This is a genomic window from Arthrobacter sp. UM1 (assembly GCF_020483305.1).
Classification (GTDB): domain Bacteria; phylum Actinomycetota; class Actinomycetes; order Actinomycetales; family Micrococcaceae; genus Falsarthrobacter.
In genome coordinates, this window is record NZ_JACWAB010000010.1 from 1 (window position 1) to 57,343 (window position 57,343).

Below are 57,343 nucleotides of genomic sequence, written 5' to 3' on the forward strand. Positions count from 1 at the left end.
CGCCCTCGCTGCTCCCCCGGGGTAAACCCCGTGGGGTGGGGGGGGGGGGGCCCGGGCCCCCCCCCCCCCCCCCCCCCCCCCCCCCCGGATTTGTGGCGCGTTTCGTGCGAAATCCGGCCCGAAATCGCACGAAACGCGCCACAAACGGACGAGGGACGGAGGGGCGGGCCTGGGAAGAGGCGGCCCCTACCTCAGCCGGGGCGTGCGGGGCGGCTCGGTCCGGCGGCGGCCCGTGGCCTCGAACGCGGCGGCCACGGCGAGCAGCCGGGCGTCGTCGCCGGCGCGGCCCGCGAAGGTGAGGCCCACGGGCATCCCGGTGTCCGGCATGGTCCCCATCGGCACGGTCACGGTCGGGATGCCGAGGTGCCGCCACACGAGGTTGCCGTTGGCCACCCACACCCCGTTGCTCCACGCGATCCGGGCAGACTCCACGCTGACGTCCGAGTCCGCGGGCGCCACGTCGGCGAGCGTGGGGAAGGCGACGACGTCGATCCCCTCCAGCTCCAGCCACTCGTCCCAGTCCGTCTCCCGGGTGGCGAGCAGCCCGCGCAGCCCCTCCTCGAGGCCCGGCAGCCCTGCGGAGGCGAAGTTCGCGGGAGTCTGCACCCGGCAGGACCCGTCCGGCGCCTCGAGGGCGGCGGCGAGGGCGGGGTACCGATCGATCTCGGTGAAGCCCTCGGCCTGGTCCGGCAGCGTGCCCTCCTCGTGCGGGAAGATCTGCGCGCCGTCCACGCCGGAGAGGCGGGGCAGGGCCGGGTCGCCGTTGGCGCGGAGGAAGTCGTCCCACGCCCACGCGGAGAGCTCTTCGGCCTCGAGGCGCAGGAACTCCGCCGGGACGAGGCCTCGGTTCCGGACGGTGGGCGCGCCGGGACGGTCGCCCTCGTAGTTGCTCACGACCGGCAGGTCCGTCTCCCGCACGCGCGCCCCGGCCCGGGCCAGGTCCGCGCGGGCCGCCTCGAAGAGGTCCAGGACGCTCGCACGCGGACGGATGCGCTGCCCCGTGGCCCCGCCGATGCCGGGCTCGGGGGCCGTCCCGGCCTGCTCGTCCGTGCCGAGGAACATCCGCGGCGCGGCCACGCGCAGCCCGCCGAGCACCTCCGCCGGGGACGCCGCCGCCCGGCCCGCGAGCTCCCGGAACGAGTCCGGCCGCACGTCCGCGAGCGCCGGCAGCTCCATCCACGGCTGGGCCCGCCAGAAGTCGCCGCGGGTCTCGGGGTCCTCCACCGCGATGACGTCGAGCAGCTCCGCCATGTCCGCCATGGTCCGGGTGTGCGGCACGACCACATCCATCGTGGGCACCAGCGGCCAGTTCCCCCGGATGGACAGCACGCCCCAGGACGGGGTGTACGCGCAGAGGGCGTTGTTCGAGGCCGGCGCCCGCCCCGAGGACCAGGTCTCCTCGCCGAGCCCGAACGCGGCGAAGCTGGCCGCCGTCGCCGTCCCCGAGCCGTTCGAGGAGCCGGAGCCGTACGCGGACGTGAGGTACTCGCCGCTGTAGGGGCTCTCCGCGCGCCCGTAGACGCCGCGCTGCATGCCGCCGTCCGCCATGGGCGGCATGTTGGTCAGGCCGATGAGCACCGCGCCGGCCTCGCGCAGCACGCCGACGGTGAACGAGTCGCGCTGCGCCACGAGGTCGCGGAACGCGGGCGAGCCGGCCGCCACCGTCAGCCCCTCCGCCATGTAGCTGTCCTTGGCGGTGTACGGGATGCCGTCGAGCGGACCGCGGACGCGGCCCTCGCGGCGGCGGGCGTCCGCGGCGCGCGCCTCCTCCCGCGCCCGGGAATTCCGGACGACGACGGCGTTCAGCCCGTCCCCGCCCGGCTCGGGTCCCTGCTCGTCGTAGGCCTCGATGCGGGCGAGGTAGGCGTCGAGGAGGCCCTCGCTCGTGGCCTCGCCGGACTCGAGGGCGGCGCGCAGCTCGGCGATCGAGGCCTCGACGACGTCGAACCCGGGGCGGTCCGAGCCGCTCATGCCCGTCCCTCCTTCTGTGCAGGGGCAGGCGCGGCCTCGGAGTCCGCGGGCTGGCCTGCTTGTTCCACGTGGAACGGCGCGGAGGCGGGGCGCTCGCCGGCCCGCGGCGCCGGCTGCTGCTGCGTGATGCAGTGGATGCCGCCGCCGAAGCGGAAGACGTCTCGGGCGTCCACGAGCTCGACGGTGCGGCCGGGGTAGGCCTCTTCGAGGTTGCGCTTGGCCTCGGCGTCGGCCGGGTCGTCGAACGCGCAGAGGGCCACGAACCCGTTGCCCACGTAGTGGTTGATGTAGGACCAGTCGGTCGACTCGCCGTCGTCGTCGGTGAGCGCGGAGGGGGCCGGGACGTCCACGACGCGCAGGGCCTCGCCGCGGGCGTCCTGCGCGGAGGCGAGGACGCCCTTGAGCTCGCGGGTCACGGCGTGGTCCGGGTGGGACTCGGCGTCCTGGCGGTGGAGGAGGACCGTCCCGGACTCGGTGAAGGCGGCCACGATGTCCACGTGGCCTCGCGTCCCGAACTCGTCGTAGTCCCGCGTCAGGCCGCGAGGGAGCCAGACGGCGCGGCGCGTGCCGAGGCGGGCGTGGATCTCCCGCTCGATCTCCTCCCGCGAGCGCCCCGGGTTTCGGCCCGGGTCCATCTGGACGGTCTCGGTGAGGAGGACGGTGCCGCGGCCGTCGATGTGGAAGCCGCCGCCCTCGTTGACGAGCCCGGTGGACTCGGCCTCGACGCCGGCCTCCCGGGCCACGGCCCGCCCCACCTGCGCGTCCTTGTCCCACGCGGCCCACTCCTGGGCGCCCCAGCCGTTGAACGTCCAGTCCACGCCCGCGAGCGAGCCGTCCGCGCGGTGCACGAAGCTCGGGCCGGAGTCCCGCATCCACGCGTCGTCGAGGGGGATCTCCACGAGCGCGAGGCCGTGGCCGGACGATTCCCCTCCGGACGACGCCCCGCCGGAGGGCGCCCCTCCGGAGGCATCCCCTCCGGAGGCATCCCCTCCGGAGGGATCCCCTTCGGACGACGCGCGGGCCGACGGCTCCTCGCCCAACGGCGCCCTCCCCGCGTCCGGCAGGAGGTCGGCGAAGCGGCGGGCGGCGTCGTCGGCGTCTGCAGGATCCACGGCGAGGCGGACCGGCTCGTACTTCTCGATGACGCGGAGCACGCGGCCCCAGGCGGCGCGGGCCCGTTCGAGGTCCTCGCCGCCCTCGGGGCCGAACGTCTGGTTGGCCGTGGGGTAGGCCATCCACGTGGCCTCGTGCGGCGCCCACTCCGGGGGCATGACCGGTGCGGGGGCGGCGGGAGATGCGGCGTGGTCAGACATACAACTCAGGCTTCCTTGCAGAGCGGGTGCGGATGGGCGGGACAGATCAGAAGGGGCGGACCGCGGGGGCCGGGACAGAGCAGCGGGCCGCCGGGACGGGACCCGCCGCTCCCCTAGTCCACCGGGTACTCGAGGGTCTCGAACCGGCGCCGGAAGAACGCCGGGCGGATGACCCGCTGGAGGATCATGATGACGATGCCGAGAACGAAGATCGCCACCCCGAGGATGAACACGAGGCCGACGCCGCCGATGTTGGAGCCGGATCCGTACTCGGGGTCCATGGAGTCCACGGCGGTCTGGACGAAGAACACGAGCAGCAGGATGCCGCCCGCGAGGGGCGCCGCGAACATGGAGAGCGCCGAGCGGAAGGAGCGGAACGCCTGCCGCCGGAAGTACCAGACGCAGGCGAGCGCCGTGATCCCGTAGTAGAAGCAGACCATCATGCCGAGCGTGGTGATCGTGTCCCAGAGGACGTTCTCCGAGATGACGCGCATGACCGCGTAGAACACCGCCGCCACGGCCGCGGAGACGATCGTGGCGTATCCGGGCGTCTGGAAGCGGCGGTCGATCCGGGCGTACCGCGGGCCGAGCGCCCCGTAGTGGCCCATCGCGAGCAGCGTGCGCGCCGGGGAGATCATCGTGGACTGCAGCGAGGACGCGGAGGAGGAGAGCACCGCGATGGACATGAGGATCGCGAACGGGCCCATGACCGGCGAGGCGAGCGCCGCGAAGACGTTCTCCTGGATGTCCGGGTTCCCGAGCCCGTTGCCCGTCTCCCCCGTGCCCGCGAAGGCGAGGCAGGCGATCGCGATGAGCAGGTAGAGGCCGACGACGACGAACATCGTGCCCGTCGCGGCCTTGCCCGGGGTGGTGGTGGCCTCGCGGCTCTCCTCGTTCATGGTGACGACGACGTCCCAGCCCCAGTACACGAACACCGAGAGGGAGACGCCGGCCGCGAAGGCGGAGAACGAGCCCACGCCGAACGGATTGAACCACTCGAGGCTGACGGGCATGGAGCCGGGATTCCCGCCGGCGTGCGCCTTGACGAGCGCCTCGACGGAGAACCACACGAGGACCACGATCTGGAGGGCCACGAGGACCGTCTGCACGTGCTTCGTGGCCTCGAGCCCGCGGTAGCTCACCCACGTGGCCAGGGCGATGAAGACGAGGCAGGTGCCCACGTTGACGGGGACGTTGCGGGTGAGCTCCGCGAGGGAGTCGTTCTGGAAGATCTGCGCCAGGGCCAGGTAGAAGAAGTCCACCGCGATGCCGGCGAGGTTGGAGAGGACCACGATGGTCGCTGCGAGGAGCGCCCAGCTGGCCATCCAGCCGACCCACGGGCCGAACGCCTTGGACGCCCACGTGAACGTGGTGCCGGAGTCCGGCATGGCCTTGTTGAGCTGCCGATAGCCCACGGCCACGAGGAGCATCGGGATGAAGCCCACGATGAAGATCGCCGGCAGGTGCTCCCCCACCGCCGAGGCCGTGGGGCCCATGCTGCCGGAGAGCGTGTAGGCGGGGGCGATCGTGGAGACGCCGATGACGATGCAGCCGAGCAGGCCGATCTGGCCGGCGCTCAGGCCCTTGTCGCTCGTCTCGTCGCCCGGGACAGGCGCGGGGCCGTCTCCGGGGACGGGGGCCCGGCGGTCGCCGGGAACGGGGACGGGGTGCGGGGAGCGCGCTTCATGGGACATGGCCGCTCCTTTCTCTGGGGAGGGGTGGGGGTCTGGGGGCGGATACAGGGGTGCGTCCGGTCATGCGGGGTGCGGACGGGCTGGGTGTGCGGACAGGCTGGGTGCGGACGGATCGGCCGGGATCCGGACGCTCAGGGTGTGCGGACGGGACGCCGGGGCGCGGGGCGCGCCGTCGGCGGGACGGGCGAGCCCCGTCAGCGGCTGCCGTGCTTGGCGTCGCGCGGCAGCACGACCATCGGGACGGGCAGGTGGGCGAGGATCCGCGCGGCCGTGGAGCCCAGGAAGATCCGCCGGTGCTGGGCCAGCCTCGAGGATCCGACGACGAGCACCGAGCCCTCCGGCCAGTCCGTCTTCCGCACGGCCTTCTTGAGGGAGGGGGCCGAGCCGATGAGCGGGTCCGCGGTCTGAACGGCGACGGTGCCGACGGAGGCCTCCGCCTGCGCCGCCCCCGCCTGGGCGGCGGCCTCGTCCGTCGCGGCGCGGAGGCGGGAGGCGAGCGCGCCGTCGTCGCCCTCAGCGCCCGCGAAGGTGAGGAGGCCGAAGGGGATCCCGAGATCCCGGCCCCAGCGGGCCGCCGTGCTCACCACCTGGCCCTCGAGCTGCGGGGAGACCGCGCCGAGGATGACGCGCAGGCCCGCGTCCGGCCTGTAGCGCCGCGGCGCGAGCACGAGCGGGACGGGCGAGCTGTGGAGGAGCTGCTCCACGACCGGGTGGACGCGCACCCGGCCGAGGCCCGTGCCGGAGCCCGTCACCACGAGCTCCGCGCCGGTCTCCTCCACGATCTCGAGGAGCGCCGTGGCCACGGACTCGTGGTGGCGGAGGACGGTGCGGCTGCGGACGTCGTCGGGGACACTCGCCTGGGCGTCGGCGAGCCAGCCCTTCGCCTGGTCCTCGATGATGCCGCTCACGCTGCCGGTGGGAGGGTAGGCCTGGCCGTAGGGGTCGTCGGTCTTGACCACGAGCCCGATGACCACCTCCGCACCCGAGGCGCGGGCGATCTGGACGCCGAGGGCGAGGGCCTCGTCGCTGCGCTTGTCGCCGCCGTACGCGACGAGGAGCCGCTCGAGCCGCCGGGTCACGCCCGGCCCCCGGTGCCGCTCGCGGCGGAGTTCTGGGAGTCCCCGCCGTCGGCCGCACTGCCGCCGAGCGCCTCGGAGACCTCGCGGGCGGCGCGGCGCCCCTCGCGGAGCGCGCCGTCCACGTGCTGGTAGCCCTCTTCCGCCACGTCCGAGCACGCCCAGTGCAGCGGGCCGACGGGCGTCTTCTGCTCCGCGCCGTAGCGGCTCAGGCCGCCGAGGCCGAAGCTGTTGGCGTACGCGCCGCGCGTCCACTCCTCGGAGACGAAGTCCGACTCGAAGTAGACCACCGGGCTCTTCGCCTCCTCGCCGAGGTAGTGCGAGACGGACTCGAGGATCCGCTCGCGCCGCTCCTCGGGGGTGAGGCGGAACATGGCGTCCGCCTGCTCGTCGGAGACGAAGGCCACGAGGGTGCCGCGCGAGTCGCCGTGGTTCGTGTTGTCGTAGACCTCCTGGCAGAGCTCGTCGCCGCCGAAGCCGGTGCCGGAGAGGCCCTTGTCCCGCCAGAACGGCGTCTCGTAGACGGCGTGGACCTTGATGACCACGCCCATCGAGACGTGCTGGTGCATCTGCTGCTGCAGCCACGGCAGCGGCGGGTCGAACGAGATGCGGGAGTAGAGGTTCGGCGGGACCGCGAGGACCGCGCGCCGGGCGCGGACGGTCTTCCTGTCCGAGACGGCGAGCACCCCGTCCTCGCCCCAGACGATGCTGCGCACCGGCGAGTCCAGCGTCACCGCACCCTCGGGCAGGTCCGCCGCCAGCCGCTCCGAGACGGACTGCATGCCGCCCACCACGCGGCGGTCCAGGATGAAGTCCTCGTCCACGAGGTGGGAGAACGAGCCCGCCGAGGCCGCCATGAGCACGGCCTGGAGAGCGGAGAAGGCGTGGGCCGGCTTCGTCAGCATGCCTCCGGCGAGGAAGATGCCGATGTTCCGGCGGGCCTCGTCGTCGTCCGTCTGGGTGCGCAGCCACTCGGTGAAGGTGACCGTGTCCAGCTCACGGGCCTTGGGGTGCGCCCACGGCTCGTTCGGGCCGATCTCCTCGGCGAGCTCGTCCAGCGCCTCGATGACCTTCTCCATCTCGGCCTGCGTGCGCTCGCTCGCGGGGAACATGGCGCCCGTGAACTCCTGGCGGCGGCCGTCCGCGAGGTACACGTTGGCGCCCTCGCGGTAGCGCTGGAACGTCTCCATGCCGAGCTCCTCGAGCAGGCCGAGCAGCTCCGTCTGGTCCGGCGAGACCCACTGCCCGCCGATCTCGAGGAACGCGCCGTCGATCGTCCGCGACCACGTGCGGCCGCCCACCCGGTCCCGCGCCTCGAGGACCGCGACGGAGTGCCCCGCCGCGGTCAGCTCCCGCGCCGCGCGCAGGCCGGCGGGTCCGGCGCCGATGACGACGACGTCGCACTCCAGCACCTCCTCGCTGCCGATGCTCGTGACGCCGGTCTGGGGCTGGAGCGAGCCCCGGCGCTCGATGACGGTGGCCGGTCCGGGGACGCCAGCGCGTGCGGTCTGGCCGGTGCTGGTGTTGGCGGTGTTCTGGCTCATGGTGTGCTCCTGGTGGCGTGAGGCCTGTGGGGAGGCGGTTGGGGATTCGGGCTTGAGGGTTCGGACTCGGAGATTCGGATGTGAGGATTCGGGGACTCGCAACCGGGCGCCTCGCGGGAGGGGCCCTCGCGGGACACGGTTCCGGCTCCGGACGGTCGCTCTAGAAATGAATCCAGTTCATTTATTAGTGCACAAGCATGGCGCAGGTCACATTCGCCGTCAAGGGGGTCCACCCTGTGGAACTGTCCGGCCCCAGCCGTGGCGGCCGCCTCGCCTCGCCGCCCCTGCACCTCCGCCCGTACGGCCCCACGAGGCTTGTGCACCCGGTTTGTTCGGTTTCGAGGCGGAAATCCGAACGAACCGGGTGCACAAGCCCCTTCCGCACTCCGAGCCGGGCATCCGTCCACCCGAGGACTGCCGCCCGAGCCGCCGCCGTCGTCGTCGTCGGGATCACCGTCATCGCACCAGCCGCGGCCTGAGACAATGGACGGGTGACTGAACGCGCCGCCGCTCCCCGAACCCGATCCCGAACCCGCACCCGCGGCCGCCCCGCCTCTCCCCTGCTCTCACGGGAGCGGATCACGGACGCCGCGATGAAGCTGGTGCGGGAGAAGGACTACCGGGCCCTGACGATGCCGGCGCTCGCGGGGCGGCTGGGGGTCTCGAGCTCGGCGATCTACAACCACGTCTCGTCCAAGCAGGAGATCCTGGTGCTCATCCAGGAGCGGCTCAATGCGTCGATCGACTGCACCGCGTTCGAGACCGAGCCGTGGGACCGGGCGCTGCACGCGTGGGCGCACTCGTACCGGCGGCGGTTCATCGAGCACACGGACCTCATCCCCGTGGTGGCGGTCCTGCCCGTGGCCGACTCCCCCGAGACCCTCAAGATGTACGAGCGCGTGAGCCAGGGGCTGGCCGAGGCCGGGCTTGCGGAGGCGGACATCGTGGACGTGATCGTGGGCGTGGAGGCGCTCGTGTTCGGCGCGGCCTATGACGCATCGGCGCCCGCGGACATCTTCTCGCCGGGGTCGCTGGAGGAGCTCGCGCCCACGTTCTCGCGGCTGACGAGGCTGCGGACCGAGGACGCGCGCACCACCGCCGACCGCGCCTTCGAGCTCGCCCTCACCTCCCTCATCGCCGGCCTGCGGGAGCGGGTGCGGGTGCGGGGCTAGCCGCTCCCACCCCCCTCTGCCCCCTCTCTGCCCCCTCCCATCTCCGATTTGTGGCGCGTTTCGTGCGAAATCCGGCCCGATTTCGCACGAAACGCGCCACAAACCCAGGGGGTTGCCGTGAGAGCGGGGGCCCGGACGGAATCAGCCGCGCTCCTCGTGGCCAAAACGTTCGGTTGACTAAATCGGCGTCCCTCCCGGACCTTTGTTCCCATGCACGACGACGCCGACAAGCCCCGGGCCCACACCCAGCAGCACCTGCACCTGCACGCCGCTGCACCCGAGTCTCAGCCGCCCCCGTGTCGCGAAGCAGACTCCTGCACCGCCGCCACAGACAACTGCACGAGCGGATGTTGTTCGGGATGCGTCGTCATGGCGGGGGCCGGACTGCTCCTCAGTCTGGTGATCGGGCGCCTCACCGACGGCTCAGCCCTCGACCCCGGCGCTCTCCTCTTCGCGGCCGGGCTGCTGGGCATCGGGCTCTGGTGGCGGCGGGCTCGCCGGAAGGGGCGCTCAAGTCAGTGAGCCCCCGGGCCCGGACGGCCTCGCCGCCCCTTCCCCCGTTCATGACGCCCCTACCGCCCTCCCCTCTCGGTTTGTGGCGCGTTTCGTGCAGAATCGGGCCTGATTTCGCACGAAACGCGCCACAAACCGGTGAAAAGGGGCGGGAAAGGGGAAAGGGGAGGGGAAGGAGGGAGGGGAGGGAACCCGGCCCACAAACCGAGGAGGGCCTCCCTCAACGAACGTAGACATTTGTCCATCCGGGCTTAGACAGATGTCGAACCCCGCAGGCCACCCTCCCGGGACGTGCCGCGGATCGGCGGGGCGGCCGCCGTCGTCGCCCTTGAAAACCCCGGAATCCCGGGGCGAAACCGCACCTACAGTGGTCTGGAACACCACGGGCACCGCCATGGCCCGCGCCCGCTCCGCCCGGAGCCGGCCGGCCTGGCTCAGCCCGCACGGGCAAGAAATCGGGCCAGAACACAGGTCAGAACACGGGCCGGGGCAGCTGCAGCAGCCCCGCCGACCCCCACCAGCAGGGCCAGCCCCACGCAAAGGAGCGACATGCGCATTTCCATCCCCCGCGAGGTCAAGAACAACGAGTTCCGCGTCGGCGCCACGGACGCGGGCGTCTTCGAGCTCGTCGCCGCAGGCCACGAGGTCTTCGTCGAGAAGGGCGCCGGCCTCGGCTCCGGCATCACGGACGAGGAGTACGTGACGGCGGGCGCCACGATCGTCGACGACGCCGACGAGCTCTGGGCCAAGGCCGACATGATCCTCAAGGTCAAGGAGCCGGTCGAGTCCGAGTACCACCGCTTCCGCAAGGGCCTCATCCTCTTCGCGTACCTGCACCTCGCCGCCGAGCCGGAGCTGACCCGCCGCCTCATGGAGTCGGGCGTCACGGCCATCGCGTTCGAGACGGTCCGCCGCGGCCGCGCGCTCCCGCTGCTCGCCCCGATGTCCGAGGTCGCGGGCCGCCTGTCCATCCAGATGGGCGCCCACGCGCTCATGGCCCCGTACGGCGGCTCCGGCAAGCTCCTCGGCGGTGTGCCGGGCGTCAAGCCGGCCAAGGTGGTCATCCTCGGCGCGGGCGTCGCCGGCACCAACGCGGCCGTCATGGCCATGGGCCTCGGCGCGCACGTCACGGTCATCGACATCAACATCGACCGCCTCCGCGAGCTCGACGCCCTCTACGGCGCGCGCCTGACCACCCTCGCCTCGAACAAGCTCAACGTCGAGCGCGAGGTCGTGGACGCGGACCTCGTCATCGGCTCGGTCCTCATCCCCGGCGCCAAGGCCCCGAAGCTCGTCACGAACGAGATGGTCGCCCAGATGCGCCCGGGCTCGGTCCTCGTGGACATCGCGATCGACCAGGGCGGCTGCTTCGCCGACTCCCACGCGACGACGCACCAGGACCCGACGTTCAACGTCCACGACGCCGTCTTCTACTGCGTCGCGAACATGCCGGGCGGCGTCTCCCACACGTCCACCGCGGCCCTCGCGAACGTCACGCTGCCGTACGCGATCAAGCTCGCGAACCTCGGCGTGGAGAAGGCGCTCGCCTCGGACGAGGGCTTCGCGCTCGGCCTCAACGTCCAGGACGGCAAGCTCACCAACCGGGACGTCGCCGCGGCGCACGGCCTCGAGTCCGAGCTGGTCTAGTCCCGGACGGGCCGCCTCCCCGGCCCTCACTCCCAACAAAACTCCCTCATCTGTTGCGAGTTGGAGGAATAGACCGTTTCATTCCTCCAACTCGCAACAAACGAGCGCCCGTGGGCCGGGGCCAGGGCCCACAGGCCGCGGCGCGCTAGGATCGCACCCATGTCCCAGAACAGCCCACGGGAGAACGAGCCGGAATCCCACGACAGCCGGACCGGAGACCTGAGCGAGTCCGGCGGCCGGGACCGCACAGACGCCCCCGGCGGCACCGACCGCACAGACACCCCCGGCAACGCCGACCGGTCAAGAACCCCCGGCGGCACAGACCGGCGCGGCACCTCTGCCGGCCGCCGTCGGCGCCGCGCCTCGAAGTCCCGCCTCAAGGTCTCCCCGCTCGCGGCCGCGGACCGAGTGTTCCTCATCGCGGCAGGCCTCGCGTCGCTCTGGATGGCCTGGTTCCTGCTCACCCGGGCGCTCGCCTACGGCGTCTGGTCCATCCTGCTCCTCATCCCCCTGTGGGGCGCCATCAGCTACCTGACGCTGCCGCGGATGAACAAGATCCTCGCGGACATCTACGTGCCGCACTATTTCATCGGGCGCGCCCGCACCTCGGACGGCCTGCTCGGCGACCCGATCAACCTGGCGCTCAACGGCTCCACGGCCCAGCTCCACACCGCGATGACGGCCGCGGGCTGGAGGCTGGCTGACCCGGTGACGGCGGCGTCGTCGGGCAAGATCATCGCCTCGACGCTCACACGGAAGTCCTACCCGACCGCCCCGGTCTCCCCGCTCATGCTCTTCGACCGCATCCAGGACCTCGCGTACGAGAAGGAGAGCGAGGAGCACCCCTCCGAGCGCCACCACGTCCGGTTCTGGCGCTGCGAGGAGGACTGGCGGCTGCCCGGCGGGCGCGACGTCGACTGGGTCGCGGCCTCCACGTACGACAAGAGCGTCGGCGTCAGCCTCTTCACCCTCCAGGTCACGCACCACATCGCCTCGGACACCGACCGCGAGCGCGACTTCCTCGTCAGCTCCGTCACCGACGCGGACGGGAGCATCGGCGTGGACGTCATCGAGCACTTCTCGAGCGGGTATCACTCCCGCAACGGCGGCGGCGACCAGATCCAGACCGACGGCTCCCTCCCGATCCTCCAGCTCGGGGACGTGAGCACGACGGCGGAGGCCCGGAAAGCCGCCGAGGAGACGGACCGCCAGTACAAGGCGCACCAGATGGCGGCGAACGCGGAGAGGCTCTCGCTCTCCGATCTGCGCGAGGCGAGCCCGCTCAACCGGTCGGCTCGCGGGGAGGCGAAGCAGAAGTCGCTCGTGCAGCGGCCGTTCTCGATCTTCCTCGGGACCCTGCTGCTCGTGGGGTCGGGGCTGCTGGGGCTCACGAAGATCGGCATCGACGTCTGGCATTGGGACGACTTCTGGAGCGACCTCTCCGTGGGCGGCCTCGTCTCCGGACTGTCCGGGGCGGACCAGGCCTCGGCGCGGTCCGGGATCTCGGTGGCGGTGCTCGCCGTGATCGGCGGCCTGTTCCTGCTGCAGCTGCTGTTCCTCTGGATGATGTTCCACGGCTCGCAGGCCGCCCGGATGCTGCTCATGGTGATGACGATCCTCTCGGTGGCCGCGTCCGCGTTCGAGTACTACGCCTCCGGCGGCAGCTCGTTCGTCCTGACGGCCGTGCACGTCATCGCGCTCACCGGGGCGCTGCTGGAGTTCTCCGGGCAGGAGACGAGCCACTACGTCTCGGTCCGGAAGCTCCAGCGCTCCGGGGAGCAGGGGTAGGGACCAAGCCCTCTCCCCTTCTTCGCCTCGTCTGCCCCAAGCCCCCCCCCAAAAAAAGCCCCCTCGTTTGTTGCGAGTTGGAGGAATGGGCGGCCTCTTTCCTCCAACTCGCAACAGACGAGGAGCATCGTCAGGCGAGGAGCATCGTCAGACGAGGATGCCCCGTCAGACGATGGACCCGGCCGCAAAAGGGCCCCGGAGAGACTCTCCGTGTGGATGCCCGCTCACGGGCCGGTCTCGTTGTCCACATACAGGAGAAGCGCGGCTCCGCAGGCGCCTCGAGGACGACACCCTTGGGATATGCGCCGCCCTCGAATCCCGCCGAGCTCCTTTCCACCCGCGTTCACCACGCGCCAGGCCACGCGGGCCGGAATGGGCCAGCTCAAGACGGACTCCCCTTACTTCTTCCGCCATTCCTACGGGGTGTGGGGTCCAGCCACGGCCGTCGGTGCCGCTCCGCCGTCGGGGCACCGCGCTCGTCTCGAGCTTGTGGCCAAGGCCAACGCCCTCGCCAGTCTCCTCCCCGGCTCGGCGGTGACGCACGAGACGGCGGCAGTTCTCCTCGGCATGCCCCTGCCTCCGCGCGGTGCCTTCGCCTCGCCCTCGGCCCCTGCCGGGGCCCCGGCCCCGGCCGGTTCCTCCGTCAATGCCGCGGCCTCCGTCAAGGCCTCTGCCGGTTCCCCTCACTCCGTTGCCTCTGGAACACTCCACTTCGCGCGATCTGCTGCGGCCAACACCTCCCGCCGGAAGGAGGTCAAGGTCTGGCGCACGAACGTGCCTGCGGAGGACCTCGTCCGGCTAGAGGGCCTCGACCCGCCGGTGACGTCGATCCGGCGAACCCTGCTTCTGCTGGCCCGGACGTGGAGCGTGCCGGACCTCGTCTGCGCCGTCGACTGGGCCGTCAGGATCCCCCGCTTCACCTACGAGGACAGGCTCGAGCCGTATGCGCGCCTGCCCGAGCTCTCGGCCTGGCTGAGCAGCCTCGGACCGGTGAAGGGCAAGCGGGCGCTGGCCGAGGCCGTGTCCCTCGCGCGGGTCGGGAGCGACTCCCCGCAGGAGACCCGCCTCCGGCTTGCCCTGGCCGAGGCCGGACTGCCCGAGCCGGTCTGCAACCCCACGCTGCTCTCGGCTGAGGGCCGGCCCCTGCCTCCGCCCGACCTGGCCTTCCCCGAGTGGCGAGTCGCCGTCGAATACCAATGCGCCCATCACTTCGGCGAGTCGAGGTCCAAGGCCGACATCGACAAGCGGGCGCTGCTCGAAGACGCCGGCTGGCTGCTCGTCGAGGTGCACGCGGGGATGGCCTGGCCCACGTGGAGTCCTGCGGTGGAGCGCATCCGGCGCGGGCTCCGCTCACGAGGGGCACCGTGCTGACGTCTCTCCCCAACGGCGCCCCATCCCGCCGCTCGAGCCCCGCCCCATCCCGCCGCTCGAGCCCCCGCCCCACCCGCTACGCTCATCGTCTGTTGCGAGTTGGAGGAATGAGCGGCCCCTTTCCTCCAACTCGCAACAAACGAGGTGGAGGGGACGAGGTGGAGGGACGAGGTGGAGGAACGACGTGGAGGGGTCGAGCTCCCGAGGACCACCCCCGCCCGCTACGCTGGAGAATGTGACGCACAACTCTCTTTCCAATCCCCTCGAAGCCCTCTTCTCCACGCGCTCGGGCCGGATCAAGCAGTCGCCCATCCGCGACGTCTTCGACCTCTCCGTCCAGCCGGGCCTCGTCTCCTTCGCGAGCGGCAGCCCCAACCTCGGCGCCCTGCCGGTGGACGAGCTCGGGGAGGCGGCACGGCGCGTCGTCGTCGAGGACCCCGCGGAGTCCCTCAACTACGGCGTGGGAACCGGCATGGAGCGGCTGCGCAGGCAGATCACCGAGGTCATGGCGCTCGAGGGCGCGCCGGGGGTGGACTGGGAGGACGTGCTCGTGACCACGGGCTCGCAGTTCGCGCAGGACGTGGCCGCCAAGGTGTTCGTCGACGAGGGCGACGTCATCCTCGCCGAGGACCCCACCTACGTGGGCGCGCTCAACGCGTTCGAGGTGTACAACGCGGAGGTGGTCCCGGTGGCCACGGACGAGCACGGGATCGTCCCGGAGGAGCTGGAGCGCACCATTGCGGCGCTGCAGTCGGCCGGAAAGCGCGTCAAGATGCTCTACACGATCCCGAGCTTCAACAACCCGTCCGGCATCTCGCTCGCCCCGGAGCGCCGCCAGCCGGTGGTGGACATCTGCCGCAGCGCGAACGTGCTGGTCCTCGAGGACAACCCCTACGGCCTCCTCAAGTTCGACGGCGAGCCGTTCCGCCCCCTCGTGGCCGACAACCCGGACAGCGTCGTCTACCTGGGCTCGTTCTCCAAGATCCTGGCCCCGGGCGTGCGCGTCGGCTGGGCCGTGGTGCCCAAGGCGCTGTTCCGCCGCTTCTACCTCGCGGCCGAGGCCGTGGTGCTCGCACCGTCCACGGTGACGCAGATGCTCGTCTCGGAGTACCTCGACTCGATGGACTGGCGCGGCGCCATCTCCGCCTCCCGTGCCCTGTACAAGGAGCGGTGCCAGGCGATGCTCGCGGGCCTCGAGCGGCGCTTCGGCGGCGTCGAGGGCGTCAGCTGGACGGTCCCCGAGGGCGGGTTCTTCGTCTGGATGACGCTGCCCGAAGGCGTCGACACCTACCCCCTCATGCACCAGGGCATCGACGCCGGCGTGGTCGTCATCCCCGGCGCCGCCTTCACCCCCGGCGACGAGCCCGACAACCGCCTGCGCCTCGCCTTCTCCAACGTCACGCCCGAGCAGATCGAGCAGGGGCTGGACCGGCTGGAGCCGGTCATCCTCGCGGCCCTCGAGAAGGCCGACGACGACGGCGGCCGCGAGCTCGCCGGCGGAGCCTTCTAGCCGGGCGGACCTGGCTCAGGCCGGGGCTGACCCGCGGCTGGGCCGGTGGACGGAGCGGAGCGCGAGCCCGGGCTCAGGCTGGGCGCTCAGCCGCGGGCCGCCGCCTCGCGCTTCAGCAGGCTCTCTTTGACGCCCTCGCCGTAGCGGAAGCCGCCGAGGCCGCCGTCCGTGCGGACGATCCGGTGGCACGGCACGAACAGCGCCGCCGCGTTCTTGGCGCATGCGCTCGCCGCAGCACGAACCGCTGCCGGACGGCCGGCCCGCTCGGCGTACTCCGTGTACGTGATGCGCTCTCCCGGCTTCACGTCCCGCAGGGCGGACCAGGCCGCCACGAGGAACTCGCCCGAGTCCTGCTCCACGGGGACGGAGCGCGGTGCGGCCAGGTCGCCCTCGTAGTACGCGCGCACGGCGCGGACGGCGGGGGCGAGGCGGTCGTCGTCGGCGTCAACGGGCTCGAGGGAGTCCGGGCGGAGCCTCGGGTGGATGAGCCCGGCGAGCTCCTCCGCGGACGAGGACCAGCCGGAGGCGAGCACGGCCCCCTCCCGCACGATCACCGTGAACGGCCCGTCCGGGGTCGCCACCGTGGCGGCCTGGGCAGCCCCGGTCCGGGCGGACCCGTGCGAATCTGAAGAGGTCATGCGCGCTGTCCTGTCTGGTCGGTGCTGCGGTGCCGGACTCACGGAGCGGGGCCCGACGTCGTGTCGAGGGCCCTCAGCCGAGGAGGACCATCGGGTCCTCGAGGACGCTCGCCACGTCGGAGACGAACCGTGCGGCGAGGTCGCCGTCCACGAGGCGGTGGTCGAACGAGCCGCCCACGGTGGTCACCCAGCGCGGCACGATCTCGTCCTCCACCACCCACGGCTTCTTCCGGATCGAGCCGAACGCGAGGATGCCCACCTCGCCCGGGTTGATGATGGGAGTTCCCGTGTCCACGCCGAGCGAGCCGACGTTGGTGATGGTGAACGTGCCGTTCTGCATCTCGGCGGGCTGGGTCTTGCCGTCGCGCGCCGTCGCGGTGAGGTCCCCGATGGCCACGGCCAGCTCGCGGAGGCTGAGCGCGTGCGCGTTCTTGATGTTCGGCACCACGAGGCCGCGCGGGGTGGCCGCGGCGATGCCGAGGTTGACGAAGTGCTTGACGAAGATCTCCTCGTCCGTCCACGCCGCGTTGACGTTCGGGTTCCGCTCGATCGCGTAGATGACCGCCTTGGCCACGACGAGCAGCGGCGAGACCCTGACGCCCTCGTAGTCCTTGCGCTGCTTGAGCTTCTGGACGAGCTCCATCGTGGCGCTCGCGTCGACCTCCTTGAAGATCGAGACGTGCGGCGCCGAGAACGCCGAGCTGACCATCGCCTGGGCCGTCATCTTGCGGACGCCCTTGACCTGGATGCGCTCGGTCTCGCCGGAGAAGCCCCGCGCGGCGGCAGGCTGCGCGCCCTGGCCGCCGGCGCCGGACGCGCCCGCCCCTCCAGCCGAGCCGGAACCCGCGCCGTTTCCGGAGCCGGCACCCTGGGCGCCCCGCCCGGCCAGGTACTCCTCGAGGTCCTTGCGCGTCACCTCTCCGTGCTGGCCGCTCGCCGCGACCTCAGCGAGGTCCACGCCCGCGTCCTTGGCGGCCTTGCGCACCGGCGGCTTGGCGAGGGGGCGGCCGCCGAGGTCGGCGTCGCTCGGGCTCTCCGGCGCGTCTCCCGCGGGCGGGTACGCGGCGGTGTTGACGATGTCCTGGACCGGCGCCGGGCGCTCGCCCTGCGGGGCCTCAGCCTCCGGGGCGGCCTGCGCTCCCGTTCCCGGCGAACCGGCGGCCTGGCCGCCCTGCGGGGCACGACGGCGCCGGCGCCCCGAGGACTCGGCCTTGGGCCCGGTCCCGACGAGCGGCTTCATGGCCTCGTCCGAGCTCTCCCCGGCCTTGAGCCGCGGCGCGCCCTCCTGCGGGGCCTGGCCGTCGGAGGCGTCGTCGTCGCCCTCCCCCGAGACCTCGTAGATGGGGGTGCCCACGGAGACCGTCTCCCCCTCGGAGACGAGCTGGCGGGTCAGCGTCCCCTCGAAGGGGCAGGGAAGCTCCACGAGGGACTTGGCGGTCTCGATCTCGAGGACCACCTGGTTGAGCTCGACGGCGTCCCCCTCCGCCACCTTCCACGAGGTGATCTCGGCTTCGGTGAGGCCCTCGCCGACGTCGGGCAGCTTGAAGATCTGTGCGCTCACGGTGAGGGCTCCTAATAGGTGAAGGTGCGGTCGACGGCGGTGAGGAGCTTGTCCACATCGGGGAGGTACTCCTCCTCGACCTTGGCCACGGGGTACGGCATGTGGAAGCCGCCCACGCGGAGGATGGGCGCCTCGAGGGAGAGGAAGGCCCGCTCGGTGACGCGGGCCGCGATCTCTCCGCCGATGCCCGCGAACACGGGGGCCTCGTGGGTGACGACGACGCGGCCGGTCTTCTGCGCGGACGCCGTGACCGTGTCGAAGTCGATGGGAGAGATGGAGCGCAGGTCCACCACCTCGATGCTGCGACCCTCCTCTTCGGCGGCCTGGGCGGCGGCGAGGGCGGTGGCCACGAGGGGCCCGTAGGCCACGATCGTGGCGTCCGTGCCTTCGCGGACCACCTTGGCCTTGTGCGGGCTGCCGGGGTCCTGCTCGGTGTCCACCTCGCCCTTGACCCAGTAGCGCCGCTTCGGCTCGAAGACGAGGACCGGGTCCTCGCTCACGGCGGCCTGCTGGATCATCCAGTAGGCGTCGTTCGGGTTGGACGGGGTGATGATGCGCAGTCCGGCCGTGTGGGCGAACAGCGCCTCAGGCGACTCGCTGTGATGCTCGATGGACCCGATGCCGCCGCCGTAGGGGACGCGGATGACCACCGGCGTGCCGAACTTGCCGCCGCTGCGGGAGCGGTACTTGGCCAGCTGCGTGGTGATCTGGTCGAACGCCGGGAAGATGAACCCGTCGAACTGGATCTCGCAGAGGGGCCGGTACCCGCGGATGGCCATGCCGATCGCGGTGCCGATGATCGCGGACTCCGCCAGCGGCGAGTCGATGACCCGGCTCTTGCCGAAGTCCTTCTGCAGCCCCTCGGTGATGCGGTAGACGCCGCCGAGCGCGCCCACGTCCTCGCCCATGACGAGCGACTTCTCATTGGTCTCGAGGACCGTGCGGAGACCTGCGTTGATCGCCTTCGCGATCGTCATCGTGGTGGTGGCCATGGGTCAGTCCTCGAATCCGGCGATGTACTCGCGATGGGCGGCGCGCTCCTCCTCCACGAGGGGGTGCTCCTCCCCGTAGACGCTGTCGAAGGAGGCCTCGATGTCCGGGTCCTCCGCGTTGAGGACGTAGGAGCGGACGTGCCGGGCGAGGTCGTTGGCCTCGTCCGAGATCTGCTCCACCCGCTCCTCGTCGAGGATGCCCTCGCTGAGCAGGTATTTCTCGAGGCGGTGGATGGGGCACTTGGCCCTCCACTCCTCTTCCTCGTCCTTGAGGCGGTACTTGGTGGGATCGTCCGCCGTGGTGTGCGGGGACATCCGGTAGGTGTAGGCCTCGATGAGGGACGGCCCCTTGCCGGAGCGCGCGTCCTCCAGCCCCCGCTTGGAGACGATGTAGCTGGCGATGACGTCATTGCCGTCCACGCGCTTGCCCGGGAACCCGTACCCCTTGGCGCGCTCTGCGATGGGGTGACGGCTCTGCACGGCGAGCGGGACGGAGATGGCGTACTGGTTGTTCTGGTTGAAGAACAGGACGGGCGCGTTGAACGAGGCGGCGAAGACCATCGCCTCGTGCGCGTCTCCCTCGGAGCTCGCGCCGTCCCCGAAGAAGGCGACGGCGGCCTCGCCCGGCTCGCTCCGCCCCTCGCGCTCGGCGTCCCACGTGATGCCCATGGCGTAGCCGACCGCGTGGAGCATCTGGGCGGCGAGGACCACTGTGTAGTGGTTGAAGTTGTGCTCGTACGGGTCCATGCCCGAGTGGGAGGCCCCGCGGAACGTGTCGAAGAGGTGGGAGACGTCCACGCCGCGCACGAACGCGACGCCGTGCTCGCGGTAGGTGGGGAACGCGAAGTCCTTGGGCCCCATGGCGTGGGCGAGGCCCACCTGCGCGCCCTCCTGGCCGTTGCTCGGCACCCAGAGCGCGAGGTGGCCCTGGCGCTGCAGGCTCGTCCCCTCCGCGTCGAACCGGCGCGTCATGACCATGTCCCGGTACAGGCGCACGAGCAGCTCGGGCGTGAGCGCCTCGGCGTCCTTCTCATAGCCCTCGGGAACGGTCAGCCGCCCGTCGGGGTCGAGGAACTGCAGCATCTCCGGCGTCTCCGTCTCCGCCCGGCCCGCATCGGACGCCGGGCTGGCGTCTTCGGCACTCGCCGCGCGTGCGGCCGCGTCAACGGGACTGCCGCTGCGCACAGGGGCACTCGTCATTGCTTCTCCTCATCTCGGGATGGCCGGCGATGGGTGTCTCGACGGCCACAGCCGTGGGCCCCTCACATTGTGTCGCACAGGGACCCCGGATCGTATATTCGAGGGTTTATATATTCCCCTCGACGTAACTACGTCCTCTATGTGAGATACAACACTAACGGGCCGTCCCGGACGAGGGAAGAGGCCGCGCCTATGAATTTCGCGGACGCTTGGGATACGTCCGGCAGAGCTCGAGGAACCGGGTGTTCGCCTCCTCCTCTCCGATGCTCACGCGGACGCCCTCACCCATGAATGCGCGGACCGAGAGGGCCACCTTGTCCGCGGCGTCCGCGAACTCCTGGGCGTCCTCCTCCCCTTCGGAGAAGTCCAGCCAGACGAAGTTGCCGTGCGTCTCGGGGACCCACCAGCCGATCTCCTTGAGCCCGGCGACCACGCGATTGCGCTCCTGCACGAGCCGCTCCACACGCTCCTCCACCTCGCCGAGGTGCTCCAGCGAGGCCGCGGCCGCCGCCTCCGCCATCCGCGTCACGGAGAACGTGACGGCTGCAGACCGGACGTAGTCCCGCAGCGCCGGGCCCTGAAGGGAGTAGCCGACGCGCAGGCCTGCGAGCCCGTGCGCCTTGGAGAACGTGCGGAGGACGACGACGTTCGGGTGCTCGTGGTAGAGCCGGATTCCATCCACGGCCCCCTCGAGGCGGACGAACTCGATGTAGGCCTCGTCGAGGACCACGACCACGTCCTTGGGCACGCGGGCGAGGAAGGCCTCGACCTCGTCGTGGGTCATCCCCGGGCCCGTGGGGTTGTTGGGGGTGCAGAGCAGGATGACGCGGGTGCGGTCCGTGACGGCCTCCGCCATGGCGTCGAAGTCATGGGATCCGTCCGGCTTGTTGGCGATCGGCACCGGGGTGGCTCCGGCCACGGTCACGCTGATCGGATAGGCCTCGAACGAGCGCCAGGCGAAGATGACCTCATCCGGTTCCTGGCCCTGCTCTTGCCCGGCGAACGTCGAGAGCACCTGGTTGAGAGCTCCGAGGGAGCCCTGGCCGGGGACCACGTCGAGGGGGTCGATGCCGAACGTCTCGGCAATGGCCGTGCGCAGCTGGACGGTGGCCGGATCCGGGTAGCGGTTGTAGGCGGCCTCCTCGGCGATGACCTTCTGGACCGCGGGGATGGGCGGAAGCGGGTTCTCGTTCGAGGAGAGCTTGTAGCTCGTGAGCCCTTCGACCGCGCTCGGGGCCTTGCCCGCCCGGTACACGGGAAGACGGCCGATGGCCGAGCGCGGCCGAACCGCCTCTGCTGACGGGGAATCGGAATTGTGAGTCATGCCACCAGCCTAGCCACCCGAACGGTGTTCCTCGCGGGTTCGGGTGCCGGGTCCTGACCACTCCGGGTGGCCCGCGGGACCGGCCCACTCCCAGGCGGCGTGGGGAGGAGCCGCCGCCCGGTCTTGACCGATCTCGAAGACCGTGAGGGTTCTCCGCGTACCTGGGTCGTCAGTGCGGAGAAGCCCCTGCAGCTCGCCCCTCACCTGGAGGAGCCCACGGCTCCCCTCCTCCGCGTCAACCCTCTCCGCGCTCCGCTGGTAGGCGGACAGGTGGTGGTCCTCCAGCCCTCCCCGGCCCCGGCTGGCTGGTCCGCCGCCGCGCTCGCTACCGCCCTCCGCGGGCACCGCCGGGAGCGTCACGGTCACACGGCCGGGCCCGATCGGGTTGCGGGCCCCTTCCAAGCCGGGCACGGGATCGCCCCGATGCTCCACGTGGAGAGCCGCCACCCCGGGAAGAGGCCGAGCCGTTCCTGCAGGAGACCCGACCGTGAACAGCCCGGCGACGCGGACCCGCTCCCGGAACCGCTCGCTCGAGGCGAGATTTGAGGCGTGCATGCCGCCCTGGCTGTGGCCCGCGAGCAGCACTCGATCCCCCGGACGCATGCCCGCCCTGTCGAGGGCGCCGAGCACACCCGAGGCGATCGCGGACGACCCTCCGAGCAGGGCGTCCCCGAGACCGAGGACCCCGTTGGGGTTGTTCGAGGCGAAGTCCGAGAGGTCCGCGGAGCCGGGCAAGTAGGCGACGAGCACGCGCTCGCCGTCAGAGCCGACGATGCTCTCGACGAGCACAGCGCTCCGCCCTCTCGCCTCAAAGCGCTCCGCGTGCTGCTTGGACAGAGCGATGCCGTCCGCCAGGTACCGGGCCGTGCCCGTCCCGGGGGCCCGCGGGTCCGGGGCAGGGACACCGTCGTCGAGCACAGCGACAGGACGCTGACGCTCCCGGAACCAGCGCTGCCCCGTGAGGAGGGGCAGCAGACCGGGAGCGCCGACGAGCAGCTCGAAGGCGCGCTCCGTTTCATCCCGCCCGAACTCCCCCGGCGGCCCGCCCCAGAAGCCCCGCCCGAGCCCCCTGACCACGGACGCCTCCGCCGCCTCGTAGGCCTCCCAGGCCGCGGCCGTCGCAGCTCGGAGGGATTCTGACTCTCGGACCCAGGCGCCGGCCCTCACGGAGACTCGGCGGAGCGCCTCGGACAGAGCCAGGCTCTCGCGGAACGGAGCCTCGCCCGTCCAGGCCGCGTCTGCGGCCCTGCCTCCGAGCTCGCCCGCCCGGCGGGCCGTCTGCACGAGCCCCTCCTCCATGGACCTGAGCTCCTCGATCACCCGAGACAGCTCCTCCCACACCACATAGATCTGGGAGGGGCCGCCCCTGACCTCGAGGCCGCCGGGACCCGCATACCTGACGGCGGCGCTGTCCAGCGGGAGCGGCCCCTTCGGAGTCGGCCCGGAGAAGAGGTCCAGGAGTGACGACCCAGGAGCCACACGCGCTCCCGCGACACCATCCGCCTCTGGCGCGAGCAGCTGCGAGGTCACGGCCACACCCCCGCCCACGGTGCGCCGCCCTCCCCCGAGCGGCCGCGCCCGGCCTCCTCACGGATCTGCGCGACCGCGAGCGCATGCGCCGCCCCCTCAACCGCCTCGATGTCCAGCTCGAGGCCTCGCAGCTCCCACGCCTGCTCGTGCACCCGTTGGAACAGCTCGCGTGCGGCCGGAGAGCGCCACGCGCCCGTGTCCAGCGCATGGCAGCGCTGACGAGCGCTGCGCGCCGCCTCCTTCCACTCGGCCGTCTCCGCAGCCCCGAAGAAGGCTGCGCCTCCCGCCTCCCCGGCCTCCAGCACCCGCAGCAGTTCAGGCATGCATCCCCCTCAGCTCCCGCCGGAGCGCACCCCTCCTCTGGCACCTCCGGCCCGGCCGCGCCTCGGCCGGTCCCATGAAGGTAGCGAGGGACGCTCAGGCCGCGAGCCGGGCCGCCGCACCTATGTGGACAACTTTCTCCAGAACGGCTTTCCCGGGGCCCGAAAAGAGTTGTCCACATCGCCCCGATCGGGCCGCTGGACGCGCAAGCCCGCGTGACAGAATGAAGGCATGCCTGAGAACTCCGCTGACAGTGTCCTGAGCGACGGCCGCGTGTCCCTCGCCTCCTCCGGAATCGCCCTGGGCCCGCTGGACGGCCGCTACCGTCCGCAGACGGCCCCCCTCGTGGACTACCTGTCCGAGGCGGCGCTCAACCGGGACCGGATCCGCGTTGAGGTGGAGTGGTTCATCCACCTCGCGGAGCAGGGAGCGCTCGCGGGCCTCGAGCCCCTGACGGACGAGCAGAAGGACGGCCTGCGCCGCATCGTGACGGACTTCAACGAGGACTCGGTGGCGGAGCTCGCCGAGACGGAGGCCGTCACGGTCCATGACGTGAAGGCCGTGGAGTACTACATCGGCAAGCGGCTGGACGGACTCGGCCTCGGCCGGCTCAAGCCCCTCGTCCACTTCGCCTGCACTTCGGAGGACATCAACAACCTCTCCTACGCCCTCGGCGTCCGGGACGCCGTGGCCAACGTCTGGCTTCCGGCGGCACGCGGCGTCGTGGAGCAGATCGAGCAGATGGCGGCGGAGAACGCCGAGGTGCCGATGCTCTCCCGCACGCACGGGCAGCCCGCCACCCCCACCACGCTCGGCAAGGAGCTCGCGGTGACGGCCCACCGCCTCTCCCGTCAGACGGCGCGGGTGGAGCGCCAGGAGTTCCTCGGCAAGATCAACGGGGCCACGGGCACCTATGCCGCACACGTCGCGGCCGCGCCGGCGGTCAACTGGCAGGAGATCTCCCGCACGTTCGTGGAGGGTCTCGGCCTCACGTGGAACCCCCTGACCACGCAGATCGAGTCCCATGACTGGCAGGCGGAGCTCTACGCGGACATCGCCCGGTTCAACCGCATCCTGCACAACTTCTGCACGGACATCTGGAGCTACATCTCCATCGGGTACTTCAAGCAGATCCCCGTGGCGGGCGCCACCGGCTCGTCCACGATGCCGCACAAGGTGAACCCCATCCGGTTCGAGAACGCCGAGGCCAACCTCGAGCTCTCGTGCGCCGTCCTCGACTCCCTGGCTTCCACGCTCGTGACGAGCCGCTGGCAACGGGACCTCACGGACTCCTCGTCCCAGCGGAACATCGGCATCGGCTTCGGCCACTCGGTGCTCGCGCTCTCCAACGTGGCCAAGGGGCTCAAGCAGCTCGACGTCGCCGAGGAGGTCCTGCGCAAGGACCTGGACTCGAACTGGGAGGTGCTCGGCGAGGCCGTCCAGACGGTCATGCGCGCGGAGGCCATCGCAGGCGTCGAGGGCATGGAGAACCCATACGAGCGCCTCAAGGAGCTCACCCGCGGGCACCGCGTGGACGCCGAGCGCATGAAGGAGTTCGTCAAGGGACTCGGCCTCTCCGAGGCGGCTGAGAAGCGGCTCCTCGAGCTGACGCCCCAGGCCTACACGGGAGTCGCCTCGGAGCTCGCCGGACGCTGACCGGCGCCGCCCTCTCCCACGCCCCCTCCCCAGACTCAGCCGATTACGCTACACTGATGTTTCGTAATCGCCTTCGAGCCTCCGCGCGCCGCATTCGTCCCGCACAGCGCGGAGGCTCGAGTCGTCTCCGGATGACGGACCGCCGCGCCCGCGTCCGCCTCTGACGCGCGGCCGGGGACGGCCCCCAGCCCTCCTCCCAGCTGAGAAGATGGGAACCATGGCCAAACTGTATTTCCGCTACGGCGCCATGAACTCCGGAAAGTCCACCGCGCTGCTGCAGGCCGCCTTCAACTACGAGGAGCGCGGGCAGCGCGTCTTCCTCGCCAAGCCCGGCATCGACTCGAAGGGCGCGGACGAGATCGTCTCCCGCCTCGGCGTCACCCGCACGGTGGACGTGCTCATCGGCGCCGAGGACAGCGTCCGCAGCCTCTTCCACACCGCCAGCCGCGGCGAGGCCTCCCTCATCCCCGAAGTCCCCCTGGCCGAGGTCGCCTGCCTCCTCGTGGACGAGGCCCAGTTCCTCAGCCCGTCCCAGGTGGACGACCTCCTCCGCATCGCCGTGCTCGACGACGTTCCCGTCCTCGCCTACGGCATCCGCACCGACTTCCAGACCCGGGCCTTCCCCGGCGCAGGCCGCCTCCTGGAGATCGCCCACACCCTCGAAGAGCTCAAGACGATCTGCCGCTGCGGCCGCAAGGCCGTCTTCAACGGCCGCCGCATCGGGGAGTCCTTCATCTTCGACGGAGACCAGGTGGCCATCGACGGCGAGTCCGTCACCTACGAATCGCTCTGCGCCGCCTGCTACCTCCGCGAGTCGGGCGGGACCCTCATCCCCGCCGCCGCCACCCGTCCGGACTCCACCGAACAGTGAGGTCTCCTCTAGGCTGGACGGACAAGGACGAGCGCCCGCGCTGACGGGCCGAGGCCAGCGGACCACCGCACGAACGAAGGACTCACCATGACGGACACCGCCCGCGCCAACACCGTGTACGACGCCAGGATCGAGAGCGCCGAGGGCCACCTCCTGCGCCGGGCCGGCGAGTGGATCGCGTCCGCCGCCGAGATGTTCTTCGGCGGGGACGGCACGGACACGCGCCAAGCCGAGGTGGTCATCCGCCGCCGGTCCGACGACGAGGCCGTCTACCGCTTCGCCCCCGGCTCCTTCGAAGAGGCCGAGGCGGAGTGCGACGACATCGAGCGCTCCCTCGCCTCGATGTCCGCCGCCGAGTTCGAGGACGCCTACCTCAAGCGCTCCTGATCCTGGACGCCCGCCGCGAGCAGCTGCTCGGACCCCGACCCCTGGGCGCCGGACTCCCGGGCCCGCGCCACGTGGCCTCCGCCGCCGGCGCCCGGGGCCTGAACGGCGCTTGAGCCGCCCGCGGCCCCGCGCCCGGACGCGGAGCAGGCCCACGCCTCGACCGCGAGCGCGAGGTCCTGCCACGGCATGCCCGTGGTCTTGAAGACGCCCGGACGGGTGAAATCCCGCCGTTCGAAGAGGGTCATCTCCGCGAGCGTCACGAGCGAGTACTGGCTCAGGATGGCGTCCGAGGCCAGGGCCTGGACGATCTCGCCGGCCTCCGCCGTCGCCGTCGTGCGGGACTCCACGAGAACCTCGGCGCGGGAGAGGAGGGCGTCGTCGAGCTCGCGGGAATGCGGGTCGTGGGAGCCGACGGCCACCACGACGGCCGTGTCCGGCACCCACTCGCCGGAGAAGACCGGCTCGCTCGAGGACGTGCACGTCAGGATGAGGTCGGCGTGCTCCACGGCGGGGCGGCACCCCTCCCCCTCCGTGGAGAGCGCCGCGGACTCCACCCCGAGCTCGGAGGTGATCCGCGCGGCGAGGGCCTCCGCCTTCGCCGAGGAGCGGCCGGCCACGTCGAGACGCTCCAGCGGCAGGACCGCCGCGAAGGTGCGGGCGTGCTCCCACGCCTGGACGCCCGTGCCGAAGACGAGCGCCCGCAGGGGCAGGCCCTCCCGGGACGGGTCGAGGAGCATCTGCGCTCCGAGCAGGGAGACGGCGGGCGTGCGGACCGCGGTGAGCGAGGCGCCCTCGACGAGGGCGAGCGGACGCTGGTCCTCCCCGCCGAAGAGCTGGCACACGCCCTGGATGACGGGCAGGCCCGCCTGGGCGTTGCGGGGCGTCAGCGTGAGGAGTTTGACGCCCGTGAACACGCCGCGGCCGGCCACCTCGAGGGTGGAGGGCATCTGCAGGAGGGTGCCGCCGGCGGTCTCGAGGCGGGTGCGCTCGCCGTCCCGCTCCGGGTTGAACCCCGAGTCGAGGACCGCGCGCAGGCATTCGACCGCGCGTTCGGGCGGCAGGGACCGCATGACTTCGTCCGCCCCGATCCAGCGGGGCCCGGTGCAGGTGTCAGCAGGCTTCGGCATGCCGCGCCTCGGACGCATCGCGGCCTCCTTCCTCACGTCTAGCCGGAAGTCTACCGGCTGGTACATGACGCCGCCTGGCCGAGGAGGGCGTAGTCTCACAGGCGGAGCACAGTCTTCCCACAGCGCCCCGTCGGGACGGCCTCGGAACACTAGGAGTCATGAGCACACGGTTCTCCCCTTCACAGCTGCCCCGTCTCGAGCACCCGGACGGCACCCCGGTCCGCGCCCTCGTGGCGGACGACGAGCCCAACCTCACCGAGCTCCTCTCGATGGGCCTCTCGATGCAGGGCTGGACGGTCCACACGGCTGCCGACGGGAACGAGGCGGTGCGCGTGGCCCGCGAGCTCCGCCCGGACATCGCCGTGCTCGACTGGATGATGCCCGGCCTCTCCGGGATCGAGGCGCTCCAGCGCATCCGCTCGTTCGCGCCGGACATGCCCGCCCTCTTCCTCACCGCCAAGGACGCCCTCGAGGACCGCATCGAGGGCCTCGCCTCCGGCGGCGACGACTACGTGACCAAGCCGTTCTCCCTCGAGGAGGTCGTCCTCCGCGCCCACCGGATCGTCCAGCGCTCGGGCGTGGCGGCGGCCGACGACGCCCAGCTGGTCGTGGGAGACCTCCGCATGGACCTCGACTCCCGCGAGGTGGCCCGCGGGGGCGACGACGTCCAGCTCACCGCCACCGAGTTCGACCTCCTGCGCTACCTCATGGAGAACCCGCGCCGGGTGCTCTCCAAGACGCAGATCCTCGACGCGGTCTGGAACTACGACTTCGGCGGGCAGGTCAACATCGTGGAGCTCTACATCAGCTACCTCCGCAAGAAGATCGACGCCGGGCGCGAGTCCATGATCCACACCGTGCGCGGCGCGGGGTACGTGCTCAAGCCGGCCACGTGAGCCGTCCCCTGACCCTGCGGGCCAAGCTCACGCTCGCCGTCGCCGCCCTCCTCGCGGCGGTGACGCTGGCGCTGGGGTTCTTCACCCACGCCCTCATGAGCCGCACGTTCCTCCGCCAGACGGACGAGCAGCTCCAGCAGGCGGTCTCCCGCGCCGAGCACTACCGCGGGACCGCCTCGGCGGCGCGCGCGACGACGCCGCCCGATCCCCTCGACGCCCCCGGCCAGGGCCCCGGCGCCCTCAACGCCCTCGTCCACGGCTCGGACGTCCGCTCGGCCCACGTCCTGGACCGCAGGACGGGCGAGCGGACCTCCCTCACCGCCGAGGACCGGGAGGTCCTCCAGGAAGTCAAGGCGGGGCGCCCTCCGGAGACCGTCCGCCTCGCCGCCGGAGAGTACCGGGTGCGGGCCGTGGACCTCGGCTCGGGGCAGACGCTCGTGACGGGTCTCCCCCTCTCGGCGGCGGAGGACGCGCTGGACAGCCTGTCCCTCATCGTCGTCGGCGTGGGCGCCACCGCGGCGGGCGCCGCCGCCCTCGTCGGCATGCTCGTCATCCGCCGGGAGCTCGCGCCGCTGGAGCGGGTCGCGGGCGTGGCCGGGGAGGCCTCGCGCCTGCCGCTCGAGGCGGGCGAGGTGCGGCTCGCCGCCCGCGTCGCGGACCGGGACGCCCGGCCGGGCACCGAGGTGGGCGAGGTGGGCCACGCGCTCAACCAGCTCCTCGACTCGGTGGAGGGGGCCCTCGAGGCCCGCCAGGCGAGCGAGACCAAGGTCCGGCGCTTCGTGGCGGACGCGAGCCACGAGCTGCGCAACCCGCTCGCGGCGATCCGCGGCTACTCGGACCTCCTCGGCGCCACCGAGCACTTCTCCGAGGACGGGCTGCGCTCGCTCGGCCGCCTCCAGGCGCAGTCCCAGCGCATGGGCGGGCTCGTGGAGGACCTCCTGCTGCTCGCCCGCCTGGACGAGGGCCGGACGCCGACGATGGCGGACGTGGACCTCACCCGGCTCGTCCTCGAGACGGCCAACGACTTCCGCGTCTCCGCCCCAGACCACGAGTGGCGGCTCGAGCTCGGGGACGAGCCCGTCAGCGTGCGCGGCGACGAGCGCCAGCTCCACCAGGTCCTCACGAACCTGCTCTCGAACGCCCGCAAGCACACCGACGCGGGCACGCGAATCACCGCCGGCGCCCGCCTCTCCGGGGACGGACGCTGGGCCCTGCTCTCCGTGGAGGACAACGGGCAGGGGATCGCCCCGGAGCTCCAGTCCCGCGTCTTCGAGCGGTTCGCCCGCGCCGACGCCGCCCGCTCCGGCTCGGACGGCACCACGGGCCTCGGCCTCTCGATCGTCCAGGCGATCGCGCGGGCGCACGGGGGCGGGGTGCGCGTGGAGTCCGCCCCGGGCCGCACCCTGTTCGAGGTGCGCCTGCCCGTCCGCAGCTGAGTCAGGCGCCCCCGAAGAGCCGCGAGCGCCGCGGCGCGAGCGTGCGCACGGTCCCTCCGCGCGCCTCGAACTCGGCGGGCAGGGGGCCGACGGCGTCTCCGTCCGCATAGACCACGAGCGGCTCGTCCGCGCTGACCCGGGCCCGGGCGGAGCGCGCGAACTCGAGGCGGCTCGCGCCGCGGACCAGCCCCGTCATGGAGCGCACGAACGTCTCCGCCACGCGCAGGGGCGAGCCGTCCCTCTGGAAGGCGAGGTCGAGCAGGCCGTCGTCGGCCCTCGCGTCCGGGCCCAGCACGAGCCCGCCGCCGCAGCTTCCGGCCGCCGAGACGGTCACGAACCACCCGTGCTCGCTCCAGCGCTCCCGCCAGCGGACCGTCCCCGCCGCGCCCTCCGGCGAGCCGAGCTCCACGCGGAACCGCGTTCCCCGGTAGGAGACGAGCGTCTGCGCGCCGGCCGCGAGATAGGTGAGCGTGCCGAGATTCCGAGGGGAGCGGTTGGCCCGCTCGTTGGCATGGGAGTCGAACCCGATGTTCGCGGTGCAGAGGAAGGGCGCGCTCGTACCGTCCGCGCACGTCACGCGGCCGAGGTCCATGGCCCGCTCCTCGAGGTCCGGCAGGCTGCGGGCGGCGGCCACGGGGCTGCGCGGCAGGCCCAGTCGGGCGCAGAGGTCGTTGCCTCGGCCTCCGGGCAGCGGGAGGAAGCGGGCGCCCGCCCGGGAGACCGCCTCGGCCACGGGGGCCTGGAGGCCGTCCCCGCCCAGGGCGGCGACGAGCGCCTCGGGAGCGGCTGCGCCTGCGGCGGCCCGGGCGTCGTCGAGATCCGTGGTGAAGCGCGTGGTGACGGAGCAGCCGACAGCGGTGAGCGCCTCGGCCACGGCGGGCGCGAGGCGCAGGGAGCGCCCGCGGCCCGCGGAGGGGTTGACGAGGAGGAGGACGGCCGCCCGGCCGCCGCTGCCGAACGGCGAGCCGCTCACACGGAGGCGATCCGGCCGAAGACCCGCTCGATCACCTCGAGCTCGCGGGGCCGGATATGGCTGAAGAACAGGCGGTCCACGTCCTTGCGGTGGGTGGCCCGGGCGCGGTCGAAGACGTCGCGGCCGAGGTCCGTGAGGACCACCTCCTGCATGCGCTTGTCCTGGACGGACTGCACCTGCTCCACGAATCCGCGGGTGCTGAGCGAGCGGATGGCGTACGTGAGCCGGCTCGGGATGAAGACGAGGCGCTCGGCGAGGTCCCGCATGCAGAGCCGCTGGGGCGACTCGCGGAGCAGGAGCATGATGTTGTAGTCCGCGAGCGAGATGTCGTGGACGGACCTCAGGGAGCGCTCGAGCGCATCCTTGAGCATCTGCGAGCCCTCGAAGTAGGAGCGGAAGACGCGCGCCTTGGTGGCGGCGCCTGCCGACGTGGAGGGCGCCTTGCGGCCCGGCGAGCCGGAGCCTGCGGGGACAGACATATCAGGGATCCTTCCTGAGCGAGGACATCATCTCGTCGAAGCTCGGGACGTCCGCGAACGGGTCGACAGCCTCGGTTCTGCGGACGGAGTTGCGGCCGCGGCCGTCTTCGGCGGCCTTCTGCTCGGCCTGGCCGAAGCCGGGGCCGCGGGTCAGCTGGCCCACGAGCTCCGCGGCGGCCGCCTCCACCCGGCGGTCCAGGCCGGCCTCCCCCCAGTCCTCGCTCGCGGCGAAGACGGCGGTGGGCAGCACGAGCGCCTTGAGGTAGCTGAAGAGGGGGCGCAGGTGCAGCTCCACCATGAGGGAGTGGCGCACGGAGCCGCCCGTGGCGGCGAGGAGCGTGGGCACGCCGGCGATCGCGCTGTCCACCGTGAGGTCCCAGAAGCTCTTGAACAGCCCCGAGTAGCTCGCCTTGTAGGTGGGGCTCGCGACGACGAGCGCGTCCGCCGTCGAGAGGGACTCGATGGCGTCCTTGAGGCCGTCCGCGGCGAACCCCGTGATCTGGCCCTCGCCGAGCTCGCGGGCGAAGTCCCGCAGGTCGATGCTCTTCACCGCGAGGTCCACGCCGAGCTCGGAGGCGCGGCGCTGGGCCGCCCCGCAGATCTGGTCCACGAGCCTCTTGGTGGAGGACTCCGAGCTGAGCCCTCCGTTGACGGTGACCAGGGTGGCCGAGTCAGCTGCCATTCGCCTCACCTTCTCCTCCGCTTGTCTGACGGATCTGCATCCGGTCCGGCGTGGCGGGGACGTTCGCCGGCCGGCCCTTGGCGAACTCCTCGCGCAGGACAGGCACAACTTTAGTTCCGAGGAGCTCGACCTGCCGCATGACTTCAGCATGCGGAAGGCCCGCGTGGTCCACGAGGAACAGCTGGCGCTGGTAGTCCCCGACGTAGTCCCGGAATCCGAGGGTCCGCTCGATGACCTCGTCCGGCGTTCCGACGGTGAGCGGGGTCTGGGCGGAGAAGTCCTCGAGACTCGGTCCCCCGCCGTACACCGGCGCGCGGTCGAAGTAGGGGCGGAAGGCGTTGACAGCCTTCTGCTTGGTCTCCGCCATGAAGACCTGGCCGCCGAGGCCCACGATCGCCTCGCTCGCGCTGCCGTGGCCGTAGTGCTCGAACCGCTTCCGGTAGAACTCCACCATCTGCCGGGTGTGCTCCGCGGGCCAGAAGATGTGGTTGTGGAAGAAGCCGTCCCCGTAGTACGCGGCCTGCTCGGCGATCTGCGGGGTGCGGATGGAGCCGTGCCAGACGAACGGCGGGCGGCCGTCAAGCGGCCGCGGCGTGGCCGTGAAGCCCTGGAGCGGGGTGCGGAACTGCCCCTCCCAGTCGACGACGTCCTCCGTCCACAGCCGGCGCAGCAGGGCGTAGTTCTCCAGGGCGAGCTCGACCCCGCGGCGGATGTCCTTGCCGAACCAGGGGTACACCGGGCCCGTGTTGCCGCGGCCCAGCATGAGGTCCATGCGGCCGTCCACGAGGTGCTGGAGCGTGGAGTAGTCCTCGGCGATGCGGACCGGGTCCGTCGTCGTGATGAGGGTCGTGGAGGTGGAGAGCTTGATCCGCTGCGTCTGGGCGCCGATGTAGGCGAGCGTCGTCGTCGGCGCCGAGGGGATGAACGGCGGGTTGTGGTGCTGGCCGGTGGCGAAGACGTCCAGCCCCACCTCGTCGGCGAGCTTGGCTGTCTCCACCGTGTTCTTGATGCGCTCGTGCTCCGAGACGGTGCGGCCGGAGACCGGATCCCGCGTGACGTCCCCGACCGTGAAGATGCCGAACTCCATGCCGCTCGGGTTCGCGGCGGGCTGCGGGGTCCTCGGGGATGCCTCGTGCTGCTGGGACATGGCGTGCTCCTGTCGTTTATTTCAAACTTGAACTACTCCGACCAACGCCGACGACGCCGCTCCTATTCCCCCGCCCCGAACGCCCCGGGGACGGGGCCCGGGGAGGGGTGCGGGTCTTTCACTACTGAACGGTAACGAAAACTCTGAGTATTTGAAACAGCATGAGAGAGACGCACATCTCACTCAGAACCTTTCACGCAAAGTCACAAGGTGTCGTAAGGTTGACTCACGTTCCATGTATTTGGAACCCTGAACTATCCCCGCACTCGACTTCTATGAAGGAGAAAAAACCATGAGCATCATCGCGTGGATCATCGTCGGCATCATCGCTGGCGCTCTCGCCAAGCTCATCATGCCCGGCAAGCAGGGCGGCGGCATCCTCCTGACGATGCTGCTCGGCATCGTCGGCGCGCTCGTCGGCGGCTTCATCGGCAACGCCATCTTCGGCCTGCAGCTGTCCGGAATCGACTTCAAGACGATCGCCGTCGCCACCGTCGGCGCGCTCATCGTCGCCTTCATCTGGGGCGCCATCCAGCGCAGCCGCGCTCGCCACTAGTCTGTGCGAGCCGCTCGCGGCAGCCCTCCCCCGGGGGCTGACCCGCGGCGCCTGAACACCTCGAGGCCCGGACCGCACGGTCCGGGCCTCGAGTGCGTCCGGGGACAGTGGACACATACCCCCTGAGGGTATATGGTCGCAAGCGTGGAACACGGATACACGAAGGACAAGTCGGCCCTCCTCGCCCGCCTCAAGCGCATCGAGGGCCAGATCCGCGGCATCGAGCGCATGGTGGCGGAGGACGCCTACTGCATCGACGTCCTCACCCAGGTGGCGGCCGCGGACTCGGCCCTGCGCAGCGTCAGCATCAAGCTCCTCGAGCAGCACGTGGGCCACTGCGTGGCGCACGCCGAGGGCGCAGAGCTGGACGAGAAGGTCGCGGAGGTCACCAAGACCATCTCCCGTCTCGTCCGCTGAGGAACCGCCGCTCTCCTCTCGCCCCGCTCCCGTCCGCCGAACACCCGCTCCAGGAAGGAACCAGCCATGAACGCCACGCCCGAGTCCACCACCGTCCTCGTCGAGGGGATGACCTGCTCGCACTGCGTCAACGCCGTCACGGACGAGCTCCGCGCCCTCGAGGGAGTCGAGTCCGTCCAAGTGGAGCTCAAGGCCGGCGCCGCCTCCGAGGTGCGCATCGCCTCCACCCGCCCGCTCAGCAGCGCCGAGGTCTCGGAGGCGGTGGCCGAGGCCGGCTACAGCGTCGTCGGACAGGATTGAGGCAGGGCATGACGAGGGGCCCCCGGGCCGTCTCAGCCGGCCCCGCCGCCGTCGATCTGCGGATCGACGGCATGACCTGCGCCTCCTGCGTCCGCCGCGTGGAGCGGCGGCTCAACGCGCTCGAGGGGGTCGAGGCGAGCGTCAACCTCCCCCTCGCCTCCGCGCACGTGGAGACGGACGGCACCGTGACCGTGGAAGACCTCGTGGCCGCCGTGGAGAAGGCCGGGTATTCGGCCGCTCCCGAGCCCTCGGGAGACGCGGATTCCGACGACGACGGCGACGCCGGCCCGGACGGCAGCCCCCATGCCCCGGCGGCCTCCGCCCTGAAGCCGAGGCTCATCGTGGCCGCGGCCCTCACCGTGCCGATCGTGGCCATGAGCATGGTCCCGGGACTCGGCTTCCCCGGCAGCGCCTGGGTGGTCGCCGCCCTGACGGCGCCCGTGGCCACGTGGGCCGCCTGGCCCTTCCACCGCGCCGCGGCCGTCAACGCGCGCCACGGCGGGTCCACGATGGACACGCTCGTCTCGCTCGGGGTGACCGTGGCCTTCGTCTCCTCGCTTGTGGCACTCGTGACCTCGGGCGGGGGCCTCGCGCAGTCCGCGGGGCACGGCGGCCTCGGCTCCGGCGGCATGGGCGGAGGCCACGATTCGGCCGGCGCGCACGTCGGCGTGTACTTCGAGAGCGCCGCCGTGATCGTCACCTTCCTCCTCCTCGGACGGCTCCTCGAGAAGCGCGCCACCGCCCGGGCGTCCTCGGCTGTGCGGGCGCTCGTCGAGGCGTCCCCTCGGCACGCGGTGCTCGTCGAGCGGGAGGGCCGCCCGCTGGACCCCCGGCGCATCCCGGCCAGCCGGCTCCGGGCCGGAGACGTGGTCCGCGTCCGCGCCGGAGAGCTCGTCCCCGCGGACGGCCGGGTCCGGTCCGGGAGCATCAGCGTGGACACGTCCTCCATGACGGGCGAGTCCGTCCCCCGCATGGCCTCCGCCCAAGGTTCGGCCAAGGGTTCGGCCGGGGGCCCGGCCGAGGCCGGGCCGTCCGAGGGGTCTCGCGTGGACGCGGGATCCGTCGTCGTGGACGGGTCCGCGGAGGTGGAGGCGCTGGCCGTGGGGCGGGACACCCGCCTGGCGCGGATGGGCCGGCTCGTGAGCGAGGCGCAGTCCAAGAAGGCCGCGATCGCGCGGCTCGCGGACCGGGTCTCCGGGGTGTTCGTGCCCGTGGTGCTCGGCATCGCGGCGCTCACGCTCGTGGGCTGGTGGATCGGCACGGGCTCGTTCGCCCACGCGCTGGGGCCCGCGGTGGCGGTGCTCGTCATCGCGTGCCCGTGCGCGCTCGGGCTCGCCACGCCCGTGGCCCTCGTGGCCGGCAGCGGCCGCGGGGCGGAGCTCGGCATCTACATCTCCGGGCCGCAGGCGCTGGAGCAGGCCAGCCGTCTCGGCGCGGTCCTCTTCGACAAGACCGGCACCCTCACCACCGGGCGCATGCGCGCGGCGGCCGCCCACGGCGAGGAGTCCGCGCTCAGGCTCGCCGGCGCGCTGGAGTCCCGGTCCGCGCACCCGATCGCCCAGGCCGTGGCCGCGGCGTACCCGGCCGAGGCGGAGGTCTCGGACGTGCGCGCCCTGGGCCGCGGCGGCGTGCAGGGGACGGTGGACGGGCGCAGCGTCGTCGTCGGCTCCCCCGAGGCGCTCGAGGCCGCCGGGCTCGAGGCGCCAAGGCGCCTGCTCGGCGCCCTTGAGCAGGACGGCGGTCTGAGCCGCGTCCTCGTCGCGGTGGACGGCGAGGTCACCGCGGCCCTCGGGATCGCGGACACGGTGCGCGAGGACGCCCGGGAGACCGTGGCCCGGCTCCAGGACGCGGGGCTCGCCGTCTTCATGCTCACGGGCGACCACGAGCAGGCCGCCCTCCGCGTCGCCGAGCAGCTCGGGATCCCCGCGGAGAACGTCCGCGCGGGGCTGCTGCCGGAGGACAAGGTGGCGGAGGTCGAGCGGATCCGGGCCGAGCGCGGCCGCGCCGTCATGGTGGGCGACGGCCTCAACGACGCCGCCGCCCTCGCCACCGCGGACCTGGGGATCAGCCTCACCACGGGCACGGACGCCGCGCGCGGGGCCTCGGACATCACCGTCCTCGGCGAGCGCCTCTCCTCGGTGCCGACGGCGCTGGGGCTCGCCCGCGCCACACTCCGGACCGTCAAGGCGAATCTGGCATGGGCGTTCGCCTACAACGTCATCGGGATTCCGGTGGCGGCGGCGGGACTGCTCAGCCCCATGTTCGCGGGGGCGGCGATGGCGCTCTCCAGCGTGATCGTCGTGGCGAACTCGCTGCGGCTGCGGCGCTGGAGGCCGAAGGGCTAGGCCTCGGGGCGCTCGTCCTCGACGGGCGCGTGCTCCGGACGGTGCGCATGGTGCGCGCGGGGATCCGGCACGTTCTGGGCGCCGCCGGGGATGTCCGCGGCGCGGCGGTGGATGCCGGACCCCTGCCCGAGCTCCGGGTCGTTCGGCTTCTCCACCATCTGGAGCATGGCGGCCACCACGAGCGAGACGATGAACGCGACGCCGAACGCGATGAGGCCCACGTTGACGCGCAGGGGGTTCGCCGAGCCGCCGCTCACCGCGATGGTGGCGACGACGCCCGCCACGACACCGGCGATGACGGCGAAGAGCAGCGGGATCTTGACGGCATCACGCTTGTACCAAGGGGTTTGCACGCGGCGCGGCTCCGTTTCGACTCGGGTGCGGGCAGACTTCTCCTGATTGTACGTGCCGAGGCTCAACGCGGGCCGGGAGCGGGCTTCTGCTCGCCGAGAGCGAGCGTCAGGGCCGAGATGGTCCAGAGCATGCCCGTGATGATCGCCGCGCCGCCCGAGATGCCGAGCTGGCCGTGCGCGCCGAGGTCACGGACGAAGAGGAGCCACACGCCCGTCACGAGCGAGACAGCCCCCGCCACGAGCCAGTCCTTGGAGAGCGGGTGGGGCGCGGCCGAGGCCCGGCGCTCCGCGAGCATCCACCAGAGCTGCGCCGCGCCGGTCAGGATCCACACGGCTCCCGCGAGGACCGAGGCCGAGAGGGAGCTGTGGAGGACGGCCTGGACGAGTCCGACCAGCGCGGCAGCCCCGATGACGGGCAGGGCGAAGGGCATCCCCGCCTCCGGACGGTAGGTCCCCTCAGCGGAGCCCACGAGGGCGAGCCGTGTGAGGAAGAGCGCCCCTGCAAGGGCCAGGGAGAACGCTCCGGCGACGACGCCCGCGGCGGCCTCAGACGGCTGGCCCCAGAAGACGGTTCCGAGGCCGAAGACGAGGTACACGGCGGCGAGCGCCGCCAGGCCGCGGCCCAGCCCGCGGCGGTCTCCCTGGAAAGTGCTCATTCCTCCATCGTAGGCGGCGAGGTCCCGGCGCCTCTCCGCCGGGCGCCCTGCCCGGCCTGCTCAGCTCTCCCGGCCTGCCTGGCCCAGCAGGCCCCGCCCGGCCTCAGGCCTCGCCGCCGAGCCGCATCCACGCGCCGCCGCGCGCCCGCACGAGCAGCGTGACCGCGCGGGCCGCCATGAACCCGAACCCCCATGCGGCCCAGACCGCGGCGAGCTGCCCCGCCGGCTGCGCCTGCGGCCCCGGAGGGAAGACGGCGACGACGCCGCCCAGGCACACCGCGTACACGAGCAGCGTTCCCACCGAGACGAGGGCGAGGTAGCGGAGATCGGAGGCGCCGATGAGAACGCCGTCGAGCACGAAGACCACCGCCGAGAGCGGCTGGGAGGCCGCGAGGACGAGCGCCGCGGCGAGGATCGTGGGCTGGAGGGCGTCCTGGCCGAACCAGCCCGCGAGGAAGGGCGAGCACACGGCCAGGAGCGCCCCCGTGCCGACCCCGAAGGCCGCGCCCCAGCGGAGCATCGTGGAGAGGAAGGCCCGCGCGCGGTCCGCGTTGGACGCGCCGAGCTCCCGGGCGATGAGGGTCTGCGCCGCGATCGCGATGGCGTCCAGCGCGAGCGCCGTCAGCGAGAACAGCCCGTTGACCAGCTGGTGCGCGGCCGCGGCGCCCGGCCCCCAGCCGGTGACCGCGAAGACCGTAGCGAGGATGGCCCCGCGCATGGTCACGCTCCGGACCACGAGCCACACGCCCGCGCCGGCGCTCTGGCGGATGCCGGCCGCCGTCGGGCGGAAGGAGACGCCCTCCGCGCGCATCCGGCGGGCGAGGATCGCCCCCATGACGAGGGCCATGAGCCACTGCGTGGCGGACGTGCCGAGCGCCGAGCCGACGACGCCAAGGCCCGCCCCGAAGACGAGGAGCGCGTTGAGGCCCACGTTGACCACGGCCCCGGCGCCGGCCACCCAGAGCGGCGTGGCGGCATCGCCGAGCCCGCGGAAGACCCCCGTGAGCGCTATGACCGCGAGCATGGCCGTGAGGCCGGGCAGGCTGCCGAGGACGTAGGCGGCGGCGTGCGGCTGCATGGCGCCGCGAGCGCCCATCGCCTCCGCGAGAGCGGGTCCACCGAGCCACCCCGCGGCGGTGAGGGCAAGGCCGAGGAGGAGGGCGAGGGCCACGCCGTCGCGCCCGACCCCGAGCGCCTGGGCCGGACGGCCCGCGCCGAGGAGGCGGGAGACCGCCGGCGTGGTCCCGTAGGCGAGGAAGATGAGGAGGGCGATGCTCGTCTGGACGAGCGTGGACGCGACCCCCACGCCGCCCAGCTCCGCCGTCCCCAGCCGGCCGATCATGGCGGTGTCCGCGAGGACGAAGAGCGGCTCGGCCACGAGGGCGCCGAGCGCGGGCAGGGCGAGGAGGAGGAGCTCTCGGCCGACGCGCTGCCGCATCAGGTGGGCAGGGAGGTCGGCGCCACGTAGAGGAGCGAGAGCGCCATGAGGTTGTGGAGGCCGTGGACCAGGGCGGAGGAGAGGAAGCTCTTGCCCGAGAGGATGTAGATGAGCCCGAAGTTCAGGCCCATGACCAGATACGGCAGCAGCGTGAGCGGGTTGTCCGGCCAGCCTGCGAGCGCGTGCAGCACCGTGAAGGCGACGGCGGAGATCGGCAGGGCGACCCACTGGCTCATGACCCGCGAGAGCTTGCCGAGGAGGACGTTGCGGAAGACGTACTCCTCGACGAGCGGCGCGAAGACCACCGTGGAGACCGCCATGATCGGGAAGGGCACCTTCTTGGCGAGGTCAGCGAGCCCCTGCTGGTTGGCGGACTCCGAGAGGTTGGGGTCCACGAGGCTCATGAGGGCGCCGACGGCGGTGAGGATGAGGACGTTCCCGAGCCAGAACGCGGGGATGAGCCCCCAGGCGAGGCCGGGCCGGGACGTGAAGCGGCGGGCCGCGCGGCGGACGTCCGGCCAGAGCAGCAGGCAGAAGGCGATGATGATGAGGGTGTAGACGCCGGTCTGGAGGAGGGCGCCGGTGAGCGGGTCCTTGAGGTCCGGCCGGATGCCGGCGGCCATGAGGATGCCGAGGAGGGCGGCCACGGGCAGGCCGAGGACGAGGGTGCCCACGTACACGGCCAGGAACGCGGTGTCCCGCCAGGAGAACGGCAGGGTCCAGGGCGGCATGTCCTCGGGGCGCCGGATCTGCGCGAAAGGCGGCATCGGGGCGGGACGCGGCTCGTACATGCATTCGACTCTATAGGCTGTCCTCACAGACGCTGCGCCGGGTCCCACGGCGCAGCCGGCCGGCCCCCGGCCGCCGCCATCGACGAAGGAGACAACCGTGAGCGGATTCCCCGAAGGCTTCGGACAGTTCGAGGTGGAGCACGTGACGAGCGCCCCCGCGGCGGACGTCTACGAGGCGTTCCTCGACCCCGAGCTCATCAGCCGCTGGTTCGGCCCCACCGGCTGGAGCGTCCCGCGCGACACCATCACGGTCGAGCGCCGCGAGGGCGGCGCCTACGCGTTCCAGATGGTCAACGAGGAGGACGAGTCCCAGTCCTCCCCCGTGGACGCCACCATCGACGAGCTCCGCGAGTCCCGCTACATCCGCGCCACCGACCGCGGCGGCGCAGAGCTCGGCCTGCCCTCCGACGTCGTCATGGAGACCCTCGTGGAGGAGACCGGGCAGGGCACCCGCATCCTCATCCGCCAGGCGCCCCTGCCCGAGGTGGTCTTCGAGCCGGCGACGGCGGGCTGGAAGTCCTCGTTCGGCAAGCTCGACGCTCTCCTCGAGGAGCGTGCCGAGGCACAGCGCCGGGGCTGATCCACCCCCCTCTCGCCGGCCGGGCCGGTGGGATGCCGGGGCGACGACGACGGCGCGGCGCGGCAGCCGCCGTCGAACGGAAAGTTGTCCACATTCCGCCGCCGGACGGCACGGGCCGGCCGGAGGACCCCTAGCGTGGAATGTGCCTTGACCGCCGGGCGCCTCGGCCCGGGAGGCTGACCGGAAGGACGCTGCCATGCCCTCACCAGACCTCGTGCTCGGGCCGGACGGCCTGAGACGGCCCGCGTGGGCCTCCTCCTCGGACCTGCTCCGGGAGTACTACGACACGGAATGGGGCATGCCCGTCCACGGGGAGGCCACGGTCTTCGAGCGCCTGGCGCTGGAGGGCTTTCAGGCCGGTCTGTCCTGGGCCACGGTGCTGCGCAAGAGAGAGGCCTTCCGCCGAGAGTTCGCCGGGTTCGAGCCGGAAGCCGTGGCCGCCTTCACGGAGGCGGACGTGGAGCGCCTCCTGCAGTGCGAGGAGATCATCCGCAACCGGCAGAAGATCGAAGCGACGGTCTCCAACGCAGCGGCGGTCATCCGGCTCCGGGAGAAGGGCGGGCTGGAGCAGCTCGTCTGGTCCTTCCAGCCGGAGCAGGGGCTCGCGCCGCGCACCCTGGAGGAGATCCCCTCCCAGTCTGCGGAGTCCCGCGCTCTCTCGAAGGCGCTCAAGAAGGAGGGGTTCCGCTTTGTGGGACCCACCACGATGTTCGCGCTCATGGAGGCCATCGGCGTGGTGGACACGCACCTCGTCGGGTCCCACCGCCGCGGCAGCTCGGGAGTGTGGGCCACCGCGGCGGACGGCACCGTGACCCTGGCGGCGGGGACAGCCGCCCGGACACCACACAGGGAGAACCCATAGCATTTCCACCGTGACAAAACAGCTGGAGTCCAACCGCACCCTTGTGCCCTCGACCCGGGCGGAGGAGACGGGAGCGCGCGTCGTCATCGCGATGTACGGACTGGCGGCCATCGCCTCGGTCTTCGTGCTCCTGGTCCGCGCCACCCGACACCCCGGGCAGAGCACGTTCGTGGAGCAGGTGTTCGGGATCGTGAACATCCCGCTCGCCTCCACCCCCATCTCCGTGCTCGTGCTGTGGATCCTGTGGGGAGCGCTCGCCCGGCGCAAGCGGGTGGCGCTCATCGCCGTCGCCGCCTTCCAGCTGTTGGGAGCGGTGCTGTCCCTGCTGACCCTGGTCAGCCTGGTGCGGGAGGGCTTCCGGCTTCCGGGTCCGCCGCTCGCAGGCCCCCTGCTCGGGCTGCAGTCCGTGCTGGCCGTGCTCATCGGGCTGGCCGCTCCGTTCCTCCTCTACCGGCTGAAGCGGGCGTTCCCGGCCAGGATCCGCTCGGCTCTCTTCCTGCGTGCCCTCCTCGTGACGGGCATCGGGCTCCTCGTCTCCCTGCTGGTCCTCGCGATCCTGCTCAACGTGACCCATGTGCGCGGGGTCGGGGACGTGGAGCTGTTCCTCATCGCCCTCAAGCGGTCCCTCGGCATCAACGTCCACCTGCTGCCGCACGAGGCCGTGCGCGGCGTGTTCCTCATCTCGCAGGTCGTGTCCGCGCTTCTCGCAGCGAGCCTCTGCGCCGGACTGTACGTGCTCCTGCGCCCGAGCAGCCGCGAGTCCCACGAGGGCCCCGAGGCCGAGGAGCGCGTCCGCGAGCAGCTGCTGCACATGGAGGCCCCGGACTCCCTCTCCTACTTCTCCACGCGGCGGGACAAGCGGGTCTTCACGTCCTCGGACGGGCGGGCGAGCCTGACGTACCGGCTGATCAGTCCCGTGTGCCTCGTCTCCGCGGATCCCATCGGCCCTCGCTCCTCCTGGAAGCAGCTCACCACGGAGTGGATGAGCGCCTGCCGTACCTACGGCTGGAGCCCCGCCGTCATCGGCGCCTCCGAGGCGGCGGCGCGGATCTACGTGGAGCGGGGGCTGAGCGTGGTCTCCCTCGGGGACGAGGCGGTCCTGCGCCCGGACCGCTTCACCCTGAACAACGCGGCCATGACCAGCGTCCGGCACTCAGTGCAGAGGGCGAGGCGGGCCGGCCTCGCCGTCGGCATCCACCGCATGCGGGACCTGAACGCGGAGCAGCGGGAGGCCCTCGCCACCACGGTCCGCAACTGGCGGACGGCCCGCGAGCGCGGCTTCTCCATGGCGCTCGGCCGGTTCAACGACGACGCGGACATGGACAGCGTCGTCGTCGTGGCCCATGACGTCGAGGGCACCCTGTTCGGCCTCCTAACGTTCGTGCCGTGGGGCTCCAACTCGCTCTCGCTCGATCTCATGCTCCGTCACCCCAAGGCGCCGAACGGCACCAACGAGCTCATGATCAGCGAGCTCATGGCTTTCGGCCGGGACAACGGCATCCAGCGCGTCTCGCTCAACTTCGCGGTGTTCCGCGGCATCTTCGCGGACGCGGACCGGCTCGGCGCGGGTCTCGCCACGCGCGTGAACTCGGGCATCCTGGGCGTGCTGGACCGCTTCACCCAGGTGGAGAGCCTCTATCGGGCCAACCAGAAGTTCGACCCGGAGTGGTCGCCCCGCTTCTTCCTCTTCGACGGCGCATTCTCCCTCCTCCGCGCGGGCTGGGCCGCCGGCGTCGCCGAGGGATTCCTCCCGGAGCTGCCGTGGAACAAGCCGTACATCCGCGAGCCCATGACGCGGGAGAGCTTGGAGCGCCTGCACGGCCAGTCGCTCACGCTCCGCAGCGCCGCGGTGGACGACGTCATGCACGTCCCCAACGCCTACACCCGGCTGCGGCTCGCGCAGGCGTCCCGTCTGCGGGACAACGGCATGTCCCCCTACCCGCTCGGGTCCCGGGAGACCACGCGCCTCGGGCAGCTGGCGGCTGAGGACTGGGGTCCCTCGCGTCGGCTCAGCCTCTACGGCCGGGCGCGGAGCGTGCGCAAGCACGGCGGCGTGGTCTTCGTGGACCTCGTGGACGGCAGCGCGACCCTCCAGGCCGTGTTCGAGCGGGACTCGACTGAAGGCTTCGAGGCGCTGCGCACCGGGATCGGCACGGGAGACCTCATCGTCGTCGAGGGCGTCCCCGGAGAGTCCCGCAACGGAACGCCCTCCCTGCTCGCGAGCTCGTGGAGCATGGGGGCCAAGACGCTGCACCCGGTCCCGTTCCGGGGCCTGACGGACCCGGAGGCGCGTCTGCGCCGCCGCTCCACCGAGCTGCTCACCAACCCCGCGCAGACCGAGCGCCTGCGTCTGCGCTCCCGCGCGGTCCACGCGCTGCGCGAGGTGCTGACGGGAGCCGGCTTCATCGAGGTGGAGACGCCGATGCTCAACACGGTCCACGGCGGCGCCACCGCCCGGCCGTTCAAGACGTTCATCAACGCCTACGGCGTGGACCTCACGCTGCGCATCGCCCCCGAGCTCCAGCTCAAGCGTCTGCTCGTGGGCGGCCTGGGCCCGGTCTTCGAGATCGGGCGCAACTTCCGCAACGAGGGCGCGGATGCCACCCACAACCCCGAGTTCACGGCCCTCGAGGCCTACGAGCCGTTCGGCGACTACACCACGATGCGCCAACTCACCGAGAAGCTCATCAAGCACGCGGCGCTCCAGGCGCACGGCTCGGTCAGCCTGCCGCTGCGGACGGCCTCTGAAGAGGCGGAGGGCGGCAGCGCCCTCGTCCTGACGGACGTCTCGCGGCCCTGGCCGGTGGTGAGCGTCCTGGACGCGGTCTCCGAGGCCGTGGGCCAGAAGGTCACGCTGGACACGGACATCGAGACGCTCCTCGAGCTCTGCCGGGCTCACGACGTCCCCTTCCGCCCGGAGATGGGGCCGGGGGCGCTCATCGAGGAGCTCTACGGAGAGATCGTCGAGCCTGCCACCGTCTTCCCGACCTTTTACGTGGACTTCCCCGTGGAGACGAGCCCCCTCGCCGGTCCGCACCGGCACATCCCGGGGCTCGCCGAGCGGTGGGACCTCGTGGCCAACGGCATGGAGATCGGCACCGCCTACTCCGAGCTCGCGGACCCCGTGGAGCAGCGCCGCCGCCTCACCGAGCAGTCCCTCAAGGCCGCCCACGGCGACCCCGAGGCGATGGCCGTGGACGAGGACTTCCTCTACTCGCTCGAGACGGGCATGCCCCCGGCCGGCGGACTCGGCATCGGCGTGGACCGTATGGTCATGCTGCTCACCGGCACCAACATCCGGGACGTCCTCACGTTCCCGTTTGTGCGCCCGCTCGGCTCCTGACGCCGGAGCGGCCTGCCCACCCACGCTCATTCGCACCATGAATTCGTGCGACCCTGCCCCGTTCACACCCGGAATCGTGTAGCCCAGCCCGTTCACACCCGGAGCGCGCGGCGCTGCCCCGTCTACACCCAGAACCGTGTAGCCCAGCCCGTTCACACCCGGTTTTCATCGAAAACACCCGTTTCCGAGCGCCTTTCTGAGCGAAAACGGGTGCCACGGCAGAAGCGGGTGCGGGGAGGACGAGCTTCAGGCCCTCCGCACCCGGAACTGTGCAGCCCCCCGTCCGCGCCCCGGCCCCAGCCTTGCCCACCCCGGCCCAAGCCCCTATGATCTAGAACACAGTTCGCTCTGAGAACACCGAGTTCTCTGAGCGAACTCGTGCAACGGAGAACGCCGGTAGCCGGGTCGCAGACCCCGGGCCCGCACGAAGCCGCCTGCGCAGCCGCCGATGCAGCCGCCCGGACAGCACCCCGGGCACCGTCACGGCAGCCGTCCGGGCACTCGCCGAGACCCCCAACCGTCGCCCGACCACACCCCCACCACGCCGACCAGACAGAAGCCCCCGACACCGCCGTCGGAGAAGGAGCCGGGAAGCCATGCAGTTCCACCACCACGGATACGTCTCCCATGACCCGATGATCCAGGCCGCGGACGGCGTCGGCGTCGACCGCCCGGAGGAGCTCCCGGACACGATGGACGTCCTCATCGTGGGCACGGGCCCCGCCGGAATGATCACGGCCGCTCAGCTCTCGCAGTACCCGCAGGTCAACACGCGCATCATCGAGCGCCGGCCCGGCCGCCTCGAGGTGGGCCAGGCGGACGGCATCCAGGCGCGCTCGGTGGAGACGTTCCAGGCGTTCGGTTTCGCCAACCGGGTCATCGACGAGGCATACCACATCACCGAGATGGCCTTCTGGAAGCCGGACCCCGAGAAGCCGGAGAACATCATCCCCGGCGCCCGCCCGGTGGACGACCCGCACGGCGTCAGCGAGTTCCCGCACCTCATCGTGAACCAGGCCCGCATCCTGGACTACTTCGCCGAGTTCATGCGGAACTCCCCGGCCCGCCTCACGCCGGACTTCGGCTACGAGTTCGTCACCCTGACGGTCGAGGACGGCGAGGAGCACCCCGTCGTCGTCACCCTCCGCCACACCGCCGGCCCGCTCGAGGGGCAGGAGAAGACGGTGCGGGCCAAGTACGTCGTCGGCTGCGACGGCGCGCGCTCGGGGGTGCGCGCCGCGATCGGACGGAAGCTCGAGGGCGACCAGGCCAACCACGCCTGGGGCGTCATGGACGTGCTCGCGACGACGGACTTCCCGGACATCCGGCTCAAGTGCGCCATCCAGTCGCAGCACGGCTCGATCCTGCACATCCCCCGCGAGGGCGGCCACCTCTTCCGCATGTACGTGGACCTCGGCGAGGTGCACCCCGAGAGCAAGGGCGAGATCCGCAGCACCACGCTGGACGAGGTCATCGCCAAGGCGAACGCGATCCTGCACCCGTATTCGCTCGACGTGAAGCACGTCGCCTGGAACAGCGTCTACGAGGTGGGCCACCGCCTCACGGACAAGTTCGACGACGTCGACGACACCGACGACGCCCGCCAGCCCCGCGTCTTCATCACGGGCGACGCCTGCCACACGCACTCCGCCAAGGCGGGCCAGGGCATGAACGTCTCGATGCAGGACGGCTTCAACATCGGCTGGAAGCTCGGCCACGTCCTCTCTGGCCTCAGCCCGGAGTCTCTGCTGCGGACGTACTCGGCGGAGCGCCAGGTCATCGCGAAGAACCTCATCGACTTCGACAGGGAGTGGTCCACGCTCATGGCCACCCCCTCGGACCAGCTCCCGGACCCGGAGTACCTCGAGGACTTCTACGTCAAGACCGCGGAGTTCCCGGCCGGCTTCATGACCGAGTACACCGAGTCCCAGATCACCGGCGGCCAGGAGCACCAGGGCCTCGCCAAGGGCTTCCCCGTGGGCAAGCGCTTCAAGTCCGCGCGGGTCAACCGGGTCTGCGACGCGTTCCCGCTGCACCTCGGCCATCAGGCGACGGCGGACGGGCGCTGGCGCGTCTACGTCTTCGCGGACGAGGGCGCAGGCGAGGGCCGCTCGGAGACCCTGCGGCGCTGGGCGGAGTGGATGGAGACCTCGCCCGAGTCGCCGGTCAACCGCTTCACCCCGGCCGGGGCCGACAAGGACGCGCTGTTCGACGTCAAGGCGGTCTTCCAGGAGGAGCACCTCGACGTGAAGATCAACGACGTCCCCGCGGTCTTCACCCCCGAGGTGGGCCCGTACCGCCTGCGCTACCTCGAGAAGGTCTACGCCTCCCTGCCGGATGAGGACGTCTTCGCCGAGCGGGAGATCAGCCGGGAGGGGTGCGTCGTCGTCGTCCGGCCGGACCAGTACGTGGCGGGGGTCTTCCCCCTCACCGAGCCGGAAGCGCTGGGGCGGTTCTTCGAGCCGGTCTTCCTCGAGCAGAGGTAGGGGCTGCGCTCTCCCTCCCCTCCGGCCTGCCCGGCCTGCCCGGCCTGCCCAGCCTGCCCGGAAAAGTGGCGCGTTTCGTGCAGTTTTCGCCCTGAAACTGCACGGAACGCGCCACTTTTCGTCGGGGGGGCTGGAGAAACGAGGCCTCCCGGGTAGCGTCAAGGACGGACAGCCCCGCACGCCCGCGACCCGGAGGAGGCAGGCATGCCCGATCAGCTGAACATCCGCCCCGAAGACATCCGCCCCGAGCGCCCCGACGAGCACGGAGCCGCCGTCCTCGAGGACCTCAGGGCCGCCCGGCCCACGCTCTGGGTGCCGGACCGGTCCGCGGATCAGGCGCCGAGCGGGACTGAGAAGGGCGCCCCGGGCCAGGAGCCCGCCACCGGCGCCCGTGCCGCGAACCCGGTGCCTGGCCCGGCTGCGGAACCCGCTCCCGCCGGAAGCCCCATCTCCCCCGAGGCCCTCGAGGAGGCGAGGGCGCGGTTCGAGTGGTTCGCGCCGCTCGTCGAGCGCATCTGGCCGGAGACGGCGCCGAGCGCGGGCGTCATCGAGTCCCGCCTTGTCCACACGCCCGCCCTCCGCGAGGCCCTGCAGCGCGAGACCGACGCGGAGCTCGGCCCGCTCTGGGCCAAGTGCGACAACGAGCTGCCCGTCACCGCCTCCGTCAAGTCCCGCGGCGGCATCAACGCCGTGTTCGCCTTCGCGCAGCGGGTCCTGGAGGAGAGCGGGATCGGCCTGGAGCGCGGTCCGCTCGTCTTCCTTGAAGACGGGGTCCGCGAGGCCATGTCCCGCCGCACGATCGCCGTGGGCAGCACGGGCAACCTGGGCCTCTCGATCGGCCTGGCGGGCCGCGCGCTCGGCTTCCGCGTCCAGGTCCACATGTCCGAGGACGCGAAGGCATGGAAGAAGGAGCGCCTCCGGGCCCAGGGCGCCGAGGTGATCGAGCACGCCGGCCGCTTCAGCACCGCCGTCACCGAGGCGCGGGAGGCCTCCGCGCAGGACCCCTCCTCCTTCTTCATCGACGACGAGCAGTCCTCCGACCTCTTCCTCGGCTACGCCGTCGCGGCCCGCCGCCTCGCCGGCCAGCTCGAGGCCCTCTCGGTGCCGGTCACCGCGGACCGCCCGCTCTTCCTCTACCTCCCGTGCGGCGTGGGCGGCTCCCCCGGCGGCATCGCCTACGGCGCCACGCGGCTGTTCGGGGACCGGGTCCGCTGCGTCTTCGTCGAGCCGACCCATGCGCCCTCTGTTCTCCTCGGCACCCTGACGGGCCTCCACGAGCGCGTCCACGTCGCGGACATCGGCCTCGACGGCCTCACGGAAGCGGACGGCCTCGCCGTCCAGCGCCCCTCCGCGCTGGTGGGCCGGGAGGTCGGCGGGCAGGTCTCGGCGTTCGCCACGGCCGACGACGGCGATCTCGTCCGCGCCCTCGCCCTCGCGCACTCCTCTGAGGGGCTCAGGGCGGAGCCCTCGGCGGCGGCGGGGCTCGTCGCGGCGTCGTCGCTCGCAAGGGCGGAGGACGGGACGCTCGCCCGCGCGGGGATCTCGCGGGAGCAGATCCGGCGCGGCACGCATGTGGCGTGGCTGACCGGCGGCGCGATGATGCCGGACGCGGAGTTCGGGCAGCTCCTCCGGCGAGGCGGACGGCCCTGAACCGGGGCGGAGACTCCTGACGCGAGGCGTAGTGTAGGCGTTCCAAGCAGTCTGGGACTGTGCGCGGCACGCGGGAAGCCTGTGAACCAGGTCAACTAATTAGATTAGTTACATAAATGCCCGTATCGTTGCCAATCGGTGTCGGCCGGAGATCCCGGGCGCCGCCGGGCCATGCACCCAAGGGAAGGAACCTCCATGTTCGGTCCTGAGTCAGTCCGCCGCAGGTGGACCGTCGACGAGGTCACCGTCACCGACCCCGGAATCGTCAAGCGCGCCATCGGCGCGGCCGCCATCGGCAACGTCACCGAGTGGTACGACTTCGGCGTCTACGGCTACCTCCAGACGACCATCCAGGGCGTGTTCCTGCCTCCGGACCTCAAGGGTCCCGTCGGCTCGATCATCGTGGCGGCGCTCTTCGCCGTCGCGTTCCTCGTCCGGCCGATCGGCGGCTTCGTGCTCGGCCCGCTCTCCGACAAGATCGGCCGCAACAAGGTCCTCGCGATGACGATGATCATGATGGCGCTCGGCACCTTCGCCATCGGCGTCCTGCCGAGCTACGCGGCCATCGGCCTCGCGGCGCCGTTCCTGCTCCTCGCCTGCCGCCTCGTCCAGGGCTTCTCCACGGGCGGTGAGTACGGCAACGCCATGACCTTCATCGCCGAGTACGCGCCGGACCGCCGCCGCGGCTTCTTCGGCAGCCTGCTCGAGTTCGGCACGTTCACGGGCTACCTCCTCGGCGCCTCCACGGCCACGATCATGACCGCCGTCCTGACCGACGAGCAGATGACCTCCTGGGGCTGGCGCCTGCCGTTCTTCGTGGCGCTCCCCCTCGGCTTCGTGGGCGTCTACCTGCGGTCCAAGCTCGCCGACACCCCCGCCTTCACGGCGATGGAGGAGAAGGCCGAGCAGGAGGACAAGTCCCGCAAGGAGAAGGGCGAGTTCAAGCGCATCCTCACCCTGTGGCCCAACATGCTCGCCTGCATCGGCCTCGTGCTCGCCTGGAACGTCACCAACTACATGCTGACGGCCTACGTTCCGCAGTACTTCCCCACGATCAAGGAGATGCAGGGCACGGGCGGCGTCTCGGAGCTCACGTCCTCCGTCCTGCAGATCATCGTCATGGCGGTCTGCCTGGCGCTCATCCCGGTCATCGGCCGCCTCTCGGACCGCTTCGGCCGCAAGGCGATCATCCGGATCGGCTCCGCTGCGCTCATCGTGCTGGCGGTCCCGTCCGTCCTGCTCATCCGCGCCGACGGCGTCTTCACGATCCTCTGCGGCCTGCTCATCATGGGCCTCAGCCTGATCTGCTTCAGCGCCACGATGCCGTCCACGCTGCCGTCCCTCTTCCCGACGGCGGTCCGCGCGGGCGCCCTGTCCATCGCGTTCAACATCTCCATCTCGCTGTTCGGCGGCACCACGTCCACCGTCATGGCCTCGCTCATCAACGCGACCCACGACCTCATGTGGCCCGCCTACTACCTCATCATCGCGGGCGTCATCGGCCTCGTCTCGGTCCACTGGATCAAGGAGTCCAACGGCCGGCACCTCTGGGGCTCCACGCCGTCGGCCGAGTCCCACGAGGAGGCGCACGAGATCGTCGAGGACCTCAACCAGGAGGCCGCCGCGGCCGAGGCGGAGCCCGCCGGCGCCCGGTAGCGCGCACGCCCGCCTGCCGCTCGCACAGCAGGCCGGCCTATGCTGAAGCGTGGGCCCGGAGTCACCAGGCTCCGGGCCCACGCCCGTATCCGCCCCGTTCCCCGACCCAGCCAGGACCCCAGCCATGCACTCTGCGCACCTGAGAACCCCGGACCCCGCAGCCAAGCCCCTGAAGAACCTGTGGAGCGACAACATCGGGCACGCCGCCACCCGCGTCCTCCAGGTGCTCATCTTCTGCGTCGGCATCGGCGTCATCGCCTGGGGCCTCACCACCCAGGCGCTCGCGACGCTGCCCGTGCTCATCGCGATCATTCTCACCTGCGCCCTGCACCCCGCCCTGGAGGCCCTGCGGAAGCGCGGCGTGGGCCGGATCGGCTCCACGGTCATCACGTTCGTGGGCACCATCCTGCTCCTGCTCGGCGTGTTCTCCCTCGTGGGCGTGTCCATCGCCAACCAGACGGACGAGCTCGTGGCCAAGGCCATCCAGGGCGTCGACCGCCTCCAGGAGTGGCTGGGCCGCTTCGGCATGCAGATCGACGAGGCCCGCCTCCAGCAGCTCGAGAAGTCCCTCAACTCCTCGGGCGGGGACCTCGGCCAGCGGGCCCTCCACGGGTTCGCCACGGCCGGCGAGATCGCCACGGGCACCATCCTCACGCTCGTGCTCCTCTTCTTCTTCCTCCTCGACGGGGACCGGATGTGGGGCTTCATCAAGCGCTTCATCCCCACCCGCCGCCGCGAGGACGCCCAGGCCGCCGGCATCGCGAGCGTCAAGGTGCTCGGCAACTACGTCCGCGGAACGGTCACCATCGCGGCGTTCGCGGCCGTCGTGGACACCATCGCGATGCTCGTCATGGGCGCCCCGCTCGCCATCCCGCTCGGCACCCTCATCTTCTTCGGCGCGTTCGTCCCGATCGTCGGCGCGCTCGTGACCGGCCTGCTCGCGGCGCTCGTCACGCTCGTGACGCTCGGCCCGATCCCGGCGCTGGTCCTCGTGGGCATCGTCATCCTCGTCAACCAGATCGAGCACCACATCCTGCAGCCGAAGGTCATGGGCAACTCGCTCGGCCTCCACGGCGCGGTCATCCTCGTGGCGCTCGCCATCGGCGCGCACATCGGGGGCGTCTCCGGCGCGATCGTCGCCGTCCCGCTCACCGCCGTCACCTGGGGCGTGGTCCGCACGCTCATCGAGATGCGCGGCGGCCTCGAGGGCGACGACGGCGAGCGCGTGGCCCCGGCCCTCGAGGAGGACCTCGCGGACGAGCGCGGGGAGGAGAAGGGGAACGACCTCGCCGAGCGGGTCTCGGACAAGGACGCCGGAGCCGAGAAGGCCTAGCCCGCCGACCCCCGTCTCACCCGCCCTCATCCCGATTTGTGGCGCGTTTCGTGCGATTTCGGCCCTGAAATCGCACGAAACGCGCCACAAGTCTGTCTGGGGTCTGTCTTGGGGCTGTCTCGGGGGCGAGGGCGGCCGCCGTCGTCGTCCTCTCCGCCTCCCGCGGTCTCCGTCTCCGTCTCCGTCTCCGAAAGAAGTCTTGAGAAACCCTTGACGAACCTGAGTGCTGCCTGAGTAGGATCTAAACGCTCACACACAATGTGATGCAAGTCTCACAAGCAGATCCAGGTGACATCATGAAGATCTCCCGCATTGCGGCCGGCGCGGCCACGGCCCTCGCCCTCCTTGCGGCCTCGATCCCGACGACGGCGTCGGCGAGCCCCGCACAGGACGACGGCGCACCCGTGGCGCCCAGCCAGGCGCCACAGCCCCAAGCCCAGGCCACGCAGCGCCAGGACAACCTCCCCGGCCCCTTCACCGAGAAGCAGCAGCAGCTGCGCCTCAAGGCGCAGGAGAAGGTCCGGCGCGGGCACGCCAAACCGAACGCGAAGGGCGTGGTGAAGGTGGACTCGAAGAACTTCGTCGAGACCTCCACCCCGCGCAGCGACAAGATCTTCACGATCCTGTCCGAATTCGGCGGCACGGGCCCCAAGCACAACCAGATCCCCAAGCCGGACCGGGCCAAGGACAACTCCACGCTGTGGACCGAGGACTTCAGCCCGGCGTACTACGGGAACCTCTTCAACGGCCCCTCGAACTCGATGAAGGACTACTACGAGAAGCAGTCCAACGGCGTCTACTCCGTCACCAACCAGGTGGAGAACTGGGTCACCGTGCCGGGCAGCGCGGCGACGTACGGCGCCAACGCCGTCGAGCAGAAGGGCGGGGCCTGGAACTTCGTCAAGGACACGGGCAACTCCTGGTATGACGCGCAGCTCAAGGCGGGCAAGACGCCGGCGCAGATCGACGCGTACCTCTCCCAGTTCGACGTCTGGGACCGGTACGACTACGACCACGACGGCAACTTCAACGAGCCGGACGGCTACATCGACCACTTTCAGGCCGTCCACGCCGGCGAGGGCGAGGAGGCCGGCGCGAGCGAGGACGCCATCTGGTCCCACCGCTGGTACGCCTTCGGCGGGCAGGCCGGGACGTCGGGCCCCGCGCAGAACAAGGCCGGCGGCACGCAGATCGGCGGCTCGAAGTACTGGATCGGCGACTACACCACGGAGCCGGAGAACGGCGGCCTGGGCGTGTTCGCGCACGAGTACGGCCACGACCTCGGCCTGCCGGACTACTACGACACCACGAACAAGGCCGAGAACGGCACCGGCTTCTGGACCATCATGAGCGCGGGCTCGTGGCTCGGCCGGGACGAGGTGGTCGGCACCGGCGACACCCCGGGCGGATTCGGCCCGAACGAGAAGCTCTTCCTCGGCTGGCTGCGCGGCTCCAACGTCCCGCTCGGCCAGACCCAGACGGAAACCCTCAACCCGTCCCAGTTCCACCGCGCGGGCCAGGACCAGGCCGTGCGCGTGGACCTGCCGGACAAGGTGGAGCGCATCCAGTTCCCCGCGCCGGTCCAGGGCCGGAAGTCCTGGTGGTCCGGCGAGGCCGACAACCTGAACGGCTCCCTCACCGCCCAGGTCCCCGCGCCCAAGGGCCGGCACGCGTCCCCCGTCATCACGGTCTCGGCGCAGGCCGCGTGGGACATCGAGCAGGACTACGACTTCCTCTACCCCGAGTACTCGACCGACGGCGGCAAGACCTGGGCGCTCGCCGTCAACACGGCCACCGGGAAGGCCGAGCCGCTCACCGGCTCGAGCCAGGGAGCGTGGAACCGGCTCGGCTACACGTACGACTCCCAGGGCCGTCCCTCCCAGTTCCGCCTGCGGTACCAGACCGACGGCGCGACGACGGGCCACGGGGCCTGGGTCGACTCGCTCAGCATCACGGGCCGGGGCGTCAGCGTCAAGACCGGCGCCGAGGGCAGGAAGCCGTCCAAGGGCTTCACCGCCGACCCCAACTGGACCCAGAACCCCGGCTACACGGACAAGCGCTCCGAGCGCTTCTACCTCATCGAGAACCGGCAGTTCCAGGGGTACGACGCCGTGCTCAAGACCGGCCCGTACAACTACGGCGAGCGGCAGACCCGGCCCAAGTGGGTGCAGCACTTCCCGTACACGCCGGGCATGCTCGTCTGGCTCGTGGACGGCGGGTTCAAGGACAACAACACGTCCCAGCACCCGGGCGGCGGACAGGCCCTGCCGGTGGACGCGCGGGTCGCCCCGATCATCGCGCCCAACGGCATGATGCCGCTCGGCGGGCGGCGCCAGTCCTATGACGCCACGTTCGGCCTGGGGACCTGGCCCCGGCTCTGCCTGCCCACGCAGACCGAGACCGGCACCGTCACCCCGTGCGCGCCGGAGGCCAAGCAGTCCCCGACGTTCGACGACTCCGACCCGAACGCCTACTACGACCAGCGCCTGCCCTACCACTCGGTGCAGGTGGCCGGCCACGGCGTGAGGGCCACGGTCACGGGCCAGGGCCCGGACGGCTCGCTCACGGTGAGCATCGCCAATCCGGCGGGGCGGTAGGCTCGCCCTCCCTCCCCTCCAGCCGTTTGTGGCGCGTTTCGTGCGATTTCAGGCCGAATTCCGCACGAAACGCGCCACAAACCGGGGGCTGGAGACGAGGCGGCAGGCGACGACGACGGCGAGCCCCGCCAACGCCGTCAACATCGCCATCGGGTTCCCGAGGTCCCGCCGCACAAGCCACGCCCAGGCGTAGACGCCTCCACTTGGATCCCGCGCGAACGTAGCGCTGACGGCGAGGAGCAGCACCGGGGCCGCCCCCGCCAGAACGCCAGGCGGCACGGCCGACGACGAACTCGCCGGCGCCGCCATACGACGGGCCGCGGCAATGCACTTCACGGCCTCCGCCAGCAGGGCGAGCACTGCCGCGTTCCGCGCGAACAGCGCCATGGGAGTGAGGGCAGACAGGGCGGCGGCAACCGCGACCCCCGCCAAGACCACCACGCCTGTGAAAAGAGCCGAGGCATCAGCAGGACGACGGACGGCCCCGCCCATCCACGCCGCTTCCCCGGCATCCGCACACCCCACAGCCACGGCGACCAGAGCTGCGGCCAGGAGGGCCGGAAGCGGGAGCGCCGTTGCGGTCGACTCCAGTCCCACGAGGGGGAGGGCGACGTCGATCGCGCCGCCCGCACCCGCCACGGCTCCGCAGAGGACCGCAGCTCCGAGGGCCGCCCACGGATGCCGGGACATGAGGGCCCACCTCATGACCGCGCAGCAGGGGTCGGGGGCGCTTTGCAGCGGCTCATCGCCGCATAGGAAGCCCGCAGCCATTCGGCACGTACGCCCTCGCTGCGGGCGGTCGCCTCAGCCTCCGGTCTCCGCGATGCCGCGTTCTGCAGCTCCAGCCGTTCGAGCTCACGGAGGGCCTCAGCCGTCGCGTCGTCGTGCCCGAGAGCCCACGCGGCCTCGAGGAAAGACAAGACGGCGAACTCGCCATACGCGTCCATGTCCGGCGCCCCCTCCCCCTCCGGACACCGCTGGAACACGAGGTGGTGGGCGAACGTCGCGGCGGCCGAGCGGATCACCTCGACCTCTGTCATGTCAGGTGCGGTGAAGACGTTGGCCACGTCCTGGTCGAGCAACGGCGACTCGTGGGGCCTCTCGAGGGACACCACCCGCCGGATCCGAGGCAGGCCAGCCTCCTCCAAGGCGGAGAACACCGCCGCGATCAGGGGACGGCGGTCCGCCTCGGAGAGCTGCACGGCGGTGGCGCAGACCTCGGGCGGCTCAAACCGTCCACCCTTCCGTCCGTCTGCTCCCGGGCTCTGCGCGGCACCGCCCTCGTCTGAGCGTCGGCACAGCAGCTCGCCTTCTCCGATCGGGACAGTCGGGAAGACGCCCAGACCTCGCCCCGTCACCATGCCCGCTGCGAGAGCGAGAACAAGACAAACGGCTGGGCCCGACGCCTCGAGGAGTTCGACACAGGAGCGCGCCGCTCTCCTCGGGCGGCCGAGCACCGCTGCCAGCGCCGCGAATCCGGCAGCCGCCGCGAGGGAGACGACGAGCAGCGTCAGCGGCGCCGCCGGGTCCAGCCGGTTGACGGGGGTACAGCACAGTGCCATGACAGGACCGGCCATGTATCTGAGCTGGAGCGGCTCGAGGGTCCAGGCGAACGCGATCCAGAGGTAGGAGAGCAGCACCGCACCGGGCACGGCGAACACCTGGCGGATCAGAAGGCCGAGGACGTGCCCCGCTGCCGCATGCGGCAGAACCGCCGCCACCAGGGAAGCAGCCAGAAGTGCGTTCGGCCCGTCCGGCGCGGGCCCGGCCATCGCGGTCAGGACCCCGAACGCAGCGCACTGCACTGCAGCCCCCGCAGCGAATCCGGGCCAGATCCGTCCCCACACGAGCCTGAGCGGAGGGCGAACTGCCGCCTCGAGCACACCGCTGCTGCCGCGGACGCGCCCTCCTTCCACCGCCGAGGACGCGGCGGCCAAAGGACCCGAGACCAGGAGAAGCAGCGCCGAAAACGCCCCCGCCGCCTCCCTGTGGCCGCGGAAGTCCGCCGGATCCGCGAACAGTCCGATGTACACCGCAGCCACCCCGAGCCCGACCGCGAGAAAGGCCCACGCCGGTCTGCGCAGTCCACTCACCTAGGCCTCCTCGGTGACGAGCCGCCGGTACGCCTCGCGGAGCGGATCGCTCTGCGTGGGCTCACGCGCCACGGCCTGCGCGAGGAGATCAGGCCGCCTCCCCTGGAACCTCACCTCACCCCGATCCAGCACGACGACGTCCGTGTACTCCTCCCCCACGTCTTCCGTCTGGTGGGTGGCGACCACGACGACGATCTCCTCCGAAAGACCCGCCACGAGGTCGCGGAGGCGCTCTCGCTGGAGGGGGTCTAGCCCCGCAGAGGGCTCGTCGAGCAGGATGACTCGAGCCTCATGGGCCAGGGCTCCGGCAAGACCGAGCCTCTGCCGCTGGCCGCCGGAGAGGGCGGTTGCCTTGCGGTCGGCGAGGTCGGCCAGACCGACGGTCTCCAGGGCCGCCAAGGCTCTGTCTTTCGCCTCTGCTCGAGAGGCGCCCTTGAGCCAAGCCGCATAGGCGGCGTGCTCTCTGACCGTCAGACCGGCGAGCGGCTCGAAGCGCTGTGGCAGCCAGGCGACCTGGCGGCGGAAGGCCCGGGAAGAGGACGGGACCGGTTCCCGCTGACCGTCCACCCCGTCCTCGCGAAGCTCCACGCGACCCCGGTCCGGCAGGAAAACGCCGGCTGCAAAGGCCAACAGGGTCGACTTTCCCGCCCCGTTCGGCCCGAGAAGCGCCGTCTTCCCAGGGCTGAACTGAATGCTCAGACCCGGGAAGACGACCTCTCGAGCCCTTCGGCCTCGGTAGGCGAATCGGAGCTCATCGACGACGAGTCGCACAAGCGGCCCCACGCCCGCCCCTTAGAACCTGCACCCGCATCACAGCCTCCAACCAGTCAGCACCCTCTGGATGAGGGTTGAGCCGATGATACACATCACAGGCGACTGTTATGCACTTCCTTCCGCCCCCCCCCCCGGCAAGAATGGAGCGATCCGTGCAGTCTGGAGCCTCAAACTGCACGGATCGCTCCATTCTCGGGGACCTGGCCGAGGGGTCCCCTCCCCCTCCAGCCGTTTGTGGCGCGTTTCGTGCGATTTCAGGCCGAATTCCGCACGAAACGCGCCACAAACCGGGGG

At 71.6% G+C, this 57,343-nt stretch carries 46 protein-coding genes; 22 read left to right on the forward strand and 24 right to left on the reverse strand.

Features of this window, described 5'->3' with window-relative positions; genetic code table 11:
- Window positions 1-186: 186 nt before the first annotated feature.
- From H9I38_RS09945 to H9I38_RS09965, 5 genes are all read right to left on the reverse strand, one after another.
- Entirely contained in the window at window positions 187-1,971 is a 1,785-nt protein-coding gene (locus H9I38_RS09945; protein WP_226338668.1) for an amidase, read from the reverse strand.
- Window positions 1,968-3,284 carry an agmatine/peptidylarginine deiminase gene (locus H9I38_RS09950; protein ID WP_226338669.1) on the reverse strand — a complete coding sequence of 439 codons (1,317 nt, stop codon included), beginning with the start codon at window positions 3,282-3,284 and terminating at the stop codon, window positions 1,968-1,970. Before H9I38_RS09950 ends, H9I38_RS09945 begins: the two co-directional genes overlap by 4 nt.
- Before the next feature lie 113 nt (window positions 3,285-3,397).
- A complete protein-coding gene (locus tag H9I38_RS09955) occupies window positions 3,398-4,978 on the reverse strand; it encodes an APC family permease (protein WP_226338670.1) in 1,581 nt (526 codons plus the stop codon).
- A 194-nt stretch (window positions 4,979-5,172) separates the two neighbouring features.
- Window positions 5,173-6,057: a universal stress protein gene (locus H9I38_RS11010; RefSeq protein ID WP_226338671.1), complete on the reverse strand. Its 885-nt coding sequence runs from the start codon at window positions 6,055-6,057 to the stop codon at window positions 5,173-5,175.
- Entirely contained in the window at window positions 6,054-7,598 is a 1,545-nt protein-coding gene (locus H9I38_RS09965) for an NAD(P)/FAD-dependent oxidoreductase (protein ID WP_226338672.1), read from the reverse strand. Before H9I38_RS09965 ends, H9I38_RS11010 begins: the two co-directional genes overlap by 4 nt.
- Window positions 7,599-8,089: 491 nt before the next feature.
- Here H9I38_RS09965 and H9I38_RS09970 point away from each other — a divergent pair, with 491 nt between their 5' ends.
- The 5 genes from H9I38_RS09970 (at window position 8,090) to H9I38_RS09990 (ending at window position 15,599) form a co-directional block, all read left to right on the forward strand.
- The gene (locus H9I38_RS09970; protein ID WP_226338673.1) at window positions 8,090-8,770 is read left to right on the forward strand and encodes a TetR/AcrR family transcriptional regulator; all 681 of its coding nucleotides are present in this window, start codon (window positions 8,090-8,092) and stop codon (window positions 8,768-8,770) included.
- 1,062 nt (window positions 8,771-9,832) lie between these two features.
- Window positions 9,833-10,930 (forward strand): alanine dehydrogenase, encoded by a 1,098-nt coding sequence (ald, locus tag H9I38_RS09975; RefSeq protein WP_226338674.1) that lies wholly within the window; start codon window positions 9,833-9,835, stop codon window positions 10,928-10,930.
- A gap of 159 nt (window positions 10,931-11,089) precedes the next feature.
- Window positions 11,090-12,718, forward strand: a complete 1,629-nt coding sequence (locus H9I38_RS09980; protein ID WP_226338675.1) for an LssY C-terminal domain-containing protein — start codon at window positions 11,090-11,092, stop codon at window positions 12,716-12,718.
- Between the two features lie 300 nt (window positions 12,719-13,018).
- Window positions 13,019-14,089, forward strand: coding sequence for a hypothetical protein (locus H9I38_RS09985; protein ID WP_226338676.1), 1,071 nt, complete (start codon window positions 13,019-13,021; stop codon window positions 14,087-14,089).
- Window positions 14,090-14,324: 235 nt separating this feature from the next.
- The gene (locus H9I38_RS09990; RefSeq protein WP_226338677.1) at window positions 14,325-15,599 is read left to right on the forward strand and encodes a PLP-dependent aminotransferase family protein; all 1,275 of its coding nucleotides are present in this window, start codon (window positions 14,325-14,327) and stop codon (window positions 15,597-15,599) included.
- Between the two features lie 86 nt (window positions 15,600-15,685).
- Here the strand turns inward: H9I38_RS09990 and H9I38_RS09995 are convergent, their stop codons facing one another.
- From H9I38_RS09995 to H9I38_RS10025, 7 genes are all read right to left on the reverse strand, one after another.
- Window positions 15,686-16,237, reverse strand: coding sequence for a methylated-DNA--[protein]-cysteine S-methyltransferase (locus H9I38_RS09995; protein ID WP_226338678.1), 552 nt, complete (start codon window positions 16,235-16,237; stop codon window positions 15,686-15,688).
- A gap of 73 nt (window positions 16,238-16,310) precedes the next feature.
- Complete coding sequence (locus H9I38_RS10000; protein ID WP_226338679.1) at window positions 16,311-17,798, reverse strand: dihydrolipoamide acetyltransferase family protein; 1,488 nt, start codon at window positions 17,796-17,798, stop codon at window positions 16,311-16,313.
- Window positions 17,799-17,809: 11 nt separating this feature from the next.
- Window positions 17,810-18,790 (reverse strand): alpha-ketoacid dehydrogenase subunit beta, encoded by a 981-nt coding sequence (locus H9I38_RS10005; protein ID WP_226338680.1) that lies wholly within the window; start codon window positions 18,788-18,790, stop codon window positions 17,810-17,812.
- 3 nt (window positions 18,791-18,793) lie between these two features.
- On the reverse strand, window positions 18,794-19,990 hold the full coding sequence (locus H9I38_RS10010) for a thiamine pyrophosphate-dependent dehydrogenase E1 component subunit alpha (RefSeq protein ID WP_226338681.1): 1,197 nt from the start codon (window positions 19,988-19,990) through the stop codon (window positions 18,794-18,796).
- Between the two features lie 190 nt (window positions 19,991-20,180).
- Entirely contained in the window at window positions 20,181-21,314 is a 1,134-nt protein-coding gene (locus H9I38_RS10015) for a histidinol-phosphate transaminase (protein ID WP_226338682.1), read from the reverse strand.
- Between the two features lie 9 nt (window positions 21,315-21,323).
- Window positions 21,324-22,793 (reverse strand): hypothetical protein, encoded by a 1,470-nt coding sequence (locus H9I38_RS10020; protein WP_226338683.1) that lies wholly within the window; start codon window positions 22,791-22,793, stop codon window positions 21,324-21,326.
- Window positions 22,794-22,840: 47 nt separating this feature from the next.
- Window positions 22,841-23,167: a hypothetical protein gene (locus tag H9I38_RS10025; RefSeq protein WP_226338684.1), complete on the reverse strand. Its 327-nt coding sequence runs from the start codon at window positions 23,165-23,167 to the stop codon at window positions 22,841-22,843.
- 229 nt (window positions 23,168-23,396) lie between these two features.
- Between H9I38_RS10025 and purB the strand changes: the two genes are divergently transcribed.
- The 3 genes from purB to H9I38_RS10040 all read left to right on the forward strand — a co-directional run bounded on the left by purB (window position 23,397) and on the right by H9I38_RS10040 (window position 26,079).
- The gene (gene purB / locus H9I38_RS10030; RefSeq protein WP_226338685.1) at window positions 23,397-24,821 is read left to right on the forward strand and encodes an adenylosuccinate lyase; all 1,425 of its coding nucleotides are present in this window, start codon (window positions 23,397-23,399) and stop codon (window positions 24,819-24,821) included.
- Between the two features lie 217 nt (window positions 24,822-25,038).
- Window positions 25,039-25,692 carry a thymidine kinase gene (locus tag H9I38_RS10035; RefSeq protein WP_226338686.1) on the forward strand — a complete coding sequence of 218 codons (654 nt, stop codon included), beginning with the start codon at window positions 25,039-25,041 and terminating at the stop codon, window positions 25,690-25,692.
- Window positions 25,693-25,779: 87 nt separating this feature from the next.
- Entirely contained in the window at window positions 25,780-26,079 is a 300-nt protein-coding gene (locus H9I38_RS10040; protein WP_226338687.1) for a hypothetical protein, read from the forward strand.
- Here H9I38_RS10040 and H9I38_RS10045 read toward each other — a convergent pair.
- A complete protein-coding gene (locus tag H9I38_RS10045; RefSeq protein WP_226338688.1) occupies window positions 26,061-27,206 on the reverse strand; it encodes an ornithine cyclodeaminase family protein in 1,146 nt (381 codons plus the stop codon). The two genes, H9I38_RS10040 and H9I38_RS10045, sit on opposite strands and share 19 nt — an antisense overlap.
- A 158-nt stretch (window positions 27,207-27,364) precedes the next feature.
- On the opposite strand from H9I38_RS10045, the gene H9I38_RS10050 reads away from it, so the two are divergent.
- On the forward strand, window positions 27,365-28,102 hold the full coding sequence (locus tag H9I38_RS10050) for a response regulator transcription factor (protein WP_226338689.1): 738 nt from the start codon (window positions 27,365-27,367) through the stop codon (window positions 28,100-28,102).
- Window positions 28,099-29,538: a sensor histidine kinase gene (locus H9I38_RS10055; protein WP_226338690.1), complete on the forward strand. Its 1,440-nt coding sequence runs from the start codon at window positions 28,099-28,101 to the stop codon at window positions 29,536-29,538. The genes H9I38_RS10050 and H9I38_RS10055 overlap by 4 nt, the downstream gene beginning before the upstream one ends.
- A 1-nt stretch (window position 29,539) precedes the next feature.
- On the opposite strand, the gene H9I38_RS11015 is transcribed toward H9I38_RS10055, so the two are convergent.
- The 4 genes from H9I38_RS11015 to H9I38_RS10075 are packed head-to-tail and all read right to left on the reverse strand — an operon-like array spanning window position 29,540 to window position 32,759.
- Window positions 29,540-30,511, reverse strand: a complete 972-nt coding sequence (locus H9I38_RS11015; protein ID WP_226338691.1) for a diacylglycerol/lipid kinase family protein — start codon at window positions 30,509-30,511, stop codon at window positions 29,540-29,542.
- The gene (locus H9I38_RS10065; protein ID WP_226338692.1) at window positions 30,508-30,990 is read right to left on the reverse strand and encodes a MarR family winged helix-turn-helix transcriptional regulator; all 483 of its coding nucleotides are present in this window, start codon (window positions 30,988-30,990) and stop codon (window positions 30,508-30,510) included. The genes H9I38_RS11015 and H9I38_RS10065 overlap by 4 nt, the downstream gene beginning before the upstream one ends.
- A gap of 1 nt (window position 30,991) precedes the next feature.
- Window positions 30,992-31,672, reverse strand: coding sequence for a CE1759 family FMN reductase (locus H9I38_RS10070; RefSeq protein WP_226338693.1), 681 nt, complete (start codon window positions 31,670-31,672; stop codon window positions 30,992-30,994).
- Window positions 31,662-32,759 (reverse strand): CE1758 family FMN-dependent luciferase-like monooxygenase, encoded by a 1,098-nt coding sequence (locus tag H9I38_RS10075; RefSeq protein ID WP_226338713.1) that lies wholly within the window; start codon window positions 32,757-32,759, stop codon window positions 31,662-31,664. The genes H9I38_RS10070 and H9I38_RS10075 overlap by 11 nt, the downstream gene beginning before the upstream one ends.
- 352 nt (window positions 32,760-33,111) lie before the next feature.
- On the opposite strand from H9I38_RS10075, the gene H9I38_RS10080 reads away from it, so the two are divergent.
- The 4 genes from H9I38_RS10080 (at window position 33,112) to H9I38_RS10095 (ending at window position 36,437) form a co-directional block, all read left to right on the forward strand.
- A complete protein-coding gene (locus H9I38_RS10080; protein ID WP_226338694.1) occupies window positions 33,112-33,375 on the forward strand; it encodes a GlsB/YeaQ/YmgE family stress response membrane protein in 264 nt (87 codons plus the stop codon).
- Between the two features lie 132 nt (window positions 33,376-33,507).
- Window positions 33,508-33,792 carry a metal-sensitive transcriptional regulator gene (locus H9I38_RS10085; protein WP_226338695.1) on the forward strand — a complete coding sequence of 95 codons (285 nt, stop codon included), beginning with the start codon at window positions 33,508-33,510 and terminating at the stop codon, window positions 33,790-33,792.
- Window positions 33,793-33,858: 66 nt separating this feature from the next.
- A complete protein-coding gene (locus H9I38_RS10090) occupies window positions 33,859-34,092 on the forward strand; it encodes a heavy-metal-associated domain-containing protein (RefSeq protein ID WP_226338696.1) in 234 nt (77 codons plus the stop codon).
- Between the two features lie 8 nt (window positions 34,093-34,100).
- Window positions 34,101-36,437, forward strand: a complete 2,337-nt coding sequence (locus H9I38_RS10095; RefSeq protein WP_226338697.1) for a heavy metal translocating P-type ATPase — start codon at window positions 34,101-34,103, stop codon at window positions 36,435-36,437.
- Here the strand turns inward: H9I38_RS10095 and H9I38_RS10100 are convergent.
- From H9I38_RS10100 to H9I38_RS10115, 4 genes are all read right to left on the reverse strand, one after another.
- On the reverse strand, window positions 36,434-36,790 hold the full coding sequence (locus H9I38_RS10100; RefSeq protein WP_226338698.1) for a hypothetical protein: 357 nt from the start codon (window positions 36,788-36,790) through the stop codon (window positions 36,434-36,436). The genes H9I38_RS10095 and H9I38_RS10100 overlap by 4 nt on opposite strands.
- Window positions 36,791-36,852: 62 nt before the next feature.
- On the reverse strand, window positions 36,853-37,446 hold the full coding sequence (locus H9I38_RS10105; protein ID WP_226338699.1) for a hypothetical protein: 594 nt from the start codon (window positions 37,444-37,446) through the stop codon (window positions 36,853-36,855).
- 103 nt (window positions 37,447-37,549) lie between these two features.
- Window positions 37,550-38,884 carry an MATE family efflux transporter gene (locus H9I38_RS10110; protein ID WP_226338700.1) on the reverse strand — a complete coding sequence of 445 codons (1,335 nt, stop codon included), beginning with the start codon at window positions 38,882-38,884 and terminating at the stop codon, window positions 37,550-37,552.
- Complete coding sequence (locus H9I38_RS10115; RefSeq protein ID WP_226338701.1) at window positions 38,884-39,675, reverse strand: CPBP family intramembrane glutamic endopeptidase; 792 nt, start codon at window positions 39,673-39,675, stop codon at window positions 38,884-38,886. The genes H9I38_RS10110 and H9I38_RS10115 overlap by 1 nt, the downstream gene beginning before the upstream one ends.
- A gap of 97 nt (window positions 39,676-39,772) precedes the next feature.
- On the opposite strand from H9I38_RS10115, the gene H9I38_RS10120 reads away from it, so the two are divergent.
- From H9I38_RS10120 to H9I38_RS10155, 8 genes are all read left to right on the forward strand, one after another.
- Window positions 39,773-40,255, forward strand: coding sequence for an SRPBCC family protein (locus H9I38_RS10120; RefSeq protein ID WP_226338702.1), 483 nt, complete (start codon window positions 39,773-39,775; stop codon window positions 40,253-40,255).
- A gap of 196 nt (window positions 40,256-40,451) precedes the next feature.
- Window positions 40,452-41,117, forward strand: coding sequence for a DNA-3-methyladenine glycosylase I (locus H9I38_RS10125; RefSeq protein WP_226338703.1), 666 nt, complete (start codon window positions 40,452-40,454; stop codon window positions 41,115-41,117).
- 10 nt (window positions 41,118-41,127) lie between these two features.
- Entirely contained in the window at window positions 41,128-44,460 is a 3,333-nt protein-coding gene (lysX, locus tag H9I38_RS10130; RefSeq protein ID WP_226338704.1) for a bifunctional lysylphosphatidylglycerol synthetase/lysine--tRNA ligase LysX, read from the forward strand.
- Window positions 44,461-45,056: 596 nt separating this feature from the next.
- Complete coding sequence (locus H9I38_RS10135) at window positions 45,057-46,946, forward strand: FAD-binding monooxygenase (RefSeq protein ID WP_226338705.1); 1,890 nt, start codon at window positions 45,057-45,059, stop codon at window positions 46,944-46,946.
- Between the two features lie 204 nt (window positions 46,947-47,150).
- Window positions 47,151-48,596, forward strand: coding sequence for a D-serine ammonia-lyase (locus tag H9I38_RS10140; protein ID WP_226338706.1), 1,446 nt, complete (start codon window positions 47,151-47,153; stop codon window positions 48,594-48,596).
- 195 nt (window positions 48,597-48,791) lie between these two features.
- Window positions 48,792-50,252 (forward strand): MFS transporter, encoded by a 1,461-nt coding sequence (locus H9I38_RS10145; RefSeq protein WP_226338707.1) that lies wholly within the window; start codon window positions 48,792-48,794, stop codon window positions 50,250-50,252.
- Between the two features lie 124 nt (window positions 50,253-50,376).
- On the forward strand, window positions 50,377-51,585 hold the full coding sequence (locus H9I38_RS10150; RefSeq protein ID WP_226338708.1) for an AI-2E family transporter: 1,209 nt from the start codon (window positions 50,377-50,379) through the stop codon (window positions 51,583-51,585).
- Window positions 51,586-51,881: 296 nt separating this feature from the next.
- Window positions 51,882-54,182: an immune inhibitor A domain-containing protein gene (locus H9I38_RS10155; RefSeq protein ID WP_226338709.1), complete on the forward strand. Its 2,301-nt coding sequence runs from the start codon at window positions 51,882-51,884 to the stop codon at window positions 54,180-54,182.
- A gap of 48 nt (window positions 54,183-54,230) precedes the next feature.
- On the opposite strand, the gene H9I38_RS10160 is transcribed toward H9I38_RS10155, so the two are convergent.
- The 3 genes from H9I38_RS10160 to H9I38_RS10170 are packed head-to-tail and all read right to left on the reverse strand — an operon-like array spanning window position 54,231 to window position 57,046.
- Window positions 54,231-54,872 carry a hypothetical protein gene (locus H9I38_RS10160; protein ID WP_226338710.1) on the reverse strand — a complete coding sequence of 214 codons (642 nt, stop codon included), beginning with the start codon at window positions 54,870-54,872 and terminating at the stop codon, window positions 54,231-54,233.
- A gap of 11 nt (window positions 54,873-54,883) precedes the next feature.
- Window positions 54,884-56,275 carry a hypothetical protein gene (locus H9I38_RS10165; protein WP_226338711.1) on the reverse strand — a complete coding sequence of 464 codons (1,392 nt, stop codon included), beginning with the start codon at window positions 56,273-56,275 and terminating at the stop codon, window positions 54,884-54,886.
- Window positions 56,276-57,046, reverse strand: coding sequence for an ATP-binding cassette domain-containing protein (locus H9I38_RS10170; protein ID WP_226338712.1), 771 nt, complete (start codon window positions 57,044-57,046; stop codon window positions 56,276-56,278). It abuts the gene before it with no gap.
- Window positions 57,047-57,343: the final 297 nt, after the last annotated feature.

Excerpts from the sequence above, each read along its gene's own strand:
- H9I38_RS10155 (WP_226338709.1), top strand. The coding sequence starts at position 51,882 with ATGAAGATCTCCCGCATTGCGGCCGGCGCGGCCACGGCCCTCGCCCTC.
- H9I38_RS10005 (WP_226338680.1), bottom strand. The coding sequence starts at position 18,790 with ATGGCCACCACCACGATGACGATCGCGAAGGCGATCAACGCAGGTCTC.
- H9I38_RS10140 (WP_226338706.1), top strand. The coding sequence starts at position 47,151 with ATGCCCGATCAGCTGAACATCCGCCCCGAAGACATCCGCCCCGAGCGC.
- H9I38_RS10085 (WP_226338695.1), top strand. The coding sequence starts at position 33,508 with ATGGTCGCAAGCGTGGAACACGGATACACGAAGGACAAGTCGGCCCTC.
- H9I38_RS10090 (WP_226338696.1), top strand. The coding sequence starts at position 33,859 with ATGAACGCCACGCCCGAGTCCACCACCGTCCTCGTCGAGGGGATGACC.
- H9I38_RS09995 (WP_226338678.1), bottom strand. The coding sequence starts at position 16,237 with ATGACCTCTTCAGATTCGCACGGGTCCGCCCGGACCGGGGCTGCCCAG.
- H9I38_RS10080 (WP_226338694.1), top strand. The coding sequence starts at position 33,112 with ATGAGCATCATCGCGTGGATCATCGTCGGCATCATCGCTGGCGCTCTC.
- H9I38_RS09965 (WP_226338672.1), bottom strand. The coding sequence starts at position 7,598 with ATGAGCCAGAACACCGCCAACACCAGCACCGGCCAGACCGCACGCGCT.
- H9I38_RS10075 (WP_226338713.1), bottom strand. The coding sequence starts at position 32,759 with ATGGAGTTCGGCATCTTCACGGTCGGGGACGTCACGCGGGATCCGGTC.
- H9I38_RS10070 (WP_226338693.1), bottom strand. The coding sequence starts at position 31,672 with ATGGCAGCTGACTCGGCCACCCTGGTCACCGTCAACGGAGGGCTCAGC.
- H9I38_RS10015 (WP_226338682.1), bottom strand. The coding sequence starts at position 21,314 with ATGACTCACAATTCCGATTCCCCGTCAGCAGAGGCGGTTCGGCCGCGC.
- H9I38_RS10065 (WP_226338692.1), bottom strand. The coding sequence starts at position 30,990 with ATGTCTGTCCCCGCAGGCTCCGGCTCGCCGGGCCGCAAGGCGCCCTCC.
- H9I38_RS10110 (WP_226338700.1), bottom strand. The coding sequence starts at position 38,884 with ATGCGGCAGCGCGTCGGCCGAGAGCTCCTCCTCCTCGCCCTGCCCGCG.
- H9I38_RS09945 (WP_226338668.1), bottom strand. The coding sequence starts at position 1,971 with ATGAGCGGCTCGGACCGCCCCGGGTTCGACGTCGTCGAGGCCTCGATC.
- H9I38_RS10050 (WP_226338689.1), top strand. The coding sequence starts at position 27,365 with ATGAGCACACGGTTCTCCCCTTCACAGCTGCCCCGTCTCGAGCACCCG.
- H9I38_RS10040 (WP_226338687.1), top strand. The coding sequence starts at position 25,780 with ATGACGGACACCGCCCGCGCCAACACCGTGTACGACGCCAGGATCGAG.
- H9I38_RS10145 (WP_226338707.1), top strand. The coding sequence starts at position 48,792 with ATGTTCGGTCCTGAGTCAGTCCGCCGCAGGTGGACCGTCGACGAGGTC.
- H9I38_RS09980 (WP_226338675.1), top strand. The coding sequence starts at position 11,090 with ATGTCCCAGAACAGCCCACGGGAGAACGAGCCGGAATCCCACGACAGC.
- ald (WP_226338674.1), top strand. The coding sequence starts at position 9,833 with ATGCGCATTTCCATCCCCCGCGAGGTCAAGAACAACGAGTTCCGCGTC.
- H9I38_RS09985 (WP_226338676.1), top strand. The coding sequence starts at position 13,019 with ATGCGCCGCCCTCGAATCCCGCCGAGCTCCTTTCCACCCGCGTTCACC.
- H9I38_RS10010 (WP_226338681.1), bottom strand. The coding sequence starts at position 19,990 with ATGACGAGTGCCCCTGTGCGCAGCGGCAGTCCCGTTGACGCGGCCGCA.
- H9I38_RS10045 (WP_226338688.1), bottom strand. The coding sequence starts at position 27,206 with ATGCCGAAGCCTGCTGACACCTGCACCGGGCCCCGCTGGATCGGGGCG.
- H9I38_RS10035 (WP_226338686.1), top strand. The coding sequence starts at position 25,039 with ATGGCCAAACTGTATTTCCGCTACGGCGCCATGAACTCCGGAAAGTCC.
- purB (WP_226338685.1), top strand. The coding sequence starts at position 23,397 with ATGCCTGAGAACTCCGCTGACAGTGTCCTGAGCGACGGCCGCGTGTCC.
- H9I38_RS10095 (WP_226338697.1), top strand. The coding sequence starts at position 34,101 with ATGACGAGGGGCCCCCGGGCCGTCTCAGCCGGCCCCGCCGCCGTCGAT.
- H9I38_RS10160 (WP_226338710.1), bottom strand. The coding sequence starts at position 54,872 with ATGTCCCGGCATCCGTGGGCGGCCCTCGGAGCTGCGGTCCTCTGCGGA.
- H9I38_RS10115 (WP_226338701.1), bottom strand. The coding sequence starts at position 39,675 with ATGTACGAGCCGCGTCCCGCCCCGATGCCGCCTTTCGCGCAGATCCGG.
- H9I38_RS10125 (WP_226338703.1), top strand. The coding sequence starts at position 40,452 with ATGCCCTCACCAGACCTCGTGCTCGGGCCGGACGGCCTGAGACGGCCC.
- H9I38_RS10025 (WP_226338684.1), bottom strand. The coding sequence starts at position 23,167 with ATGCCTGAACTGCTGCGGGTGCTGGAGGCCGGGGAGGCGGGAGGCGCA.
- H9I38_RS09955 (WP_226338670.1), bottom strand. The coding sequence starts at position 4,978 with ATGTCCCATGAAGCGCGCTCCCCGCACCCCGTCCCCGTTCCCGGCGAC.
- H9I38_RS09950 (WP_226338669.1), bottom strand. The coding sequence starts at position 3,284 with ATGTCTGACCACGCCGCATCTCCCGCCGCCCCCGCACCGGTCATGCCC.
- H9I38_RS10150 (WP_226338708.1), top strand. The coding sequence starts at position 50,377 with ATGCACTCTGCGCACCTGAGAACCCCGGACCCCGCAGCCAAGCCCCTG.
- H9I38_RS10135 (WP_226338705.1), top strand. The coding sequence starts at position 45,057 with ATGCAGTTCCACCACCACGGATACGTCTCCCATGACCCGATGATCCAG.
- H9I38_RS10105 (WP_226338699.1), bottom strand. The coding sequence starts at position 37,446 with ATGAGCACTTTCCAGGGAGACCGCCGCGGGCTGGGCCGCGGCCTGGCG.